The sequence below is a fragment of the Shimia sp. R11_0 genome, assembly GCF_017744035.1.
GTDB lineage: Bacteria > Pseudomonadota > Alphaproteobacteria > Rhodobacterales > Rhodobacteraceae > Shimia > Shimia marina.
Genome location: NZ_JAGHQY010000004.1, coordinates 399,573 through 443,998, shown reverse-complemented (window position 1 = coordinate 443,998; position 44,426 = coordinate 399,573). Strand labels below are relative to the sequence as shown.

General features: G+C 57.8%; 47 protein-coding genes and 2 tRNA genes (1 of these 49 only partly in view). 31 read left to right on the top strand and 18 right to left on the bottom strand.

Annotated elements, in window-relative coordinates:
• Positions 1-249: 249 nt before the first annotated feature.
• Positions 250-465 carry a hypothetical protein gene (locus tag J7382_RS11435; RefSeq protein ID WP_058239504.1) on the bottom strand — a complete coding sequence of 72 codons (216 nt, stop codon included), beginning with the start codon at positions 463-465 and terminating at the stop codon, positions 250-252.
• 347 nt (positions 466-812) lie between these two features.
• Here J7382_RS11435 and J7382_RS11430 point away from each other — a divergent pair, with 347 nt between their 5' ends.
• On the top strand, positions 813-1,649 hold the full coding sequence (locus tag J7382_RS11430; RefSeq protein WP_209069143.1) for a lytic transglycosylase domain-containing protein: 837 nt from the start codon (positions 813-815) through the stop codon (positions 1,647-1,649).
• A gap of 34 nt (positions 1,650-1,683) precedes the next feature.
• On the opposite strand, the gene J7382_RS11425 is transcribed toward J7382_RS11430, so the two are convergent.
• Together J7382_RS11425 and J7382_RS11420 are read right to left on the bottom strand one after the other, a co-directional pair.
• Positions 1,684-3,057, bottom strand: coding sequence for an L-serine ammonia-lyase (locus J7382_RS11425; protein ID WP_209069142.1), 1,374 nt, complete (start codon positions 3,055-3,057; stop codon positions 1,684-1,686).
• Positions 3,057-3,764 (bottom strand): glutathione S-transferase family protein, encoded by a 708-nt coding sequence (locus tag J7382_RS11420; protein ID WP_209069141.1) that lies wholly within the window; start codon positions 3,762-3,764, stop codon positions 3,057-3,059. The genes J7382_RS11425 and J7382_RS11420 overlap by 1 nt, the downstream gene beginning before the upstream one ends.
• Positions 3,765-3,983: 219 nt before the next feature.
• On the opposite strand from J7382_RS11420, the gene rpiA reads away from it, so the two are divergent.
• The 5 genes from rpiA to J7382_RS11395 all read left to right on the top strand — a co-directional run bounded on the left by rpiA (position 3,984) and on the right by J7382_RS11395 (position 8,428).
• Positions 3,984-4,772: a ribose-5-phosphate isomerase RpiA gene (rpiA, locus tag J7382_RS11415; protein WP_058239500.1), complete on the top strand. Its 789-nt coding sequence runs from the start codon at positions 3,984-3,986 to the stop codon at positions 4,770-4,772.
• A 14-nt stretch (positions 4,773-4,786) separates the two neighbouring features.
• A complete protein-coding gene (gor, locus tag J7382_RS11410) occupies positions 4,787-6,142 on the top strand; it encodes a glutathione-disulfide reductase (RefSeq protein ID WP_209069140.1) in 1,356 nt (451 codons plus the stop codon).
• A gap of 81 nt (positions 6,143-6,223) precedes the next feature.
• Entirely contained in the window at positions 6,224-7,360 is a 1,137-nt protein-coding gene (gene hflK / locus J7382_RS11405) for an FtsH protease activity modulator HflK (protein WP_209069139.1), read from the top strand.
• Between the two features lies 1 nt (position 7,361).
• Positions 7,362-8,231 (top strand): protease modulator HflC, encoded by an 870-nt coding sequence (locus J7382_RS11400; protein ID WP_209069138.1) that lies wholly within the window; start codon positions 7,362-7,364, stop codon positions 8,229-8,231.
• The gene (locus tag J7382_RS11395; protein WP_209069137.1) at positions 8,231-8,428 is read left to right on the top strand and encodes a DUF2065 domain-containing protein; all 198 of its coding nucleotides are present in this window, start codon (positions 8,231-8,233) and stop codon (positions 8,426-8,428) included. The genes J7382_RS11400 and J7382_RS11395 overlap by 1 nt, the downstream gene beginning before the upstream one ends.
• A 55-nt stretch (positions 8,429-8,483) precedes the next feature.
• Here the strand turns inward: J7382_RS11395 and J7382_RS11390 are convergent, their stop codons facing one another.
• A complete protein-coding gene (locus J7382_RS11390) occupies positions 8,484-9,656 on the bottom strand; it encodes an acetyl-CoA C-acyltransferase (RefSeq protein ID WP_209069136.1) in 1,173 nt (390 codons plus the stop codon).
• A gap of 191 nt (positions 9,657-9,847) precedes the next feature.
• Between J7382_RS11390 and J7382_RS11385 the strand changes: the two genes are divergently transcribed.
• From J7382_RS11385 to J7382_RS11370, 4 genes are all read left to right on the top strand, one after another.
• A complete protein-coding gene (locus J7382_RS11385) occupies positions 9,848-10,177 on the top strand; it encodes an STAS domain-containing protein (protein WP_209069135.1) in 330 nt (109 codons plus the stop codon).
• Positions 10,178-10,210: 33 nt separating this feature from the next.
• A complete protein-coding gene (locus J7382_RS11380; protein WP_058239493.1) occupies positions 10,211-10,645 on the top strand; it encodes an ATP-binding protein in 435 nt (144 codons plus the stop codon).
• A 119-nt stretch (positions 10,646-10,764) separates the two neighbouring features.
• The gene (gene ggt / locus J7382_RS11375) at positions 10,765-12,342 is read left to right on the top strand and encodes a gamma-glutamyltransferase (protein ID WP_209069134.1); all 1,578 of its coding nucleotides are present in this window, start codon (positions 10,765-10,767) and stop codon (positions 12,340-12,342) included.
• A gap of 3 nt (positions 12,343-12,345) precedes the next feature.
• On the top strand, positions 12,346-12,732 hold the full coding sequence (locus tag J7382_RS11370) for a rhodanese-like domain-containing protein (protein WP_209069133.1): 387 nt from the start codon (positions 12,346-12,348) through the stop codon (positions 12,730-12,732).
• A gap of 46 nt (positions 12,733-12,778) precedes the next feature.
• On the opposite strand, the gene hspQ is transcribed toward J7382_RS11370, so the two are convergent.
• Positions 12,779-13,105 carry a heat shock protein HspQ gene (hspQ, locus tag J7382_RS11365; RefSeq protein ID WP_058239490.1) on the bottom strand — a complete coding sequence of 109 codons (327 nt, stop codon included), beginning with the start codon at positions 13,103-13,105 and terminating at the stop codon, positions 12,779-12,781.
• An 83-nt stretch (positions 13,106-13,188) separates the two neighbouring features.
• Between hspQ and J7382_RS11360 the strand changes: the two genes are divergently transcribed.
• The 5 genes from J7382_RS11360 to J7382_RS11340 all read left to right on the top strand — a co-directional run bounded on the left by J7382_RS11360 (position 13,189) and on the right by J7382_RS11340 (position 17,280).
• A complete protein-coding gene (locus tag J7382_RS11360) occupies positions 13,189-14,070 on the top strand; it encodes an AEC family transporter (protein WP_209069132.1) in 882 nt (293 codons plus the stop codon).
• Between the two features lie 73 nt (positions 14,071-14,143).
• On the top strand, positions 14,144-14,731 hold the full coding sequence (locus J7382_RS11355; RefSeq protein ID WP_209069131.1) for a lytic transglycosylase: 588 nt from the start codon (positions 14,144-14,146) through the stop codon (positions 14,729-14,731).
• A 191-nt stretch (positions 14,732-14,922) separates the two neighbouring features.
• Complete coding sequence (locus J7382_RS11350) at positions 14,923-15,081, top strand: hemin uptake protein HemP (protein WP_209069130.1); 159 nt, start codon at positions 14,923-14,925, stop codon at positions 15,079-15,081.
• Positions 15,082-15,089: 8 nt separating this feature from the next.
• Positions 15,090-15,593 (top strand): hypothetical protein, encoded by a 504-nt coding sequence (locus tag J7382_RS11345; RefSeq protein WP_209069129.1) that lies wholly within the window; start codon positions 15,090-15,092, stop codon positions 15,591-15,593.
• Between the two features lie 274 nt (positions 15,594-15,867).
• Positions 15,868-17,280 (top strand): Do family serine endopeptidase, encoded by a 1,413-nt coding sequence (locus J7382_RS11340; RefSeq protein ID WP_209069162.1) that lies wholly within the window; start codon positions 15,868-15,870, stop codon positions 17,278-17,280.
• Positions 17,281-17,423: 143 nt separating this feature from the next.
• Here the strand turns inward: J7382_RS11340 and J7382_RS11335 are convergent, their stop codons facing one another.
• Positions 17,424-17,987, bottom strand: a complete 564-nt coding sequence (locus J7382_RS11335; RefSeq protein ID WP_209069128.1) for a peptidoglycan-binding domain-containing protein — start codon at positions 17,985-17,987, stop codon at positions 17,424-17,426.
• Between the two features lie 270 nt (positions 17,988-18,257).
• Between J7382_RS11335 and J7382_RS11330 the strand changes: the two genes are divergently transcribed.
• Both J7382_RS11330 and J7382_RS11325 read left to right on the top strand, forming a co-directional pair.
• The gene (locus tag J7382_RS11330) at positions 18,258-18,581 is read left to right on the top strand and encodes a 2Fe-2S iron-sulfur cluster-binding protein (RefSeq protein ID WP_058239485.1); all 324 of its coding nucleotides are present in this window, start codon (positions 18,258-18,260) and stop codon (positions 18,579-18,581) included.
• Positions 18,582-18,604: 23 nt separating this feature from the next.
• The gene (locus J7382_RS11325; RefSeq protein WP_209069127.1) at positions 18,605-19,312 is read left to right on the top strand and encodes a VCBS repeat-containing protein; all 708 of its coding nucleotides are present in this window, start codon (positions 18,605-18,607) and stop codon (positions 19,310-19,312) included.
• A 71-nt stretch (positions 19,313-19,383) separates the two neighbouring features.
• On the opposite strand, the gene J7382_RS11320 is transcribed toward J7382_RS11325, so the two are convergent.
• Complete coding sequence (locus tag J7382_RS11320; RefSeq protein ID WP_209069126.1) at positions 19,384-19,995, bottom strand: LuxR C-terminal-related transcriptional regulator; 612 nt, start codon at positions 19,993-19,995, stop codon at positions 19,384-19,386.
• A 78-nt stretch (positions 19,996-20,073) separates the two neighbouring features.
• Entirely contained in the window at positions 20,074-21,336 is a 1,263-nt protein-coding gene (purD, locus tag J7382_RS11315; RefSeq protein WP_209069125.1) for a phosphoribosylamine--glycine ligase, read from the bottom strand.
• Positions 21,337-21,419: 83 nt separating this feature from the next.
• Between purD and xseA the strand changes: the two genes are divergently transcribed.
• Positions 21,420-22,940 (top strand): exodeoxyribonuclease VII large subunit, encoded by a 1,521-nt coding sequence (gene xseA / locus J7382_RS11310; RefSeq protein ID WP_209069124.1) that lies wholly within the window; start codon positions 21,420-21,422, stop codon positions 22,938-22,940.
• Between the two features lie 3 nt (positions 22,941-22,943).
• Here the strand turns inward: xseA and J7382_RS11305 are convergent, their stop codons facing one another.
• Both J7382_RS11305 and J7382_RS11300 read right to left on the bottom strand, forming a co-directional pair.
• Positions 22,944-23,342, bottom strand: a complete 399-nt coding sequence (locus tag J7382_RS11305; protein WP_209069123.1) for a hypothetical protein — start codon at positions 23,340-23,342, stop codon at positions 22,944-22,946.
• 41 nt (positions 23,343-23,383) lie between these two features.
• Complete coding sequence (locus J7382_RS11300; RefSeq protein WP_209069122.1) at positions 23,384-24,415, bottom strand: alkane 1-monooxygenase; 1,032 nt, start codon at positions 24,413-24,415, stop codon at positions 23,384-23,386.
• Between the two features lie 207 nt (positions 24,416-24,622).
• Between J7382_RS11300 and rpmG the strand changes: the two genes are divergently transcribed.
• Positions 24,623-24,790, top strand: a complete 168-nt coding sequence (rpmG, locus tag J7382_RS11295) for a 50S ribosomal protein L33 (protein ID WP_007814563.1) — start codon at positions 24,623-24,625, stop codon at positions 24,788-24,790.
• A 115-nt stretch (positions 24,791-24,905) separates the two neighbouring features.
• Positions 24,906-25,433 carry a GNAT family N-acetyltransferase gene (locus J7382_RS11290; protein WP_209069121.1) on the top strand — a complete coding sequence of 176 codons (528 nt, stop codon included), beginning with the start codon at positions 24,906-24,908 and terminating at the stop codon, positions 25,431-25,433.
• Positions 25,434-25,534: 101 nt separating this feature from the next.
• On the opposite strand, the gene J7382_RS11285 is transcribed toward J7382_RS11290, so the two are convergent.
• Both J7382_RS11285 and J7382_RS11280 read right to left on the bottom strand, forming a co-directional pair.
• On the bottom strand, positions 25,535-26,311 hold the full coding sequence (locus tag J7382_RS11285; RefSeq protein ID WP_209069120.1) for a Bax inhibitor-1/YccA family protein: 777 nt from the start codon (positions 26,309-26,311) through the stop codon (positions 25,535-25,537).
• Between the two features lie 155 nt (positions 26,312-26,466).
• Positions 26,467-26,676 carry a DUF1127 domain-containing protein gene (locus tag J7382_RS11280; protein WP_209069119.1) on the bottom strand — a complete coding sequence of 70 codons (210 nt, stop codon included), beginning with the start codon at positions 26,674-26,676 and terminating at the stop codon, positions 26,467-26,469.
• Between the two features lie 159 nt (positions 26,677-26,835).
• Between J7382_RS11280 and J7382_RS11275 the strand changes: the two genes are divergently transcribed.
• Positions 26,836-27,729, top strand: a complete 894-nt coding sequence (locus J7382_RS11275) for a LysR family transcriptional regulator (protein WP_058239475.1) — start codon at positions 26,836-26,838, stop codon at positions 27,727-27,729.
• Here the strand turns inward: J7382_RS11275 and J7382_RS11270 are convergent.
• A complete protein-coding gene (locus J7382_RS11270; protein WP_058239474.1) occupies positions 27,722-28,684 on the bottom strand; it encodes an NADPH:quinone oxidoreductase family protein in 963 nt (320 codons plus the stop codon). The genes J7382_RS11275 and J7382_RS11270 overlap by 8 nt on opposite strands.
• Positions 28,685-29,013: 329 nt before the next feature.
• Here J7382_RS11270 and J7382_RS11265 point away from each other — a divergent pair, with 329 nt between their 5' ends.
• From J7382_RS11265 to J7382_RS11255, 3 genes are all read left to right on the top strand, one after another.
• A complete protein-coding gene (locus J7382_RS11265; RefSeq protein WP_209069118.1) occupies positions 29,014-29,382 on the top strand; it encodes a helix-turn-helix transcriptional regulator in 369 nt (122 codons plus the stop codon).
• 58 nt (positions 29,383-29,440) lie between these two features.
• Complete coding sequence (gene hisN / locus J7382_RS11260; protein ID WP_209069117.1) at positions 29,441-30,232, top strand: histidinol-phosphatase; 792 nt, start codon at positions 29,441-29,443, stop codon at positions 30,230-30,232.
• A 149-nt stretch (positions 30,233-30,381) separates the two neighbouring features.
• Positions 30,382-31,728, top strand: coding sequence for an 8-oxoguanine deaminase (locus J7382_RS11255; RefSeq protein WP_209069116.1), 1,347 nt, complete (start codon positions 30,382-30,384; stop codon positions 31,726-31,728).
• A gap of 154 nt (positions 31,729-31,882) precedes the next feature.
• Here J7382_RS11255 and J7382_RS11250 read toward each other — a convergent pair.
• A tRNA-Gly gene (locus J7382_RS11250) sits at positions 31,883-31,957 on the bottom strand.
• A 202-nt stretch (positions 31,958-32,159) separates the two neighbouring features.
• Positions 32,160-32,234: transfer RNA gene (locus J7382_RS11245), tRNA-Gly, on the bottom strand.
• Positions 32,235-32,369: 135 nt separating this feature from the next.
• Between J7382_RS11245 and J7382_RS11240 the strand changes: the two genes are divergently transcribed.
• From J7382_RS11240 to J7382_RS11225, 4 genes are all read left to right on the top strand, one after another.
• On the top strand, positions 32,370-32,747 hold the full coding sequence (locus J7382_RS11240; RefSeq protein ID WP_209069115.1) for a hypothetical protein: 378 nt from the start codon (positions 32,370-32,372) through the stop codon (positions 32,745-32,747).
• A 21-nt stretch (positions 32,748-32,768) separates the two neighbouring features.
• Positions 32,769-33,665, top strand: a complete 897-nt coding sequence (locus tag J7382_RS11235) for a YHYH protein (protein WP_209069114.1) — start codon at positions 32,769-32,771, stop codon at positions 33,663-33,665.
• Positions 33,666-33,991: 326 nt separating this feature from the next.
• On the top strand, positions 33,992-35,665 hold the full coding sequence (ctaD, locus tag J7382_RS11230) for a cytochrome c oxidase subunit I (RefSeq protein ID WP_209069113.1): 1,674 nt from the start codon (positions 33,992-33,994) through the stop codon (positions 35,663-35,665).
• Positions 35,666-35,988: 323 nt separating this feature from the next.
• Positions 35,989-36,489 (top strand): DUF2244 domain-containing protein, encoded by a 501-nt coding sequence (locus J7382_RS11225; RefSeq protein ID WP_209069112.1) that lies wholly within the window; start codon positions 35,989-35,991, stop codon positions 36,487-36,489.
• 238 nt (positions 36,490-36,727) lie between these two features.
• On the opposite strand, the gene J7382_RS11220 is transcribed toward J7382_RS11225, so the two are convergent.
• On the bottom strand, positions 36,728-37,804 hold the full coding sequence (locus J7382_RS11220; protein WP_209069111.1) for an Mrp/NBP35 family ATP-binding protein: 1,077 nt from the start codon (positions 37,802-37,804) through the stop codon (positions 36,728-36,730).
• Between the two features lie 244 nt (positions 37,805-38,048).
• Here J7382_RS11220 and J7382_RS11215 point away from each other — a divergent pair, with 244 nt between their 5' ends.
• Positions 38,049-38,264: a DUF1127 domain-containing protein gene (locus J7382_RS11215; RefSeq protein ID WP_209069110.1), complete on the top strand. Its 216-nt coding sequence runs from the start codon at positions 38,049-38,051 to the stop codon at positions 38,262-38,264.
• A gap of 516 nt (positions 38,265-38,780) precedes the next feature.
• Here J7382_RS11215 and J7382_RS11210 read toward each other — a convergent pair.
• A complete protein-coding gene (locus tag J7382_RS11210) occupies positions 38,781-39,410 on the bottom strand; it encodes a glutathione S-transferase (protein ID WP_209069109.1) in 630 nt (209 codons plus the stop codon).
• Positions 39,411-39,487: 77 nt separating this feature from the next.
• On the bottom strand, positions 39,488-41,947 hold the full coding sequence (locus tag J7382_RS11205; protein WP_209069108.1) for a UvrD-helicase domain-containing protein: 2,460 nt from the start codon (positions 41,945-41,947) through the stop codon (positions 39,488-39,490).
• A 123-nt stretch (positions 41,948-42,070) separates the two neighbouring features.
• Between J7382_RS11205 and J7382_RS11200 the strand changes: the two genes are divergently transcribed.
• Together J7382_RS11200 and J7382_RS11195 are read left to right on the top strand one after the other, a co-directional pair.
• Positions 42,071-43,201, top strand: a complete 1,131-nt coding sequence (locus J7382_RS11200; RefSeq protein WP_209069107.1) for an alpha-hydroxy acid oxidase — start codon at positions 42,071-42,073, stop codon at positions 43,199-43,201.
• A gap of 177 nt (positions 43,202-43,378) precedes the next feature.
• Positions 43,379-44,426 carry the start of a pyruvate carboxylase gene (locus J7382_RS11195; RefSeq protein ID WP_209069106.1) on the top strand. The gene runs 2,393 nt beyond the window's last position, so the window shows 1,048 of its 3,441 coding nt (coding positions 1-1,048); it begins with the start codon at positions 43,379-43,381; its stop codon lies off the right edge, out of view.

Below are 44,426 nucleotides of genomic sequence, written 5' to 3'. Positions count from 1 at the left end.
GCGTCTGCACCGTTGAGCGCGCCAGCCGCTTGGCCTGTCAGCGTGGAGGTGGATGTTTCGATGGCGGTGAATGCTGCCACTGCGAGGCCAACCACGGCTGCGGTCAGAACAACCCAGTCAACAGTTACGGCGCCGGCTTCGTCTTTGCGGAAGTTTTTGATGAATTTGATCATGGTGTCTCTCCAAAAATAGATGTGTCAGGTGAGCGCGGCAGGATATGTTTTCTGCCTGCGCTCAGAGGGTCTGGACTTAGCTGTCAGCCGCTGCGCCAGGAGCGATGGTTGCGGTTGCGGCGTCTGCACCGTTGAGCGCGCCAGCCGCTTGGCCTGTCAGCGTGGAGGTGGATGTTTCGATGGCGGTGAATGCTGCCACTGCGAGGCCAACCACGGCTGCGGTCAGAACAACCCAGTCAACAGTTACGGCGCCGGCTTCGTCTTTGCGGAAGTTTTTGATGAACTTGATCATAGTGTGTCCCTCCAAAGGATCAGTTGGTTTTGCCACCCTGTCAGGCGTTAGCGGCGTGTCTCTCTCTTGCCTGCCCGACTTGGTATGACAGCAATATCCCCCTCGAATGGGGCGGGAATTGGGCGCAAGTGGTTCCATTTTGGATCAAATGCGAAATGTTGAATTTTCCATGGTAAGTTATTGTTTTTGAATGATTATGATTTTAATTTTGCCTTAACCTTAGTGCTTGCGCTGCATTTGATCTTCACGAATCGCATCCGTTTTCATGGGATTGGGGCCGCGAAACTGGCTTCAAAATGAGAATTCTGCCAAACTCCGCGAAAAGGATCCGAGCAGGGTGTCAATAAATGCGTAAAAACAGTGTATGGGCCTCCTTTGCCCTGTGGTCTCTGTTGGTTTCGACCTTAGCGTTGGGCATCGCCTCTGCTGGTTTGGCTGAGGGGCCCAAGCCGTTTCCTGATTTTTCTGCAAAGCGAGTCACGCCGCCAAAGCCGGGGCAATCCAAGCGCATCACCGTTCAAATCGCACCCAAGGATCCTCTGGCCGTTCAAACACCCGAAGCAGGCACTCCTCAGTCAAAAGGGCAGAAAGCAGCAGCCGTTGTGGCGTGGTTTTGGGAGGATGTGTCTCCTGACTTGGAAGCCAGCGGGCCGGGACGTCTGGAGCCTGCGTTGCAAAGCCTCTCCAATCCACCACAAGGTGAAGCTGTGCCTGCGCCACGACTGGCTACCCTGCAGGGGATCGTACAAGCACATGGTACGGACATTCTGATTGCCACAATCGGCAAGCAGGTTTCTCCGGCTCTGGTGCTCGCGGTGATAGCCGTGGAATCCGGTGGGCGTGTCGAGGCCCAGAGTGGCGCAGGCGCGCAGGGCTTGATGCAATTGATGCCTGCCACGGCGGCCCGTTTCGGGGTGGAGGACAGTTTTGATGGGGCGGCCAACATCGCCGGGGGCGCGTTGTTTCTGGATTCCTTGATGCAGAAGTTCGAAGGTGACCCGATTTTGGTGCTTGCCGGATACAATGCTGGGGAGAATGCGATTGCGGAGCATGGCGGTGTGCCGCCCTATGCGGAGACCCGCGCATATGTGCCCAAAGTGCTGGCCGCGTTTCAGGTGGCGCGCGCGCTTTGCATGACGCCACCTGAACTGATCACAGATGGATGTGTGTTCGCCAAACCATGAGGCCGAGTGGCGCGATGGCTTAACAGGCGTTGCCTCAACAGTTGGGCACGTTGACAGCGAGGCCGCCCAGCGAGGTCTCTTTGTATTTCTCGTGCATGTCCGCACCGGTCTGGCGCATGGTTTCGATCACCGCGTCCAGGGGGACAAAGTGCTCTCCATCGCCGCGCAGGGCAAGCGAGGCCGCAGACACCGCTTTGATCGCGCCCAGACCATTGCGCTCAATGCAGGGCACCTGCACCAGCCCTTTGACAGGGTCGCAGGTCATGCCAAGGTGATGTTCCAGGGCGATCTCTGCGGCATTCTCCACCTGTGCGGGGGTGCCCCCCATCACAGCACATAGTCCTGCGGCCGCCATAGCAGAGGCGGATCCCACCTCGGCCTGACATCCCGCCTCAGCGCCGGAGATGGAGGCGTTGAATTTCACCAGCCCGCCGATCGCCGCCGCGGTCAGCAGGAACTCGTCGATCCGCGAGGAGGTCGCGCCGGGCACGTGGTCCAGCCAGTAGCGGATCACCGCTGGCAAGACGCCTGCCGCGCCATTGGTGGGGGCTGTGACCACTTGACCACCGGCGGCGTTTTCCTCGTTCACCGCCATGGCATAGGCGCTCATCCAGTCATTGATCGTATGTGGCGCATTGAGGTTCATACCACGCTCCGCCTGCAGCGCGTCGTGAATACCTTTGGCGCGGCGGCGCACATTGAGGCCGCCGGGTAGGGTGCCATCGGTGGTCAGACCGCGATCAATGCAGTCGTTCATCACCTGCCAGATACGCGCGCAGCCTTTGCTGAGACTGTCAGAGCATCCGCGTGCCACCTCGTTCGCCTGTTTCATGGCGGCGATGGATTTACCGGAATGCTCCGCCATGTCCAGCATCTCAACCGCGCTTTTGAACGGGTAAGGCACGGGGGCGCCTTCGTCGGTTGCCTTGCCGTCATTGAGTTCTGCCTCGGTGACCACAAAGCCCCCGCCGATGGAATAATAGGTCTCCTGCAGGATCACATCGCCCTGCGCATCGGTGGCCATGAGGATCATACCGTTGGCATGGCCCGGCAGATTGGGGCCGAAGTCAAACTTCAGATCCTCGCGGGGATCAAAATGCAGGGCAGGCAGGCCTTCTGGATGCACAAGGCCCGTGTCGCGGATCTCGGCCAAAGCTGCTTCGGCTTTGTCATTGTCATAGCTGTCAGGTTGAAAGCCAGCCAATCCAAGAATGGTGGCCCGATCGGTTGCGTGGCCGACGCCCGTAAATGCCAGAGACCCATGCAAGCTGCCGCGCAGCCCATGCACCTCAAAGGGAGAATTGCGCAGCACATCCAGAAACCGTGCAGCGGCCACCATGGGGCCCATGGTGTGTGATGAAGAGGGGCCAATGCCCACTTTGAACATGTCAAAGACGGAGAGGAACATTAGGTCGCAGATCCTTCTGGCGGAGTGGCTAGGATGGGGGCGGTGAAGGGGGTTGGGCCAAGCCCTTCTGCATGTTGCGCGGCATATGTGCTGGCACGTGCTTCTGCGCGCAGGCATATTGCATGCAGGGTTGGGTAAGTATCAAGTTGGAACCATGGCTGCTCTGGCATTTCGGCATAGAGCTTGGTCCAGCGCAGCAGGCAGGGCACATAAAGGTCCAGAAGTGTCGGTGTCACATCGCCCGCAAGGCCAGATCTGTCCGATAGCCCTTGTTCCAGAATGTCTAGGTCCTGTTTCAGCCGGGTCTGAAACACGCGGCGCAGTTGCGCCTGATGGTCGGGGTCCGCACCAATGAATTTTTCAGGATAGAAAAAATGGCGCAGATCAATCTGGAAGGTGTTGGAGCACCAGATCATCCATTTCAAAAAGGCCGCACGGTTCTCTGTGCGCGCGGGTGGCGCGAGCTTGCCAGTGGTCTCTGACAGCCAAAGGAGAATCGCAGCGGTTTCAAAGAGGGGGCCGTCTGGTGTCTCCAGAACAGGAATGGTGCCATTGGGATTAAGGGCAAGGTACTCGGGAGACAGTTGTGCGGTCTTGCGCCGATCTACCAGCAGAGTCTCATAGGGCAGACCAAGCTCCTCCAGTGCCAGCCGGATGATCAGCGAGGCATTGTCAGGTGCATAGTGAAGGCGATACGGATCTGTCATACTGAGATTTCTATCGGTCATAGAAACGGGCTGGCGGCGCAAAAGCGACGTTTCCGATAGGAAACACGCAGCTGGGCGCTGGTCAAGCTGCCAAACCCAAGTCTGAAACCCTATTTAAGCCCGAAAAGCGTAGGATCTCTGGGGTTTTCCCGTAATCGGCTCTCGCCCCCGGCAGCCATCTTTTCTATAAAGTGACAAAAGATGCAGGGAGTTGCCACAATGACCGGAGAATTGTCGCCCATCGACAAGGCCAAATTTGTCGCCGCTAAGCGTGCCACCGACTATGTCGAGGATGGTATGCGGGTGGGATTGGGCACCGGATCCACTGCGGCATGGCTTGTGCGCTGCCTTGGGGAAATGGTGCGCGATCAGGGCCTGCGCATCAAGGGCGTGCCCACATCTACACGCACGGCGCAGCTTGCGCGGGAGGTTGGCATTGATGTCATCAGTCTGGATGAGGCCAAATGGCTCGATGTGACGATTGATGGCGCAGATGAATTTGACGCCGATCTCAATCTGATCAAGGGCGGCGGTGGCGCGCTTCTGCAAGAAAAGATTGTGGCCACTGCTTCTGATCAAATGGTTGTGATTGCAGATGTCGGCAAAGAGGTGGAGACGCTGGGCGCTTTCCCCTTGCCGGTGGAGGTGGTGCCCTTTGGTTGGCAGACCACACAGGCCCTGATTGAGGAAACCCTTGTCAGCATGGATGTGCTGGGTCGCTCCAGCACCCTGCGGATGAATGGTGCCGCGCCTTTTGTTACCGATGAGGGCAATCATATTTTAGACCTGCACCTGAACCGCGTCGGTGATGCGCGTCAGCTTGCGTTGGCCATCAACCAGATGCCGGGCGTGGTTGAAAACGGGTTGTTCATCGATATCTGTGATGCCGTAGTGGTCGGCTATGGTGACGGGCGCGTAGAAGTGCGCGATATCAACGCTGGCACAATCGAAGAGGCGATGCTCGACTTCGCGGAAACAGACAACCTGTTCACGGATCTTGTGGACTAACAAAAAGGCAAATCATGTCCTTTGATTATGATCTCTTTGTCATCGGCGGCGGGTCCGGTGGTGTACGGGCTGCCCGCGTTGCGGCGGCCGAAGGTGTAAAAGTTGCGCTTGCAGAGGAAGACCGCTATGGCGGCACCTGTGTGATCCGGGGCTGTGTTCCAAAGAAGCTGATGGTGTTTGCCTCTGAATATGCGGGCATGGTCGAAGACGCTCAGGCCTATGGCTGGGATATTCAGCCGGGCGCATTTGACTGGGACGCCTTCAAAGGTAAGCTGCACGCCGAACTTGATCGCCTGGAAGGCATCTATCGCAATCTGCTGAAAAACAGCGGTGTGGAGAGCTTTGATCAGCGCGCCAAAATGGTGGATGCGCACACGGTTGAGCTGTCAGACGGCACACAGAAAACCGCCAAGCATATCCTGCTGGCCATGGGCGGGCGTCCGGTCTGGCCGGATCTGCCCGGCGCGGAACTGGGCATCAGTTCCAATGAGATTTTCCATCTGGAAAAGCTGCCGGAGAGCATCCTGATTGTGGGCGGGGGCTATATCGCCTCTGAATTTGCCGGAATCATGAACGGCCTTGGCGTTAAAACCACGCAATTCTATCGCGGTGCGCAGATCCTGCGCGGCTTTGACGATGAGGCGCGTGGTCTGGTTGCCGAAGAGATGCGGCAGCGCGGGGTAGATATCCACTGCGGCACCAACGTGCTGGAGATGCGCAAAGAAGGCGACAAGATCTGGGTCAAGGCGACCAACGGCGAAGAGCGTTTGTTTGATCAGGTGATGTTTGCCACCGGACGTGCCCCCAACACCGACAATATGGGGCTGGCGGAGATTGGCGTACAGTTGGGCCGTAAGGGCGAAGTCATCGTGGATGACTATGGTCAGACCGGCGTGCCTTCAGTGTTTGCTGTGGGCGACGTGACCGACCGCGTGAATCTGACCCCTGTTGCCATCCGCGAAGGCATGGCCTTTGTTGAAACCGTGTTCAAAGGCAACCCAACGCCGGTAGATCACGAGTTGATCCCAACCGCGATCTTCACGCAGCCAGAAATGGGCACCGTGGGGCTCAGCGAAGAAGAAGCCGCCGAGCAGGAGCCGATTGAGGTTTACGCCACCAGCTTCAAACCGATGCAGCAGGCCTTCGCAGGCCGTGCAGAGCGCGTTCTGATGAAGCTCATCGTGAGCAAGGCCACCCGCAAGGTGCTGGGCTGTCATATCGTCGCGCCAGGCGCGGGTGAGATGATCCAGCTTGCGGGCATCGCCGTAAAAATGGGCGCAACCAAAGAAGATTTTGACCGGACCGTGGCGGTACACCCCACCATGTCTGAAGAGCTGGTCACAATGAAAGCGCCCGTGCGCAGCCTGTAAGGCGGCATGGGTTGATTTTTCTGGCGTAACCCTCAGGTTTAGAGGGACGCCAGAGACTTATTGAGAAAGGGAAGATCCCGCATGGCAGGAAACAATGGCGGCCCCTGGGGAGGGGGCGGCGGCAACCAGGGCGGCGGCGGAAATCGCGGCAACAACAATGGCGGCGACCAGCGTCCGCCGCAGGGCGACGGGCCACAGATTCCCGACATCGATGACCTGATGAAAAAAGGTCAGGATCAACTGCGCGTCCTTATGGGTGGCCGTGGCGGTGGCGGAGGCCAGCGCAATGGCGGTGGCGCCGGAGGCCAAGGCGGTCCCGGTCTGACCAAAGGCACCGTTGCGATTGGTGCGCTGGTCGCAGCCGGTCTCTGGGCGATGGCGAGCTTTTACACCGTAAAGCCCGAAGAAAAGTCCGTTGAGCTGTTTCTTGGTAAGTATTACGCAACCGGCAACCCGGGTCTGAACTTTGCCCCCTGGCCGCTGGTCACTGCTGAGGTTCTGCCGGTCACCAACGAACAGACCGAAGACATCCCGACCCGTGGCAGCCGCACGGATGGGCTGATGCTGACCGGGGACGAGAACATCGTCGACATTGATTTCCAGGTGGTCTGGAACATCTCTGATCCGGCGCAGTATCTGTTCAACCTGCGTGACCCGCAGGAAACCATCCGTGCCGTGTCTGAATCTGCGATGCGTGAAATCATCGCGCAATCTGAGCTGGCGCCGGTGCTGAACCGTGACCGTGGTATCATCACGGATCGTCTGCTGGAGAGCATCCAGACCACGCTGGACACCTATAACTCCGGTGTGAACATCGTGCGGGTGAACTTTGACGGTGCCGATCCGCCCGAAGAAGTGAAAGACGCCTTCCGCGAAGTGCAATCGGCAAGTCAGGAGCGCGACCGTCTGGAGAAACAGGCAGACGCTTACTCCAACCGTGTGACCGCCGGGGCGCGTGGTGAAGCCGCGCAGATTCTGGAAGAGGCTGAAGCCTACCGGGCGCAGGTTGTGAACCAGGCACAGGGTGAGGCGAGCCGCTTCTCCGCTGTTCTGGGAGAATACGCCAAAGCGCCTGATGTTACCCGCAAGCGTCTTTATCTTGAGACCATGGAAGAGGTTCTGGGTGGCATCGATAAAGTGATCATCGATGAAAACACCGGGGATCAGGGCGTGGTGCCTTACCTGCCGCTGAACGAACTGCGCAAGGGGAACAACTGATATGAAAAAGACAACATATCTTCTGCCTGTTCTGGTGATCATCATTGCCGGCATTCTGTCCTCCCTGTTCATCGTGGATGAACGTCAAAAGGCGCTGGTGCTGCAGTTTGGCCGTGTGGTCTCTGTGAAAGAGGATCCGGGTCTGGCGTTTAAAATTCCTCTGATTCAAGAGGTTGTGCGCTATGATGACCGTATCCTGAGCCGCGAAGTCGGCCCGCTGGAAGTCACCCCGCTGGATGACCGTCGTCTGATCGTGGATGCGTTTGCGCGTTTCCGGATCGCGGATGTCACTCAGTTCCGTCTGGCCGTTGGTGCCGGTGGTGAAGCGCTGGCGGAGCAGCGTCTGGACAACATCCTGCGGGCGCAGACCCGTGAGGTGCTTGGTTCCGTGCGTTCCGATCAGGTGCTGTCCACCGAGCGTGAAAGCCTGATGAACCGCATTCGCGACAATGCGATCTCTGAGGCGCGTTCGCTGGGGCTGGAAGTGATCGACGTGCGTCTGAAGCGCACTGACCTGCCGCCAGCCAACCTTGAAGCGACCTTTGCACGGATGCGTGCAGAACGTGAACGGGAAGCGGCGGACGAGGTCGCCCGCGGTGAAGAGGCTGCACAGCGTAAGCGCGCGCAGGCGGATCGTACTGTGGTGGAACTTGTGTCTGATGCGCAGCGTCAGTCTGAGATCACACGCGGTGAAGCTGACGCGGAGCGGAACGCGATTTTTGCGCAGTCCTTTGGCGCAGACCCTGAGTTCTTTGAATTCTACCGGTCGCTGAATGCTTACCGTGCGGCGTTGCAGTCCGGCAATTCCACAATGGTGCTGTCGCCTGACAGTGATTTCTTCAACTACTTCAAGGATGTGCAGGGCCGCTGATGGTGGAAACTGCGCTTCTGGCCCTCGGGCTGGTCTTGATTGTCGAGGGGCTGGTGTACGCACTGGCCCCTTCGCTTGTTGAGGAGCTTCTGGCAATGCTGCGGGCCATTCCCGAACAGCAACGCCGCTTGGTCGGGCTGGCCGCTTTGGCTTTTGGTCTCTTTGTTGTCTGGATTGCGAAGGCGCTGGGCGCCTGAGCGTATTAGACCGCCGCGCCGTCAAAACGCGCGGCGGTTACTGTTTGTCGAAGTCTTAAGGTCGCTCAATGGCGATTGCGGTGCCTTCCCCGCCGCCAATGCAGATGGCCGCCACACCGCGTTTCAACCCGCGCTTTTCCAGCGCGTTCAGAAGCGTCACCATGATCCGCGCGCCCGAGGCACCAATCGGATGGCCCAAGGCGCAGGCGCCCCCATTCACATTCACAATATCCCGGCTCAGCCCCATTTCATGCATGAACGCCATGGGCACCACGGCAAAGGCCTCATTCACCTCCCAAAGATCCACATCCTCTTTGCGCCAGCCGATTTTTTGCAGAAGTTTCTGCGTGGCGGGCACAGGTGCGGTTGTGAACAGACCCGGAGCCTGCGCGTGGCTGGCATGTCCCACAATATGGGCACGGACATTCAAACCCTGCGCTTTGGCAGCCTCCTCAGCGGCCACCACCAATGCGGCGGCTCCATCGGAGATGGAAGAACTGTTGGCCGCTGTCACGGTGCCATCTTTGCGAAACGCCGGTTTCAGCTGTGGGATTTTCTCCGGGCGGGCATTGCCGGGTTGTTCATCCTCATGAATTTCGACCTCTCCTTTGCGGGTAGAGATCGTCACAGGCGCAATTTCCCCCTCAAAGGCCCCGCTCTTCTGCGCGTCCAGCGCATTGGAGAGCGATTTCAGGGCATAGTCATCCTGTGCTTCGCGTGTGAACTGGAAGCTTTCGGCACAGTCTTCGGCAAAGGTGCCCATCAGGCGTCCTTTGTCATAGGCATCTTCCAGCCCGTCCAGAAACATGTGATCAACCACCTGTTGATGGCCGATGCGCGCGCCACCGCGCATCTTTGGCAGAACGTAGGGTGCATTGGTCATGCTTTCCATGCCGCCTGCGATCATCAGATCCCGATCCCCAAGTGCCACGGCGTCATAAGCCATCATCGCTGCCTTCATGCCAGAGCCGCACATCTTGTTGAGCGTGGTTGCCGGTACCTCTTCGCCCAGACCGCCTTTAAAGCCCGCTTGACGCGCCGGGGCCTGACCTTGGCCGGCTGGCAGCACACAGCCCATGAGAACTTCATCTACGCTTTCTGTGCGCGCATCTGACAGGGCAGCACGAATCGCCGCGCCGCCAAGCTCCGCCGCTTCAACGCCGTCGAAAGCGCCCTGAAATCCTCCCATAGGTGTGCGGGCCGCTCCCGCAATCACAACTTTCCGCATTGCTGTGCTCCTCTTCAGCCACGAAATATTATTTCTCCATGGCCTTGCACGACAATCTTTGCAAGGATGTTACAACCCCCTCCCTCAGGGTGCGCGCTGTGGTAAATCAATCGTTCACAGGGGCGCGCTCACTTCTTGGTAACGATTAGGGGATAGAGTTCGTCTTGGACGAAAGTGAAGGAGAGGTCAGAATGAATCTGTCGAGTAAGACAGAGGGCGATGCTCTGATTGTGTCCGTGCATGAGACGCGGATTGATGCCTCTGTGGCGATTCAGTTCAAAGACCGCATGCGTGAAGAAACGGACGATGTCTCCGGTCGTGTGATCCTAGACCTTTCCGAAGTGGATTTCATCGATTCCAGTGGATTGGGTGCAATTGTTGCAGCCATGAAGCAACTCGGGGGCAGCCATCCTCTTGAATTGGCTGGTCTCAATGAAAATGTTGATAAAGTTTTCCGTTTGACCCGTATGGACACCGTATTCAGAATTCACAATTCTCTCACCGACGCGATTGCTATCTGATCGCTTCGGCGCACTTAAAGGGCACACAGAAGAGTGACCAACCCGCAGGCTGATATTCATATTGAGCTCGAAGGCACACCCCAAGAGGTGCGCAATGCTCTGGAAACGCTTCGGCACAAGCTGACGGCTCAGGAGTTTGCGGCCTGCAATGCCGGTGTGCTTGAAATTGTGCTCGCAGAAGTGCTCAACAATGTTGTCGAACATGCGCTGGCCGGGCGTCAGGATGGGCAGATTGTGATTGCCTGTAATTATTCCGATCACTGCTGGTTTGTTGAGGTGCGCGACAATGGCGCACAGATGCCTGAAAATAAATTGCCAGATGGTCAAATGCCTGATCTTGAACGCGATCTCTCCGATATGCCTGAGGGCGGCTTTGGGTGGGGCCTCGTGCGTTCTCTGGCACAAGATATCGACTATCAGCGGCGTGCCACAGGGCATAATCGCCTGAGTTTCCGCGTCCCGGATTGACGCTTCCCTCCCGCATTACATCATCACATCCCCGCACGCGGTTCCATCTTGTGGATTTGCGCGCTTGCATCGTTTGCTGGCCTGATTAAAGTTCACATGTGAACAAAGGAGGCTCCTGCATGCGCGATTTTCATTTCCCCGGCCGCTCACCTGTGATGGCCACCAATGGCATGTGTGCCACCTCTACGCCATTGGCCGCTGAAGTCGCCGTGAGCATTCTGCGGCAGGGGGGCAATGCAATGGATGCGGCCATTGCTGGCTCTGTGCTGCTCGGGATTTGCGAGCCTGCGTCCACGGGCATTGGCGGGGATTGTTTTACTCTGGTGTCGCCTGCTGGGAGTGATGAGGTTCTGGCCTTCAATGGATCAGGCCGTGCGCCACAAGCGGCCAAAGCAGAAGATCTGCGGGCGCGAGGGCTTGAGGCTGTGCCGCTCTTTGGGGTTGAGGCCGTGACCATTCCCGGCGCGATTGATGGTTTTTGTGCTCTTTCTGAAAGATTTGGCAAGCTTGGCATCGCCGACAGCCTCGCTCCGGTCATCCATTACGCCGAAGAGGGCATTCCGGTGGCCCCAAGGGCGGCCTTTGACTGGCAGTCCTGCCAAGACAATCTGCAAGGCCATGGCCGCCGTCACTATCTCAAAGAGGGCCAGCCTTTGTCCAAAGGAGATATTTTCCGCGCGCCAGGTCAGGCTGAGGTGCTGCGCCGTGTCGCCGCACAGGGGCGGGATGCCTTCTATACCGGTGAAATTGCCGAAGACATGGTCAACACTTTGCGGGCGATGGGCGGCGTGCACACACTGGAGGATTTTGCGGCCACCAAGGGCAATGAGACGATGCCGATTGGGGGCACGTACAAAGGCGTGGAATTGTTGGAGCATCCGCCCAACGGCCAAGGTGCCACGGCGATCCTGCTGCTCAATATCCTCAAACATTTCGATATCGCCGCCATGGATCCCTTTGGCGTGGAACGCACGCACATTGAGGCAGAGGCCGCCAAATTGGCCTATGACGCGCGGGATCGGCTGATTGCGGATCCAGATCACACCATCCGCACGGCGCATATGCTGTCTGAGGAAACAGCTGCAAAGCTCGCGGCCCTGATTGATCCCAAACGGGCCATGCCCGCTGCGGCCCCGCTCACCGAAGCGGTGCATAAAGACACGGTCTATCTCTCCGTGGTGGACAAAGATGGCATGGCAGTGTCGATGATCTATTCGATTTTCCATGCCTTTGGGTCCGGCATTGCCTCTGATAAATTTGGCATTCTGATGCAAAACCGCGGCGGAGGGTTCACGCTCCAGGAGGGGCATCCAAATGAAATGGCCGGGGACAAACGCCCGATGCATACGATCATTCCCGGCATGGTGCGTCGCAATGGCCGCGTGGAGATGCCCTTTGGGGTGATGGGCGGGCATTATCAGCCCAACGGCCATGCGCGTGTGCTTTCCAACATGGAGGACTTTGGCATGGATCCGCAGACCGCGCTGGATTCGCCGCGCTCTTTTGTGGAGGACGGCGTATTGAAGCTGGAGCGTGGCTATGGGGCTGAGGTCAAGCAGGCCCTGACCGATATGGGCCACAAGGTGGTGGTGCCGGATGCGCCAATTGGTGGGGCGCAGGCGATTCGCATTCATGAAAGCGGCGTGCTGGAAGGCGCGTCTGATCCGCGCAAAGACGGCGCCGCGATAGGATACTGACACATGGCCATCACCCCCATCAAAGAGCTTGTCGACGCGGCCAAATCTGAAATTCGCAGCCTCAGCCAGAAAGAGGCTGCCGCGATGGTTGCGGCGGGCGAGGCCCTGTTTGTGGATATTCGTGATCCAAGGGAGCTTGAGCGCGAAGGCCGCATCGCAGGTGCATTTCACGCGCCGCGTGGCATGTTGGAATTTTGGATCGCCCCTGACAGCCCGTATCACAAACCAGCGCTTGCCACAGATAAGACACTGATCCTGTTTTGTGCCAGCGCATGGCGATCTGCGCTTTCGGTCAAGGCGCTGCAAGACATGGGCGTGACCAATATCGCCGAGATGGAAGGCGGCTTCTCAAGCTGGAAGACACGTGGCGCTCCGATTCTGGAGAGCTGAAAAAAACGCCGGCTGCAGAGGTCGGCGTGTCTTCATCGTGATCTGGTTAGTTCAATGCGTAGTGCAAAGGATAGGCACCATCTTCAAACGGCCCAAACATCTCATCCAAGTCCGGATGACTCACTGGTTCACCGGAATAGTCTGCGATCAGATTCTGCTCAGACACATAGGCCACATAGTAGCTTTGGTCATTTTCGGCGAGCAGATGGTAAAACGGCTGATCCTTCACGGGACGGCTGTCCTCAGGGATGGCCTCATACCATTCTTCGGTATTGGAAAACTCTGGATCCACATCAAACACAACGCCGCGAAACGGATGTTTGCGGTGACGGACGACCTGACCGAGGTAATATTTTGCACGTGTTGTAAGCATGTATTGCAGCCCCTACTCCTCAAAGTTAGACCCTGCAAGGGGGCTTTGTCCAACTTTCGGCGATTTTTAGCAGGAAACAGTCTGTGAACTTGATCTTAACAGTGTTGGAAATCGTGGCGCCAGTCTTCTTGGTGGCTGGGGTCGGTTTTGCTTGGGTGAAGGCGGGATTTGAGTATCGCATTCAATTTGTTACGCGACTTGGCGTGAACTTGGCTGTACCCTGTCTGATCTTCACGGCGCTGATGAAGTCTGATGCGGATCTCAATGAATTGGGGCGGCTGACACTTGCAGGATTTGCAGGATATTTGCTGATTGGCGCTGTGGGTTGGAGCCTTTTGAAGCTCTTGAAGCTCGATATCCGGTCCTATCTCGCGCCGTTTATCTTCGGAAACACCGGTAATCTCGGCGTGCCCATGGCGCTTTTTGCCTTTGGGCAAGCGGGGCTTGATGGGGCGGTTGTGCTCCTGTCGATCACTGCGCTTCTGTCCTTCACATGGGGGATCTGGCTGGTCGCAGGGGAGGGGGCCCTTGGCAAAATGGCGCAGGAGCCCATGATCTGGGCGACCCTGCTGGGCGCGTTGTTTTTGGCCATGGGCTGGGAAACGCCGGGTTTTGTGACCGACACGCTGGAACTGATCGGGCAGATGGCGATTCCTCTGATGCTGCTCACGCTTGGTGTGGCCGTGGCGCGCCTGACACCGGGCCGGGTTGTTACCGCCGTTGGGCTGTCCATTGTGAAGTTCGCCCTGTGTGCTCTGATCGGTTACGCCATGGCACGTGCCTTTGGCTTGAGTGGGGCGTTGTTTGGTGTGTTGGTTTTGCAAATGGCGATGCCCGTTGGCGTGAGCAGCTATTTGCTCGCGGAGAAATACGAAGCGGATTCCGGCGCAGTTGCAGGTTTTGTTGTGGTTTCCACGCTTGTATCCGTGATCGGATTGCCTCTGTTGCTCACGATGCTTGTCTAGCCAAGTAAATGTGATTGTCGCCTCTTGCGGATATCGGCTAGTCTACAGAAAAACAAAATATAGCGAGAGGCAGATGAGCAGACTTCTCTTCGCGTTGGTGATGTTGGCATTTGTTGCGGCCTGCGGCGGCAAAGATACCAGTGCGCCGCGCAATTTGGACAACGCGTGTGCGATTCTCAAGGAGAAGCCGCACTTTAAACGTGCATTCACAGCCACCAAACGTAAGTGGGGCGTGCCTGTGCACGTTCAGATGGCGGTGTTGTATCAAGAAAGCAAATTCATTTCCAACGCCCGGACGCCGCATAAATATGCGCTGGGCATTCTGCCGATGGGGCGTCAAAGCAGCGCGTATGGCTACGCCCAAGCGCTTGACGGCACATGGGATGAATACCGCCGGGAGACCAGAAACCGGGGCGCGCGCCGCGACAATATCAAAGACGCCTCAGACTTCATGGGCTGGTATTTTCACCAATCGCGTGATCGCAATGGCGTATCGCTACACGACGCGCGTGCGCAGTATCTTAATTATCACGAAGGGCATACGGGATACGCACGGGGCACATATCGCAACAAGGCGTGGCTGATGCGGGTTGCGGATGATGTGGCCAGCCGTTCGGCGCGGTATCAGGCACAACTGAAGAGCTGTTCACGCATCTGGTGAGCCTGAGGCGGAACTTAACAGAAAACGGGCGTCCCATTGGGGCGCCCTTTGTGTTTTGGGGGGATTGTGAAGGCCATTTGGCATGCTGACCAGGGCCTTAATTTGGTGGGTTGACATTTCTGACAAAAATAATCAGAAATAAGTCAGCGCTCCGGAATGGAGCATCCCAACGTAGATTTTGGAGAGTCCAAATGACCATGCAAACCCAAGCCGCTGATTATGTGAACGCCCTGCCTGTACATGACGCCCGTATCCTGACTGGTGAAAATGGACTGGCCCATATTCGTCTGAACGACCAGCTTTATACGCTGCGCATCACCCGCGCGGGCAAACTGATCCTGACCAAGTGAGCTCTGCCATGTCGGTCGGAGCACAACGGGTTGGCTGGATTGATGATCTCGGGCATGTGGAGCGCTTTGCCGTGCGTTGGCTGCGCCACTGGGAGCGTGATCCCAGCGGCCAGGCACAGCTGCAAGAGGCTCTGGCCACTGGCTTTGGTGAGGCGCGTGCGCGCAATGTGACAGCTGTTTTTGCTGACCTCATGGAGCTGGCAAATGTATACGGGCGTCGCAAGCTGTGTCGGCACGCCTGCCATTGTCAGTGTCTTGGCGCAGATGAGGCAATTTTCGCCCATCTTGTGGAGACCGCAGCGAATGGCGATGCAGAGGATGCCGCCATGTTGGCCGCTCTGATGGTGCGTCCGGATATGGCCATGTGTTTCGCCGGTCTTGCCGCCGAGTTTGGCATGGCAATGGCGGCACTGGCGCGATCCCTGCCGGCCCGCCCCAGCCGCCCGTCGGCTCAAAGCGCCTCACGCCCGGACTCCCCTGCGAAACAAATGATGAGCCGCATGCTGCACTGACCGGCTCTGTCACAAAGCTTTGGGTTGTGCGCCTCAAAAGCGGCCATGACCCAAAATTGCCTTGCGAATAAAGGACTATTTGGTCCACAATTTCACACAGGCTCACGCGCAATTGTGCCGATGAAGCAGGCGCAAGGTTGCACTCATTCCCCTAAACGCACATGTTTTACCCAGAAGCCGACGCGCTGTCGGCCCGTTGTGAAACACCAAAGGAGAACCGATCGTGTTTTCTGACACTTTTACGGACAGGCGTCCGAACGCATCCGCTGTACGGATGCTTTTTCTCGCGTTTGTGAGCACTGTCGTTGTCTTGGCGCAAGCCGTGACCGCACAGGCCCGCCCCGAAAGCTTTGCGGATCTGGCAGAAAAGATCAGCCCCGCAGTTGTGAATATCACCACCTCCACCGTGGTCGAAGGCCGTACAGGTCCTCAGAACATCGTGCCCGAAGGCTCGCCGTTTGAAGATTTCTTTCGCGAGTTTCAGGATCGTCAGGGGAACGGAGAGCGCCCCCGCCGCTCTTCGGCACTGGGCTCGGGCTTTGTGATCTCTGCGGATGGTTTTGTTGTGACAAACAACCACGTCATTGAAGGCGCAGATGAAATTCTGGTGGAATTCTTCGAAGGGGGGGAGCTTCCTGCCAAGGTGATTGGCACGGACAAGAACACCGACATCGCCTTGCTGAAAGTCGAATCTGACGAGCCTCTGGCGTTTGTCGAGTTTGGCGACAGTGACAAGGCGCGCGTGGGGGATTGGGTGATTGCCATGGGCAACCCGTTGGGACAGGGCTTTTCTGTCTCAGCCGGTATCGTGTCTCAGCGTGGCCGTGCGCTCGCCGGTGCCTATGACGACTACATCCAGACCGATGCAGCGATCAATCGGGGCAACTCCGGTGGCCCACTGTTTAACATGGATGGCGAAGTGGTTGGCGTGAACACGGCGATCCTGTCCCCCAATGGCGGCTCCATCGGCATCGGCTTCTCTATGGCCTCCAATGTGGTGACCCGCGTTATCGACCAGCTGCAGGAGTTTGGCGAAACCCGCCGTGGCTGGCTGGGTGTGCGCATTCAGGATGTGACCGAGGACATGGTGGAGGCCGTTGATGGTCTGCAAACTGCTTCCGGCGCCATGATCACGGATGTGCCGGAGGGCCCCGCCATGGAGGCCGGGATGCAGGCCGGTGATGTGATCATGACCTTTGATGGTCGCACTGTCGAAGATGTGCGGAGCCTTGTGCGCAGCGTTGGCAACACCTCCGTTGGCAAGACCGTGGATGTTGTGGTGCTGCGTGGCGGTGAAGAGGTGACGCTGGCTGTGACGCTGGGCCGCCGCGAAGAAGCCGAAGGTGCGGTGCCTGCAAGCCAGCCTGTGCCCTCCGAAGATCCGGTTGAGAAAGAGATTCTTGGTCTGACCGTGTCTGTGCTTACGGATGACATGCGCGCCGAGATGGATCTCCCTGACAGCACCGAAGGACTGCTGGTGAGTAATGTGGATGAACTCTCCAAAGCCTATGAAAAAGGGCTGCGTGCCGGGGATGTCCTGACCGAAGCAGGCCAGCAGAAGCTGCGCTCTGTGGCAGATCTCGAAGACCGCATCGAAGAAGCCACAGAGGCTGGTCGCAAATCCTTGCTGCTCTTGGTGCGCCGGGCAGGGGAGCCTCGTTTCGTGGCCCTCAATATCGAAGAGTAAGCTGACATCTTATGAAAAAAAACGACGGGCGCCTCCGAAGGGGGCGCCCGTTATGGCAATCCGCCACTCGGCGTGCGCGTTGCGGCTGGCTGTTTGAGAGCCTGTCCCAGTAACGGTCAATTAAGTGACGGTGAGCGAGAGGGTCAAACCGTGTCTCTGGGTACGGCGACGAGGCCGAGGCGACGGGCACTTTCCATGGAGAGGATGGCACTGTCGAGGCCGCCAGTGTTCTGATAGCGTCGGATAGCGGCGCGGGTGCGCCCGTCTCGCGTGCCTGTGACGGGCCCGTAATAATGTCCCCGGACCTTGAGCGCGCGCTGAAGAGAGGCTGTGAACTCTTCGGTCCAGATCTCCTCGCAGGGGCTCTCAAACCACAGCTCCCGCCGCTCTTTGAGAATGCGCTGTTGTGTCTCTGTGCGAAAAATCCCCGGTGACAGAACCGTGCCATCGGCCAGAACTTCTGGCGGTTGCACCATGATCTGCTCACTGACGGTTTCCACAACGGCAGGTGTCACATCCCGCCCCCAGCAGCTTCCGGGCCTCGCCCCGGGGGGGGCTCCGGCATCCTCTGCGCGCAGAATTTCTGGTTCACTGAAGGCCGCAAGATAGGGCGCATCGGCAATGGTTTGTTGACAGCCGCTCAGGCACAGCGTGGATGTGAGCGCTGTGACGGCAAAAACCGATCGTGCGACAAAATATGCGGGCATGCTCGCGCCTCATGTGTTTTGCCCGTTGTAGCGCCTTTTGTCGCGCAGCGAAACTCTGTCATGTTGTTGAGAGCAGGGCTCTTCTGGTGCAGGCCGTTGTGGCGTTCCAATGCGGGCCACAGAGGGGACTACGCAACATTTGAGGGAACAAATGAAGAAAATCTGCGACCTGTCGCAAGGGGACATAACAGATGTCGCAAAAGGGGGTGGAAGCAGCAGCCCCCCTTGACTAACTAGAAATGCGAACAGTTTCACCTAGAGGAGCCAGACATGGCAAAAATCACCTATGTCGAGCATAACGGAACCGAACATGTTGTAGAGGTCGCCAACGGGCTGACCGTCATGGAAGGCGCGCGCGACAACAACATTCCGGGCATTGAGGGCGACTGCGGCGGCGCCTGTGCCTGTTCGACCTGCCATGTCTATGTGGATCCGGCCTGGGTGGAGAAGATCCCGGCCAAGGATGACATGGAAGAAGACATGCTGGATTTTGCCTATGAGCCCGATCCTGCCACCTCCCGTTTGACCTGTCAGATGAAAGTCACAGACGCCATGGATGGTCTGGTTGTGAAAATGCCAGAGAAGCAAATCTGATGGTGAGGAAGGCGCGCCGTTGCATGCGCCGCGCATGGCCAGTGCTGTGCGCGGGGCTGATGGTGGCGGGGGCGCCTGCCACAGCAGAAATCACTGCTGCCCGCTATCAGCAGGAAACCACGCGCTACGCCCATGGCGTGCTTGGAGATGCGATTGAATATGGCGCTCTGGAGTTGACCTTGCAAAACGGCCAGCGCCTTTTGATCACCTTGCCCCAAGAGCGTGTGTTTGAGGACATTGCGCCGCGCCTCTTCGATATGGATGGGGACGGCGCCCCCGAAGTGATCGTCGTGGAAAGCAGTCAGAGCGCAGGGGCGCGTCTGGCAATCTATGATGCCAAAGGGCTGCGCGCCGCCACGCCCTATATCGGCCAGCGCAATCGCTGGCTTGCCCCCATCGGGGCCGCAGATCTGGACAGCGACGGCGCTGTCGAGATCGCCTATATTGACCGGCCTCATCTGGCCAAAACCCTGCGAGTCTGGCGCTTTCAAGACGATCAGCTCACCGAAGTGGCCAGGCTGACGGGGCTGACCAATCACCGCATCGGTGAGGATTTCATCTCCGGCGGCATCCGCGATTGCGGTCAGGGGCCTGAGATGATCACGGCAGACGGCGCCTGGCGCAGTGTGGTTGCCACCCGCTTTGACGGCACGGGGCTGAGCAGCGAGACACTCGGCCCTTTCACCGGTCAGGCCGCTTTCGCAGCCGCGCTCACATGCGCCTCCCGCTGATTTCATATGGCCAGATACATCCCAAGGTGAATTGATCGCCGCGCGCGCAAGAGGGGCTGGCTCCCCTGCCTCTACCGCATCGTGCCATCACTGGCGGAATAGATATGGCGCGTGCCAATGGCACCCAGCGACTGAAACAGGCTTGTAGTGTTGGAGACGCCAAACTTCTTGAGCAACTTGCCCCGGTGGACTTCAACCGTACGGTTGCTCATCTCTAGCTTGAGCGCGATTTCCTTGCTGGTCAGCCCTTCCGCCAACAATGAAAACACTTCCCGTTCGCGTCGCGTAAGTGCCTGATAAGGGCGGGTGTCGGAAATGTCGGCAAAGCTCCAGACAGCGCGCTGCAAAGGGTCTTCCGGTGTGAACGTATGGCCGCGCACCCGACACCAGAACATCTCACCACCGCGCCGCATCATAACGCGTTCATCCCAATAGAAGTTGCCCTCTCGCAGCTCCTGGACACCGCGATTGCGAATATTGGTGAATTCTTCCTGGGTGGGATAGAGAATGGCAAAAGTGCTGTCTTTGAGCGCCGCGCGCTCATAGCGGAACATCTCCGCGAAAGTGTCGTTGCAATCCCGGATGACCCGGTTTTCCGTCACCACGATGCCCACGGGCGCGAAGCTGAAGGCCAGCTCCACAAAATCGCCCGAGGCGTAGGCCTCTGCCACCGAAATGGTCATGTCTTCTCCCCCTGATTGTGGGGAGGATAGGGCGCTGCTCCTCTTGGTGCAACGCCCGCACTACTACCTACCCTCGGCTCAGAGCGCGCGCCAGCCGATGTCGCGGCGGTAAAACCCACCGGGCCAGTCAATCGCATCGACCATCGCATAGGCCCGGTCGCGCGCCTCCTGAAGACTCGCCCCGCGTGCCGTAACGTTCAAAACACGGCCTCCGCTGGCTGTGATCTGCCCATCTTTGACGGTGGTGCCTGCGTGAAACACCATGTTTTTGCTGTCCTGTGGCAGCGCGTCCAGCCCGCCAATCACAGAGCCTTTTTCATAGGCACCGGGATAGCCATTCGCCGCCATCACCACGGTGATCGCATGATCATCGGCCCAGTTCACCTGCGCCTCATGCAGGCGTTCTTCGGCTGCAGCCTGCATCAGATCCAGCGCCTGCGCGCCAAGACGCATCATCAGCACCTGACATTCCGGGTCGCCAAAGCGCACGTTGTATTCCACCAGTCGGGGCTGACCGTCTTTGATCATGAACCCGGCATAGAGCACCCCTTGGTAGGGCGTGCCGCGCTTGGCCATCTCATCAATGGTGGGTTGCACAATCTGATCGAGCGCTTTCTGGGCTACATCATCTGACAGGACCGGTGCTGGCGAATAGGCCCCCATGCCGCCGGTGTTGAGCCCCGTGTCACCTTCACCCACACGTTTGTGGTCTTGCGCGGTGCCAATCGGCAGCGCGGTCTTGCCGTCACACAGAATGAAGAAAGAGGCTTCTTCCCCCTCCATGAATTCTTCGATAACCACTTCGGCACCGGCACCGCCAAAGGCGCCACCGAACATGTCATCTACCGCGTCCAGCGCGGTTTGCAGATCCATCGCCACAATCACACCTTTGCCTGCGGCCAATCCGTCTGCCTTCACCACAATCGGCGCGCCTTGGTCGCGGATATAGGCTTTGGCCGGCTCTGCATCGGTGAAATGGCCGTAAGCTGCGGTGGGCGCGTTGGCGGCGTCACAGATTTCTTTGGTGAAGCTTTTGGAGGCTTCCAGCTTGGCTGCCGCTTGTGAAGGGCCAAACACCAGCACGCCTGCCTCGCGCAGCCGATCTGCCACGCCTGCGGCCAAGGGGGCTTCTGGTCCGACAATGACAAAATCAATCGCATTGGCGGCCACAAAGGTCACAACCTCCGCGCCATCTTCGATGTCAAAGCTTGCGCATTCCGCAATCTGCGCAATCCCCGCGTTGCCCGGCGCGACAATCAATTTATCGCATTTGGGGTTCTGCATCACTGCCCATGCCAGCGCATGCTCACGTCCACCGCTGCCCAGAATAAGAATGTTCATAATGCCGCCTTCCGCTTGGCCTCCGCTTGTGGGCGTTCTAAGGTGGGTGCGCACAGGAAACAAGGGAACTGAGCGCCGCATCCATGTCAGACCTGATCGACGACCCGAGAGAGGGCGAAAACGCTCCGGAATTTAGCGTCACCGAATTGTCCGGGGCGATCAAGCGGATGATTGAGGGCGAGTTTTCCCATGTGCGCATCAAAGGCGAGGTGGGGCGTGTGTCCTTCCCGCGCTCCGGCCATGTCTATCTTGATCTCAAAGATGATCGCTCCGTGATTGCCGCCGTGATGTGGAAAGGCGTTGCCGCCCGTGTCACCACGCGCCCCGAAGAGGGTATGGAAGTGGTCGCCACCGGGCGTCTCACCACCTTCCCGGGTCAGTCCAAATATCAATTGGTGATTGACGACATCAAACCGGCAGGTGTGGGTGCGTTGATGGCGATGCTGGAAAAGCGCAAAGCCATGTTGCAGGCCGAGGGCCTCTTTGCGCCTGAGCGTAAGAAGCCTCTGCCATATCTGCCAGAAATCATCGGTGTGGTGACATCGCCCAGTGGGGCGGTGATCCGCGACATCTTACATCGTCTGCGTGATCGTTTTCCACGCAAAGTCCTGCTGTGGCCGGTGGCTGTTCAAGGGGAGCAATGCGCGCCGCAGGTGGCCAATGCCATTGAGGGCTTTAACAAGCTCACGCCCGGCGGAGCCATGCCGCGCCCGGATTTGATCATTGTGGCGCGTGGCGGTGGCAGTCTCGAAGATCTCTGGGGCTTTAACGAAGAGGTGGTGGCCCGCGCGGCGGCTGCCTCTGACATTCCGCTGATCTCTGCGGTGGGCCATGAAACCGACACCACATTGATTGATTTTGTGTCTGACAAACGGGCCCCCACGCCTACGGCGGCGGCAGAGCTTGCCGTACCGGTGCGGCTTGAAATGCTGGCGTGGGTGGAAGAGCAGGGCGCACGCCTGACACGTGGGTTGGAGCAGGGTTTGCGCCAGCGGGATCAACGTCTGCGCGATCTGTCGCGCGCTCTGCCGCGTGCAGATGCGCTGCTGCAAACACCACGCCAACGGCTCGATACCGCCGCAGATGCCTTGCCACGGGCCTTGCAATCGGGCGTGCAGTCGCGTCGGGTGGCTCTGGCTGAGAAAAGTGGTGGCCTCAGCGACAGAACCCTGCTGCGGATGATTGAAATTCAGCGCCAGCGGCTGGGCCGCTCTGCGGACCGCCTGTCCCCTGAGGCGCTTGGGCGTGACATTCGCCAAAAGAAAGACAAGCTTCAGAGCACGGTGCAGCGGCTCCAGTTTCTGGGGGAACGCCAGACCAGCAAGCTGCGCGGTCAGTTGGACAGCCTCGCAGGGCTGGCAGAGGCTTACAGCTATACCAATACCTTGCAGCGCGGCTTTGCCTTGGTGCGGGGGGATGGTGGGCTTGTCAAAACGGCAGAAGCCGCACGCGCGGCGCAGGTTCTGGAGCTGGAATTTGCGGATGGCCGTATGACCGTCGGGCAGAGCGACACGCCAGCGCCACCTGCAGCGCCTGCCAAACCTGCGGAAAAACCCGCGCCCAAGGCCAAAACGCCGCCTCCAGAGCAGGGCAGCCTGTTTTAAACGTCACACGCCCACGTCCGGTCCCAAGCAAATCATCTCGTCACCGGCGGCTTCCAGTTCATAAAGCACAGTCCCGTCAGGGTCGTTTTCAAACTTCGCTGTCAGCCCGTCGGCCCCTGCATAAAAGCTCCAGCATTGCGGGGCTGTGGTGTCCTCATAGAGAAAGCAGATCTGCCCGCTGTCTTCATACCAGAAGCCGTCTTTGCATTGATGCGCCCCATCCAGGAAAGACCAGCGCACGCGGCGGTTAGGCAGATATTTTTCCACGCCGTATTTGCCGCCATCGGCCTCAAAGAAAAGCGTCTTGCCTGCGGTGTAGGCTTCAAACTCCGCAGCCGTCATCGCCTCTTGGGCAAGAGCCGGACCGCTCAACAAGCTGGCCAGAAAAATCCATCGTGTCATCATGGCCCCATGCTGCCTTAGCTTGCATGGTCAATCCAGCCTTATGATTGGGATGCGCGCAGTTTTGCCACGCGCGGGTCCATCACCCGCCGCCACATGCGCGGCCAGAGGGCCAGCGTGGCCATCAGTGGTAGCGAGCGTGGCAGGATTGGCATGCTGACCTCGTCCAGTTTGAGCGCAGGGTAGTCGCGGCTCGGCGTGGTGTGATGGTCAGAATGGCGCGGGGCATTGAGCATAAGGGCGGAGGTATAAAGCTGCGGCGCGTTCCAGCTGTGTTTGGGGCCTACTGGTTCTGGTTTGCCATTTTCGCGCATGTCGCGGCGCAGGCCATAGTGTTGGACATAGTCTGACAACAACAGCTGCATCGTGCCATAACTTGCCAGCGCGATATAGGCCACGACAGCCGCTGCCCCGCCCACAAACGCTGCCAGCACCAGACATCCTGCGGCCCCTCCGACATAGAGTACATAGGGGTGCAGCCCCAATGCCCGCGCGCCGGCGCGCCCGCGCAAGGTGTTTTCCGCCTTCAGCCCCGCTGTGAAAGACCCGATCCAGGCGCGTGGCCAGAACTGATAAAAGCTCTCTCCATCCCGCGCGCTGTTTGGATCCCGCTCCGTTGCCACCCACACGTGATGCACCTTGGTATGTGCCGAGGTATGATGCCCAAACAGCAAAGAGATATAGACCCACATGCCCAATCGGCGCGGCAGGCGGGCAGAATTGTGGATCAGCTCATGGGCATTGGCATTGCTCACCTGCCCAAAGAAAAGACCAAACGCCAGAAAACAGCAAAGCTTCGCGCCAAGACTTATGCCGGTCAGCCCAGCCAGCGCGCCCACTGCGATCCCCATCAGGGGAAAATGCGCCAGCCCCAAAAACAGCGACAGTCTAAGGCCAGAGGGAAACTCGCCATCCCCCCCGGTCTTTGCCGCAGCACCCTGCACAAGCCGATCCATCACATGCACAAGCAGGCTCATATACAGCAGCGCTGCCACGGTCCAAGGGCCGCCCATCAGCCCGGCCAGCGCCAAAAGCACCACGGGAATCGTTGTAGCGATCCAGAACCAGACCATGATATATTCCCTCCAAGGCGCTGCGGTCTTTCACCGTGCCGGAAAATTATCCGTAGCTTGCGGCACAGCAAAGCCATGCGATACGGATATTTCCAGAGATTGCACATTTTTCTTAGGGAATCTTATTGACTCGGCCCAAACCATCTTTAAAAGGCGGGCTTCAAGAGATTTACACGGGGAAACTGTACCCCGCGCAGGAGAAGCACAATGGCGAAGCCGACGACCATCAAGATCCGTCTGAACTCGACAGCGGGCACTGGCCATTTCTACGTGACCAAGAAGAACGCACGTACCATGACCGAAAAGATGGTCGTACGCAAATACGACCCGGTGGTGCGCAAGCATGTCGAGTACAAAGAAGGTAAGATCAAATAAGATCCCCCTCTGAGACACATGCAAGAGCCGCGCCAGACCAAGGCGCGGCTTTTTGCTTTGAGGGGAGCCGCGCCTGAAAAAAACACCAGAACCGTTTTCTTCAGGAGGGTCCCCCATGCCCCGCCCATTCTTTATTCGCCCCGCATCCAGTGATGATAGCGCGGCGCTTTCCAACCTCTATCAGAGGTCCTATCCCGAGCTGCTGCCTGCGGATTATTCCGATGAAGTCTTGGCAGGAGCTTTGCCGCTTTTCGAAACTGCCCAGACCGCGCTCTTGTCCTGTGGGACTTATTTTGTAGCGGAATGTGCCGAGACGGACGCTATTGTCGGGGCGGGCGGTTGGACCGATCTCTCCCCCTCCCGTGGCGTCAGTGGTACAGACCTTGGGCATATGCGCCATGTTGCCACCCGCCCAGATTGGCTGCGGCGTGGCGTTGCGCGGGCGCTGATTGATGTTGCCTTGGCTTCTGCTGAGGCGCATGGCATGCGCCAGATGAGCTGCATGAGCACCTACACTGCCCGCCCCTTTTATGAGGCCATGGGGTTTGAAAAGGCTGCTGAGGTGGAATTGACACTCGCACCCGGGGTACATTTTCCAGCCGTGCAGATGACCCGCCGCCTTGCGGATCCGTGCTTGGCCTGACGCGGGTAGGAGGCGTTTTGCGCGCCTATTAAGGTGTTGTAGTGGTAAGAAAAAAGGCCGGTCACAATGACCGGCCTTTTCCTGTTTCATATCTGTTTGGCTTACTCGCGGTTGCCGAACAGCTGCAGCAGCATCATGAACATGTTGATGAAGTTCAGATACAGGCTCAGGGACCCCATGATGGCGGATTTGCTCAGCCACTCGCTGTCGCCGTGGTGGGCGTGTGCGAGATAGGTGTTCTTGATGTTCTGCGTGTCATAGGCGGTCAGGCCAGCGAAGATCAGAACGCCGATCACAGAGATCGCAAACGCCATGGCGGAAGACGCCAGGAAGATGTTCACGATGGACGCGATGATCAAGCCGATCAGACCCATGATCAGGAAGGTGCCGATTGGGCCAAGGTCACGCTTTGTGGTGTAGCCATAGAGCGACAGGCCAGCAAAGGCGATGGCGGTGATCAGGAAGACCTGAATGATGGATTCGCCGGTGAACACCAGGAAGATCGAGCTGATCGACAGGCCCATCACGGCCGCGAATACGTAGAACACCAGCTGTGCCGCAGAGGCGGACATGCGGTTGATCGCGGCGCCAAAGCCAAAGACAAACAGCAGCGGTGCAAACATGATCACCCACTTCAGCGGGGAGCCATAGATCGCGTAACCAAAAGAGGTCAGATATTTGTCTGCGCTGATCTGCGCAGTCGCACCGGACGGATCTGTGGTCACGGCCAGACCGGAAATGGCCCATGCCGCCGCAAAGGTGATCAGCATGCCCACGGACATTGTGCCGTAGACTTTGTTCATGTGGGCGCGCAGGCCCGCGTCAATATCTGCTGTGCGCGCGCCAATGCCGCTGCGCAATGTGTCGAATTCAGCCATCAAAGCCTCCGAGTTACCTTTCTTGTACCCAAAACAACGGTTTCGGGTGTTTCACGGCTAAATATCGGTGACGGGAGCTGTAAATTCAAGGATTTCCGGTGTCAGCGCGGGCGAAAAACCCGCGCTGATTTTAGGCAGTGCGTATTGCAGCGGTGTTAGCCTTTCCAATGGGCAGGCACGTCCCAAGCGGTACGCTTCAGTTCTTCTTGCACATCGGCATTTGTAAGGCCGAGGTCATCGAGGGCAAAGCTGTCTAGCTGTGCCAGCTGGCGCCGTTGACGCCGCACAGCGGCCGCTTGTTTCAGGCGGGAGAGAATAGATTTGCCTGCGCCGGGGGCGGCTGAGTGGATGCTGATGAAAGCCATGGGTCGCTCCTTTCCTAAATTGCGATTGTTTTCGTGGTCTGTATCAAATTACTTGATGTATATGGCGCGACGGGTGTATCTTGAAAGCGAATGTTTGTGACGAACTTCATCACGGATCATGATGTATGATCAAGAACACTGATTTTAATAGGGAAATTCATGCGAAATCTTGATGTCACCACGCTCAGAAGTTTTGTTGCGGTTGCGGATATGGGCGGCGTGACCAAGGCCGCAGGCTTTCTGCATCTCACTCAATCGGCGGTGTCCATGCAGCTTAAACGGCTGGAAGAGCTGATTGGGGTTTCGCTTTTGGATCGGTCCGGGCGCGGCATTGCGCTGACGCCTGAGGGGGAGCAGATGCTGGGATACGCCCGGCGCATGGTGACCTTGAACGATGAAATCATGCGCCGTCTTTCCGACGATGAGTTTGAAGGCGCGATTTCGCTTGGCGTGCCGCATGACATTGTCTACCCGGCCATTCCCCGCGTGTTGCAACAGTTCAGTGCGGCCTACCCAAGGGTGAAGGTGAACCTGATTTCTTCCTACACGCTGCAACTCAAAGAGATCTTTGAGAAGGGTGAGGTTGATCTGATCATCACAACAGAGTCCAAGACCCCTGAAACAGCGGAGGGGCTCTGTGCGCTGCCTCTGGTCTGGATTGGTGCGCCAGGCGGAGCAGGGTGGCGACGGCGCCCGCTGCCTTTCGCCTCTGCGCGGCAATGTGTATTCCGTCAGCGCGCCATTGCGGCCTTGGACAAGGCGGGGGTGGAGTGGGAGTCAGCACTGGAAACCGAATCTGATCGCACCGTTGAAGCCACCATCGCCGCAGATCTCGGGGTGGGTGAGATGATCCTTGGCACCGAGCCACCGCATCTTGAGGTGATCGAACACGGTGGTGCTTTGCCCGAACTGGGAGAGCAGCATATCAACATGTATGGTGCAGAGCAGGCCAAGGGCGATGTTGTCGCCCATTTGGCCGAGTTGTTGCGCAAGAGTTTCCAGCCGATGCGCCCGCAGATCGACGCCCCGGTGCGCTTGGGAATCGTCAGTTGACGGAGACAACCACCTTGCCGGTGGATTTGCGACTGCTCAACAGATCGTAGGCGGCTGCTGATTCTGACAGTGGCAACACATGGCTGACGTGCGGTGACAGCTTGCCTTCCCCGTACCAGCCAAAGAGGGTGCGCATGCTGTTGGCGATGACCTGTGGCTTAAAGGCCATATATCCTCCCCAATATAGGCCCATCACGGTGAGGTTCTTCACCAAAAGGTGATTGGCCGGGATCTGGGGAATATCGCCAGAGGCGAACCCAATGGGCAGCAGGCGCGCTTCAGGCCGACAGGCGCGGAAGGCGGCCTTGAACTGCTCGCCGCCGACCGGATCATAGACAACATCCGCACCACCCAAGGCCTTGACCTCCGCACGGATGTCGGCATCGGTGGCGTCAATCAGGTGGTCCGCACCAGCAGACTTTGCAACCTCAAGTTTATCTCGCCCACGTGCGCAAGCAATCACATTGGCGCCCATCAGCTTGCCCAGCTCCACCGCTGTCAGACCCACGCCCCCGGCGGCGCCCAGTACGAGCAGGTTTTCACCCGGTTGCAGGCGTGCGCGATAGTCAAGCGCGACATGGCTGGTGCCATAGGCCACAGGGAAAGCGGCGGCATCTTCAAAACGCATGTTATCGGGAATGGGCACCGCGCCAGCAGCGTCATAAACGCCATATTCTGCGAGGCCCCCGCTGCCGCCAAACACCAGAACGCGGGTGCCAATGGCGGGCCCTTTTACGCCGTCGCCAAGCGCGTCCACTTCTCCGGCAACCTCCATTCCCAGCGTAAAGGGAACCGGCGGTGTGGCCTGATAGGTGCCCTTGATCATCAGCAGATCACCGAAGTTCAATGCGCAGGCCCGGATCTTCACACGGATCTGACCAGGGCCGGGGTCCGGCACCGGCAAATCAACCAATGAGGGTGGGGCGTCGTGGGATGTGACTTGGAATGCGCGCATGGTTCTCTCCTCGTGATAGGGCGATTACACATCCTAACGCGCGCAAGTCAAAGATGACGCTGTGAAAACCGCTGATTGTGACTTCACGTCACGGGGATGCGGGTCCTTGTGCGAATAGGCGGCAAACTGGAGACAATTCATGCGTGCAAAAGCCAGCAAATGCTTAACTTTGACAGCAATTTGGAGCTCTTGATTATAAGGCCAGAACTGCTAAGGTGAACCATCGCGAATGGGATGCGCGAGAGCTTCACTTGTAATTGTAGTACCGCCTTCGGGCGTGCGCGAAGTTGTTGTGCTATCCTGCTAAGAGATTCTTAAGGAGACGTGGGATGACACATCCGGTGGACGTACATGTTGGGAAGAAGATCCGGCAGCGTCGTTGGTTGACGGGGATGACCCAACAGCAATTGGCGGAGCAGGTCGGCATCAAGTTCCAACAAATCCAGAAGTACGAGACCGGGGCCAATAGGGTCAGCGCCTCTCGTCTTTGGGACATTTCCGATGCTCTGGATGTTCCGGTGAGCTTCTTCTTTGAAGGTCTGGAAAATGACAAAGACGGCGGTGCAACGCAGTCTGTGCCGTCGGATATCATGGCGGACAAAGAGGCACTGGATCTGATCCGCAGCTATTATGCGATCCCTGAAAATCAGCGCCGTCGTCTGTTTGAACTGGCGCGGGTTCTGAGCGACGTTGCTTGAGTTTGATCCTGCTCTGAGCTAGGTCCTCTGCGACCAGCTCAGAGCGGAGATGAATCTCATGACCCACGATCGTGATGCATTGGTGGCCGTGGCTGATGCCATGGCGGATGCGGCTAGATCTGCCATTCTTCCCCATTTTCGCAACCGCGCCCTGACAGCGGATAACAAGCTGATGGGCGGGTTTGATCCTGTGACCGTGGCGGACCGCGCCGCAGAACAAGCCATGCGCGCCGTGCTGCAAGAACAACGACCGCAGGATGCCATCTTGGGAGAGGAGTTTGGCAATCAGCCCGGCACAAGCGGGCTGACCTGGGTGTTGGATCCAATCGACGGCACGCGGGGCTTCATCACCGGAACGCCCACTTGGGGGGTGCTGATTGCTGTGTCTGATGACAATGGTCCCATCTATGGGGTCGTCGATCAGCCCTATATCGGTGAGCGATTTCGCGGTGGCCTCGGTGTGGCCGAGGCGCAAGGCCCCATGGGCGCGACTGCCTTTCACACGCGGCAGACGGCGCAGCTTTCGGAGGCCACGTTGTTTTCCACCTTCCCCGAAGTGGGGACCGAGGCCGAACGCCAAGCCTTTGAACGCGTGTCTAAAAATGTCAAACTGACCCGCTATGGCATGGATTGCTATGCCTATGCGCTTGTGGCGGTGGGGCAGGTGGATCTTGTGATCGAGGCTGGGTTGAATGCCTATGATATTCAGGCGCCGATTGCCGTGATCGAAGCCGCAGGCGGGCTTGTGACCAACTGGCAGGGTGCGCCGGTCCACATGGGCGGGCAAGTGGTGGCGGCCGCCAATGCCGAACTTCATCAGCAAGCGCTGGAACTCCTTAACGCCGGGTGAGCCGCACGAGCCGACACCTCAGGGCTTGATTGCATGGGCTGCTGCCCTCTATGGTGGTTGCGCGCTGCGAGTCCTTTGCCCGTATTCTGTCGCTGCGCCTCAGAAAACGCATCCGAATCGGGCCATATTTTTGGCCCAGGAGTGCGCATATGCTCGCAAACAACAGCTATCTGATTACCGCAGCGCGGGTTGTGGTCACTATGGATGATGACCGGCGTGAGCTGCCTGATCAGGATGTACGCATCGCCAATGGTGTGATCGCTGAAATCGGCCCCAATTTGGACCCGCAGGGCGCAGAGGTGATCCGCGCAGAGGGCTGTGTGGTGACGCCCGGTCTGGTCAACACCCACCACCACCTCTACCAAACCCTGACGCGTGCGGTGCCTGGCGGTCAGGACGCTCTGCTGTTTGGGTGGCTAAAAACCCTCTACCCAATCTGGTCGCGCTTTGGCCCAGAGGAGATGCATGTCTCTGCTTTGGTCGGGTTGGCAGAGTTGGCTTTGTCCGGCTGCACGCTGACCTCCGATCATCTCTATCTGTATCCCAATGGTGCCCGACTTGATGATACCATCGCCGCAGCGGGCCAGATTGGAATGCGCTTTCATCCAACGCGTGGTGCGATGAGCATCGGAGAAAGCGACGGCGGCCTGCCACCGGATATGCTGGTGGAAAAGGAAGCAGACATTCTGGAGGATGCCATTCGACTGATCGACCTGCACCATGATGCTGCCGAGGGTAGCATGGTGCGCGTTGGAGTCGCGCCATGTTCTCCTTTCTCTGTCAGCCGCGATCTGATGCGTGAGGCTGCTCTTTTGGCGCGAGACAAATCTGTCATGCTCCATACGCACCTCGCTGAGAACGACGAAGACATCGCCTATTCCCTTGCCACCTTCGGTTGTCGTCCCGGACAATACGCCGAAGAGCTCGGCTGGGTGGGGGAAGATGTATGGCACGCCCATTGCGTGAAACTTGACCCAACGGAAATTGATCTCTTCGCGCGCACCAAAACAGGCGTGGCGCATTGTCCATGTTCCAATTGTCGTCTGGGCAGCGGCATTGCCCCGGTTCGCGCCATGCGGGATGCGGGGGTGCCCGTAGGATTGGGGGTGGATGGGTCTGCCTCAAATGACGCGGGCAATCTGATTCTTGAGGCCCGTCAGGCCATGTTGTTGCAACGTGTTGCGCAGGGCGCAGATGCGATGAGCGCACGGGAGGCGCTGGAGATTGCCACGCGAGGTGGGGCGGAGATTCTGGGACGTCACGACTGTGGTCAGATCGCGGTGGGCAAGCGTGCGGATCTGGCGCTCTGGGATGTGTCGGGCATCGAAGCTGCAGGGAGTTGGGATCCGGTGGCCCTTCTGCTGGCGGGGCCGACGACGGTGCGGGATCTTTTTGTTGAGGGCCGCCAAATCGTGCGCGATGGTCAGGTGACGACCCTTGATCTGCGGGCTGTGATGGCCCGGCAAAATGCTTTGGCCCGCGCATTGGCGGAATAAAGCGTTTCGGGTTTTACCTATGGCAGGGTATTCGCGTCTCAAGCTAAGCCCGAAACGCGACAGGCCTTGGGCCTGGGCAAGCTTGGGGTTCGATGGGGTGTGAAAAACGAAAGGCGCTGAGAGTGCTCTCAGCGCCTTTTCGATTTGATCCAAATGGAGCGGGCGAGGCGATTCGAACGCCCGACCCTAACCTTGGCAAGGTTATGCTCTACCCCTGAGCTACGCCCGCGCCGTTTGGATGGCCGTGATTTACCCATCCCGCCGGGGGACTGCAAGAGCAAAAATCACAGAAATTCCCCCTGAAGGACGATTATTTTTCAAAGCGCATTTTTATCGGAAGAGTAGGGCAGAAACGCGAAAAGGCGCGGATAAATCCGCGCCTTTTTCACTGTGTCCCTAGGAAATTCCGTCCTCTCCATCTTGGGAGATTTTGGAGCGGGCGAGGCGATTCGAACGCCCGACCCTAACCTTGGCAAGGTTATGCTCTACCCCTGAGCTACGCCCGCTTCCTTGGGTGAGGCGTGGAATATAAAGACTCGCGGTGAGCTGCAAGAGGAAAATGCACTTGGGTGAAAAATATTTGGATTTCTTGCGCCGGAATTCATGACACCCTGCGTTTTACCTTTAACAGGCAACTCAAAGTGATGCTTACAGTTATGAACCGACGCAAACTCCTCTTGGCCTTTCTGGCCTGCCCTATCTTGGCCGCTGCCCCGGCATTGTCACATGAGGGCCATGGCGTGTCTCATGTCAAAACCAGCGTTGCGCTGCGCAAACGTCGGGGGCGGACCCTGCATTTGATCGTGACTTTCCTCAATCAGGGGCGCGATGCGGTGATGCTGGAAACTGTGGCAGTCGAAAACGCGCAGGTGCTGAATGCGGTGAAAACCGCTGTGCCAGCAGGCGCTTTGGTCGAGGCACCCGTCTCGCTGCGCTTTCGCGACGATGTGCCAGGAATTTTCACGCTCATGCTGGATTTTGGAGAACACGGCAAAGGACCGGTGACGGTCACGCTATAAGAAGAGAGGGGAGGGGAACGGATGTCCTTCACGGGAAATGCAAAAATCGCAGCTTTGGTGTTGGCCCTCGCATTGGGATTCGTGGCGAAAGCGGAGGCACAGGGGCGCCCACCTCTGCGGGCCCATACCGCCACGCAATCCCAGACCCTCGCGCTTGTGAGCGCCACCCGCTCCGCCGGGCGCGCGTGGGTCAAGATCACAGAGCAGGGCACCTCCCGGATCATCAAAGCCAATGGGGTGCCCGATCACAAAGTTGGCCGGTTCCCCAATCGCGGCAATCCGCATCGGATCAAAGCACAGTCCTATCGCTTTGCGGTGCCGCTGAAACCAAAGCCTCAGGGTGCAGAGGCACGGCCTCTCAAGCGCTCTCTATTTGGTGTGGCGCTGAACGGGGTGCCTTTTGACCCAGCCGCAGCAGAATTCTGGCAAGGCAATCCTCGATCCGGCTGGCAATACGAAGCCTTGGGCGGGGCTGTGTCGCTCGGGCTGGATGCCAACTATGGCCATGTGCAACCCAATGGCGCCTATCACTATCATGGCTTGCCCATTGGCCTGCTCAACCGTCTCGGCTGGTCGACCCGCCAACCGTCGCCATTGGTCGGCTATGCCGCAGACGGTTTTCCGATCTATGCCATCACCGCCGTCCAGAATGGCCAGTTGGTAGAAATGACAAGTTCCTATCAGCTCAAGCCGGGCCGCCGCCCCGCGGGTGGCCCGGCCGGAGAGTATGACGGCACGTTTGTGCAAGACTATATATATGTCGCAGGATCGGGCCGTCTGGATGCATGCAATGGCGCGGTTGTGAGCACACCAGAGGCCCCGCAGGGCACCTATGCCTATTTCCTCACAGAGGCGTTTCCAGTGATTCCCCGCTGTCACAAAGGCACGCCTGACCTCAGTTTTCGAAAGCGACGCTGACCGGCCGCGCGGCGAACAGGAGCCGCGCAGTGGGCTGGCCTGTCAAATAATGAGAGTTGCGCGGATCACCCCCAGCCCCTCCCCTATTTGAGGTCCGCTTCAAGCATGTTCTTGGAATTTTTGATCTAAAATATTGATTTTAATTGGAAAAATTCATTTTTAGGTCCATCCCATGCCCGTCGATCGCGCCTTGGGTGCGACATTTTATTTTGATCTGCGTCAAATACGGAGATTGCGAGCACCGGCAGAGCCAACTAAAACGGCGGGGAACAGGCGGCATCGGCGAGATTCCGCGAGCCAGTAAACATACCAGCAGGAGGCGAGGCATGGCAGACGCAGCCATTTCAGGCCACGACCATGAAGACGAGCGAGGGTTTTTCACTCGTTGGTTTATGTCCACCAACCATAAAGACATTGGTCTTCTCTATCTGATCGTCTCGGCCCTGGCCGGTTTGATCTCAGTTTTCTTCACCGTATTGATGCGCATGGAGCTTATGGATCCAGGCGTGCAATACATGTGTCTGGAAGGCGCACGCTTCTTTGGCGGTGGCGAAGGCCCCTGTACGCCAAACGGCCATCTCTGGAACGTTCTGATCACCTATCACGGCGTTCTGATGATGTTCTTCGTGGTGATTCCCGCGCTCTTCGGTGGTTTTGGTAACTACTTCATGCCGCTGCAGATCGGTGCGCCGGACATGGCGTTCCCACGGATGAACAACCTCAGCTTCTGGCTCTATGTCGCTGGTACCGCGCTGGGCGTGGCCTCCATGCTTGCACCGGGCGGCAACGACCAATTGGGCTCTGGTGTGGGTTGGGTTCTGTATCCACCGCTCTCCACCAATGAAGGCGGCATGTCCATGGACCTCGCGATCTTTGCGGTCCACGTCTCCGGTGCCTCCTCCATCCTTGGTGCGATCAACATTATCACCACCTTCTTGAACATGCGTGCCCCCGGCATGACCCTGTTCAAAGTGCCTCTGTTTGCATGGTCCATCTTCGTGACCGCATGGCTGATCCTTCTGGCGCTGCCAGTTCTGGCCGGTGCGATCACCATGTTGCTGACCGACCGTAACTTCGGCACCACCTTCTTTGATCCAGCTGGTGGCGGTGACCCGATCCTGTATCAACACATCCTTTGGTTCTTCGGCCACCCGGAAGTTTATATCGTGATCCTGCCGGGCTTCGGCATCATCTCTCACGTGATTGCGACCTTTGCGCGTAAGCCGGTCTTCGGCTACCTGCCAATGGTCTGGGCGATCATCGCGATTGGCGCGCTGGGCTTTGTTGTGTGGGCACACCACATGTACACGGCTGGCATGTCCCTGACCCAGCAGTCTTACTTCATGCTGGCCACCATGGTCATCGCGGTGCCGACAGGTGTGAAAATCTTCTCTTGGATCGCCACCATGTGGGGCGGCTCCATCGAGTTCAAAACACCGATGCTCTGGGCCTTTGGTTTCCTCTTCCTCTTCACCATGGGCGGCGTGACCGGCATCGTACTGTCGCAAGCCTCTGTGGATCGCTACTACCACGACACATATTATGTGGTGGCGCACTTCCACTATGTGATGAGCTTGGGCGCGGTCTTTGCGATCTTCGCTGGCATCTACTTCTACTTTGGCAAAATGACCGGTCGTCATTACCCAGAGTGGGCCGGCAAGCTGCACTTCTGGCTGTTCTTCATCGGCGCCAACCTGACCTTCTTCCCACAGCACTTCTTGGGGCGTCAGGGCATGCCACGTCGTTACATCGACTATCCGGAAGCCTTTGCATATTGGAACAAGATCAGTTCCTACGGCGCGTTTATCTCCTTTGCGTCCTTCCTGTTCTTCTTCGGTGTGGTGCTCTACTCCCTGTTCGCAGGTCGCCGCGTGACCGAGAACAACTACTGGAACGAATACGCAGACACTCTGGAATGGACTCTGCCGAGCCCACCCCCAGAGCATACTTTCGAAATCCTGCCCAAGCAGGAAGACTGGGACAAAGGCCACAGCCACTAAGCTGACGCCGTTTCAGTATTGAGATTGAAAGGCTCCGATTGCACAGGCATCGGGGCCTTTTGCTTTGAGCACTATGCCGCGCCTGAGGGCGGCTCTTCTGCCCACAGATCGCAAAACAACCGCGCGCTGATCCGCCCTGTGTCTCTAATCGTAACGGAAAAGAGCAGGCAGAGTGGGGTCAGAAACTGTGGCATGTCGTGGGGGGCGGTCCGCGTGCTTGGAGGCTTGCGCATCTTGGCGTAAGTTCCGCAAAACAGGGCAGGGGGGTGCAGGGGCGCAAACCACCTGATCGCGCCCTACCGTTTTTGAGAAGAGATAAACCGATGCCGTACCGCTGGACAGAAGCCGCGTCTCCCCAACATCCCGCCCTGACCTTGTGGCCACACCGTTCATTGCCGCGACGGGGATTTGCCGCGATGGTGCTCTTTGCCTTTGTGATGGGGGTCATCCCATTGTTCGGCGTGTTGGGGACGGTTCTATTGTGGGGGATTCTGCCGTTTATTCTGGTGATGGTGGCCGGGCTCTGGTGGGGGCTGGAGCGGTCTTACAGGGATGGGGATATTCTGGAGGAACTGACGCTGTCCGGAGATGAGCTGCGCCTTTGCCACAAGCCCGCCCGTGGCACTGCTCAGGAATGGGCGTGCAATGTCTATTGGGTCAGAGTGGAGATGCATGTGACCGGTGGCCCCGTGCCGCATTATGTGACCCTGTCTGGAAATGGGCGTCAGGTTGAGATTGGCCGTTTCCTCTCAGAGGAGGAGCGCACACAGCTCTATGGTGAGCTGGACGATTTTCTGCGCCGGAGCGTTGCTGCTTCGCGTTGAGCTGCGGTCGGTGTCTTAACACATAGGGCAAACCGCGCTGTTTTGAGGGCGAGGAAACACCACCTCCGCACTACCGTTGGAATACCGACGCAATACCGACATGTGAAATCCCCCGATTCGGGGGCGCTGAATAGCTTAACAGGGCGTCATTTAACGGGGGCGGAGGCTCCCGCCGCCAGAGCTGCACAGCAAGCTGCTTGTTTGGCGTTGGGCGTGGCTCAAGGCTGACGCCTTGAGCCTATGCCATCCCGCCACGAATCAACCCTTCGGCTATCCGGCCGTAGGCTGCGGCCATATCACTCTCGCCTGCTGCAATGGGCGTGCCCCCATCACCGGCAAGGCGCGTGTCCAGATCGATCGGCAGGGCGCCCAACAAAGGTACACCAAGTTTCTCAGCTTCAGCAGCCACACCGCCGTGGCCAAAGATATGAGATTCGTGACCACACTTGGGGCAGTGAAACAGGCTCATGTTCTCGACCAGCCCAAGCACAGGTGTCTTCAATTGATCAAACATACCAAGGGCTTTGCGGGCGTCCAGGAGAGCAACATCCTGCGGCGTGCTCACCACAATTGCACCGGTTAGTTCCGTCTTTTGACAGAGCGTCAGCTGCACGTCACCTGTGCCCGGAGGCAGATCTACGATCAGCACATCCAGCTCGCCCCATTGCACCTGTGTGAGCATTTGTTGCAGGGCCCCCATCAACATAGGCCCCCGCCACACAACCGGTTTGTCTTCTTCCAGCATCAAGCCGAGGGACATCACTGTCACGCCATGTGACTGTAAAGGTATGATGGTTTTGCCATCAGGAGAGGCGGGGCGTTTGTGCACGCCCATCATGCGTGGCTGGCTTGGCCCGTAGATATCAGCGTCCAGGAGGCCGACTTTGCGCCCCTGTTTGGCAAGGGCCACAGCAAGGTTGGAACTGACGGTGGATTTGCCAACGCCGCCTTTGCCAGATCCAACCGCTAAGATACGCGCCACCCCGGCGACCTTCATCGGGCCAGCCTGCGGTTTTGGATGGCCGCCGATTTTCAGGCTCGGGGCCGCAGGCTTGGCGGAGGAGGCCTCCGTATGTGCGGTCACCGCAACCTGAACGGAGTCGACACCGTCCAACGCGGCAACGCTTGCTTCTGCAGCTTTGCGCAGCGGCTCCATCAGTCGGGCAATTTCTGCGTTCGGGGCTTCGATGACAAATTGCACATTTTTTTCGCGAATGCTTAGGGCGCGAACAAAGTCTCTGGAAATAAGGTTTCCACCACCCGGCAATTCCAATTTAGCCAAAACAGCCTGAATTTCTTCCTTAGTGATTGGCATGCTGAACTCCTATGCTGCAGGTGCAAAATCCGAGCAAAATCTCGTTTATCATGTAGTAAAAATTTCACATTTCTTCAACCAAATCCGCATCTTGCTCATTTTTTCCGCAGTTTACCTTAACGTAACGTCCGCTATACCCTAGGTGCATAACTGCTTTGCGAGACCGTCTATTGTGCAGTCGCAGCATAACCCTATATCACCAATCACAAGACAACAGACGATGCGCCTGACTGAGAGAGACGACATGGCATATGTAGCAAATCACGCTGAAACAGCAGTTTCCAAGGCATCCGGCCTTTCGGTCTTTTTCGCAAATGTTGCGGAGCGTGTTCGCAAATACCGCGTCTATCGCGAGACCGTCAGTGAGCTAAGCGCACTGTCTAACCGTGAGCTGGCAGACCTTGGTTTGCATCGCTCCATGATCCGCCGCTTGGCCCTCGAAGCCAGCCGCGACGCATAAGACTTTCGGAGAGCCATTCCTCCCTTTTGGTTCTCCATGACTGCGACGATGCCTCTCCTCCTCCCTGGTGTCGTCGTAGGGAACACCGGACCAGAACGGTCCAAACCAGATCAAGTCTCTCCTCTCCTCCTCCCTGGAGTGGCTTGAACAAAGCGACGATGCCTCTCCTCCTCCCTGGTATCGTCGCAGCTTATTCGGGCTCAACGCCCACCGGAATCAAGCGGTCTCTCTCCTCCTCCCTGAGATCTCTTGAGACTAGAGCGGCAGCACCTCTCCTCCTCCCTGGTGCTGCCGCACTTGAAATTCGCCTCCCGCGAGGCACCGGTATCAAAGGGCTCTTTCCTCCTCCCTGAGCCCTTTGTGTCAAGCGCGGCGACATCTCTCCTCCTCCCTGATGTCGCCGCTGCTCCCCTTCAACATCATCAGTTGCCAATCCTGAAACGGTTCCTCCCAAGCTGCGCACAGCAAAAGACGCTCCGAAGAGCGCCTTTATGTTCTGTTCGTGAAATCAGATTGTTAAAGGCTAGCGCTTGGGCGACTCTGCACTTTTGACATCCATGCCTGCGTCGCCTGATTGTCGGCAGGAACCGGCATTTTAACGATTCGTGCAAAATCGCAGAAAACAAAGCCCGTTATGTCCGCCATGCTGAAGCTGTCTCCGGCAAGCCAGTCACTGTCCCGAAGGCGGGTTTCGAGTGTGGTGAAGAACAACCCAAGGCGTTTTAACCCGCGCTCTGCAAGGGCCGGTATTTGCTCAAAGTCAACGGCACCCGGCAACGCGCGTCCTTTGAGGGCAGGGGATCCATTGCGCAGGGCTTCGGCAATCGCCATGCCGCCATGCGATTCGCAGATGGCATTCCACATCAAAATGGCCGCCTTTTCATCTGCGGTGTCCCCCATGAGCGCTGGCGTGGGGTGTAACGCTTCCAAATAGGCGGCAATGGCGATGTTTTCGGTGAGACTCTGACCTGTTTCGGTGATCAGCACCGGCACCGTTCCATGCGGATTGAGTTTCAGAAAATCCGGCTGTCGGTGGCCATCGTTACGCAGGTCCACCTGGCGGGTTTCAATGCGCAGACCTTTCTCTGCGATAAACATGCGAGCGCGGCGCGGGCTTGGGGCAGTGGCGCAGTCATAAAAAATCATCTGGTCCTCCTGTTTGAACCAGATGACCTTCCCGCCTGACGTTCTGTCAACGCCAGCAGTGCACCGTCGACGTCAGGTCAGAAGGGAATGTCATTGGCCTTGCTGAGGAAGCGCGCGACCAGCTTTTTCTCTCCGGCTTTGTCAAAGCCCACAGAGAGCTTTTCTCCCTCTATGGCGAGCACATTTCCATAGCCAAACTTTTGATGGAAGACGCGTTCGCCCACCATAAAGCTGCTTTCCGCGGCCAGGTTGATGGCGGATGAAGCGCTCTCTTTGGGCTGGCTGGTGCCATATTGGCCCGCGCGGGATTGCATGCGTTTCCAGCCGGGCGAGTTGTAGGCGTCGGCCCGCATGGCGGACTGCTCAAGGCCGGACTGGCCAAAGCTGCCGCCAAAGTCCCGTGATCCACCGCCATGCCCATAGAGCCCCGGAGGCGTGAGGACCTCAACGTTTTCCTCAGAAAGTTCATCAATGAAGCGAGACGGAAGCTGGCTTTGCCATTGTCCAAACACGCGGCGGTTTCCTGCAAAAGAGATGGTGCAGATTTCTTCGGCGCGGGTGATTCCCACATAGGCCAGCCGCCGCTCTTCTTCGAGGCCCTTGAGGCCGCTCTCATCCATGCTGCGCTGACTCGGAAACAGGCCGTCCTCCCAGCCGGGTAAAAACACCGCTGGAAATTCAAGCCCTTTGGCGGCGTGCAGTGTCATGATGGAGATCTTCTGTTCCGCGTCTTCGCTTTCATTGTCCATGATCAGGCTGACATGTTCGAGAAAACCTTGAAGATTGTCAAAGCTTTCCAGTGCTTTGATCAGTTCTTTCAGGTTCTCCAGACGCCCCGGCGCTTCTGGCGTTTTGTCATTCTGCCACATGGCGGTGTAGCCGGATTCATCCAAGATCACTTGCGCAAGTTCTACGTGGTTGAGCTCGGCGTCTCCTTCTTGGAGGCGCATGGCGGTCTGTGTGACGCCATCATCGATCACAGCATCATCGTCCAGCGGGACTTCTACCATTGGCGCAGCGCCTTGCTTGCGCCAGCGGTCCAGTCCCTCAAGTAGAAGGCCCAGCTCCTTGGCGCCTTTGCCGCCAATGCCTTTTTCTTCCAATAACAGACGTGCGCCATCGACTAGGCTGACGGGCCTGTCGAGTTCATCAACCGCTTTCCGTCTACGGTCCTGAATTTTCTGCTGCGCGACATTTCCCAATCCGCGTTTGGGGGTGTTTACAATCCGCTCAAAGGCGAGGTCGTCGTCCGGGCTGACCACCAGCCGGAAATAGGCCATGGCATCGCGGATTTCCAAACGCTCATAAAAGCGTGGCCCACCGATGACGCGATAGGGCAGGCCAATGGTCAGAAAGCGATCTTCAAAGGCGCGCATCTGATGGGATGCGCGCACGAGAATCGCCATGTCTTCGAGTGATTTGGGAGCAAGGCCGCGTGTGCCCCGCTGCATGGCTTCGACCTCTTCACCGATCCAGCGCGCTTCTTCTTCACCGTCCCAATGGCCAATAAGGCGCACCTTGTCGCCCATATCCGCTTCGGTCCAAAGCTCTTTGCCAAGGCGGTTTTCATTGCCACGAATAACGCTGGAGGCGGCGGCTAGGATGTTGCCGGTAGAGCGATAATTCTGTTCCAGCCGTACCACATGCGCGCCGGGGAAATCCTTTTCAAACCGAAGGATGTTGCCCACTTCTGCGCCGCGCCAGCCGTAGATCGACTGATCATCATCCCCAACGCAGCAGATGTTTTTGTGGGCTGAGGCCAGAAGCCGCAGCCAGAGATATTGTGCGACGTTGGTATCCTGGTATTCGTCCACAAGGATATAGCGGAACCAGCGTTGATAGTTGGCTAGAATGTCCGGATTGTCCTGAAAGATGGTGACCATATGCAAAAGCAGATCGCCAAAATCCACCGCGTTCAACTCTTTCAGGCGGGTTTGATATTGGGCGTATAGGGTGCCGCCCATGTTGTTGTAGGCACCTGCGTCCGCAGATGGCAGCTTCTCTGGCGTCAGGGCACGGTTTTTCCAGCCGTCAATAAGCGAGGCGAGTTGCCGGGCAGGCCAGCGCTTGTCGTCGATATTGGCGGCGGCAACCAATTGTTTCAGAAGGCGTAGCTGGTCATCTGTATCGAGAATCGTGAAGTTGCTTTTCAGGCCGACCAGTTCGGCGTGACGGCGCAGAAGCTTGACGCAGATCGCATGGAAGGTGCCAAGCCACGGCATGCCCTCAATTTGGTGCCCCAGCATATTGCCAACGCGGTTTTTCATCTCTCGCGCGGCTTTGTTGGTGAAGGTGACGGCCAAAATCTCATTGGGGCGCGCACGGTTTGTGTTGAGCAAATGTACAATCCGCGCTGTTAAAGCTTTTGTTTTCCCTGTGCCTGCGCCTGCGAGCATCAGCACGGGGCCGTCCAGTGTTTCCACGGCCTCACGCTGCGCTGGATTCAATTCATCCAAATAGGGACTGGGCCGCGCCATCATTGCCCGGGCGGAAAGGGACGCGCCTTCGAAGGCGTCGAATTCGTCAAAACTGCTCATGGGGGGCAACTTATCGGAAAGCTCTCTCAGGCAAAAGCCTGTTCTTCTTATGTTCTGACTGGAGTTGCGTAATAGGCATTCGCGCGACTGGACATTTGCAACCAAAGCGAGGACGGTCCCGCCATGGATCTTCATGCCCAATATCCCGCCTTGTCCGATCTGCGCCACCGCGCGAAGAAGCGCATTCCCAAATTTGTCTGGGAATATTTAGACAGCGCCACAGGCGAAGAGCGCACCAAGGCATGCAATCGCGCGGCCTTGGATTCGGTGCTCTTTAAGCCCTCAATCTTGCATGGGGAATTGGACGTTGATCTTTCGGCATCGCTGTTTGGGCAGCGGTTTGCCTTGCCTGTCGGCGTCGCCCCGGTTGGCATGTCTGGCCTGATCTGGCCGCATGCGGAACAAAAGCTCGCTGCTGCGGCGGCCAAGGCAAATATTCCCTATTGTCTGTCCACGGTTGCGACGCAGACACCCGAAGATATGGCACCACATATCGGGGAGCATGCGTGGTTTCAGCTGTATCCACCGCGTGATGAAGATATCCGCAAAGATGTGTTGAAGCGTGCCAAGTCGGCCGGGTTTTCCACATTGGTCCTGACGGTGGATGTGCCGGTTGCCAGTCGGCGCGAACGCCAAGTGCGCTCTGGTCTCACCACGCCTCCCAAATTGACGCCAAGGTTGCTGGCGCAGGTGGCGATGCGCCCACATTGGGCGGCAGGCATCGCGCGGATTGGCATGCCGAGAATGCGGCTGATCGACCAATATGCATCAAATATGACCGGTATGAGCTCTACGGCCCACGCAGGCTACTTGCTGCGCACCTCGCCAGATTGGGACTATGTGTCTTGGCTCAGAGATAATTGGCAGGGGAATTTTGTTGTCAAAGGCGTGATGCGCAGTGCGGATGCCGCGCGGCTGCAAAAACATGGTGTCGATGCCATTTGGGTGTCCAATCACGCTGGGCGACAGTTTGATGCTGCACCTGCAACCATTGATGTTTTGCCAGAGATCCGCGCGGCCTGTGATCTGCCTATCATCGTCGATAGTGGCTTTGAAACGGGTTTGGATATCTTGCGAGCCCGCGCCATGGGCGCCGATTTTGTCTTCCTTGGTCGGGGGTTCCACTATGCGCTGGCCGCATTGGGAGCGAAAGGTCCGGCGCATCTTCTGGAGATTCTTGCAAAGGATTTGGAGGCAAATCTGGGACAGCTTGGTCTGCACACCTATGATGGCTTGGCGGATATTCTCCTCTGAAATTCCATCCTATGTCGCAGGTGCAGAAAGAATTGACGGTATCGGCTCCAAATTCGAGAACAAATCCTTTCATAAATCTTACATCTTTACGCAGTCCTTGGTATTGCGCGGCAAGGCTCGCGCGGTCTAAGGCCGTTACGAACACTCGGACAGACACCAGCGAGGGGGAGCCTGCCCATGCCTGAATTTTCGAAAATCCTAATTGCCAACCGTGGCGAAATCGCGATCCGTGTGATGCGCGCCGCCAATGAGATGGGCAAGAAGACCGTGGCGGTCTTCGCAGAGGAAGACAAACTTGGACTGCACCGCTTTAAAGCGGATGAAGCTTACCGGATTGGCGAAGGAATGGGCCCTGTTGCCGCATATCTGAGCATCGATGAAATCATCCGTGTAGCCAAAGAATGTGGGGCGGATGCGATCCATCCCGGCTATGGACTGCTGTCTGAAAATCCGGATTTTGTGGACGCCTGTGCTGCCAATGGCATCACTTTTATTGGGCCGAAGGCCGAAACCATGCGCGCGCTTGGCGACAAGGCCTCTGCCCGCAAAGTGGCGATTGAGGCGGGTGTGCCTGTGATTCCGGCAACGGAAGTGCTTGGCGATGATATGGACGCCATCAAGAAAGAAGCGGCTGAAATTGGCTATCCTTTGATGCTCAAGGCGTCTTGGGGCGGCGGCGGGCGTGGTATGCGTCCGATCCTTGGCGAAGACGAACTGGAAGAGAAGGTTCTGGAAGGGCGTCGCGAAGCGGAGGCTGCGTTTGGAAACGGTGAAGGTTATCTGGAAAAGATGATCACCCGCGCGCGTCACGTTGAAGTGCAGATTCTGGGGGATACCAAGGGCAATATCTATCACCTCTATGAGCGTGACTGTTCGGTGCAACGTCGCAACCAGAAAGTTGTGGAACGTGCGCCTGCGCCTTATCTTTCCGAAGCACAGCGTGAAGAGCTGTGTGAGCTGGGCCGTCGCATTTGTGCGCATGTAAACTACGAATGCGCAGGTACCGTCGAATTCCTGATGGATATGAACACCGGTAAGTTCTACTTCATCGAAGTCAATCCGCGCGTTCAGGTAGAGCACACAGTGACCGAAGAGGTCACAGGCATTGATATCGTTCAGGCGCAGATTTTGATCGCAGAAGGCAAGTCGCTGGCGGAAGCCACCGGTAAGTCCACGCAATATGACATTCGCCTGAATGGCCATGCGCTGCAAACCCGTGTGACCA

Coding starts and splice junctions, on each gene's coding strand:
- J7382_RS11255 (WP_209069116.1), top strand. CDS start 30,382: ATGCTCGCAAACAACAGCTATCTGATTACCGCAGCGCGGGTTGTGGTC.
- J7382_RS11390 (WP_209069136.1), bottom strand. CDS start 9,656: ATGCGGAAAGTTGTGATTGCGGGAGCGGCCCGCACACCTATGGGAGGA.
- J7382_RS11420 (WP_209069141.1), bottom strand. CDS start 3,764: ATGACAGATCCGTATCGCCTTCACTATGCACCTGACAATGCCTCGCTG.
- J7382_RS11395 (WP_209069137.1), top strand. CDS start 8,231: ATGGTGGAAACTGCGCTTCTGGCCCTCGGGCTGGTCTTGATTGTCGAG.
- J7382_RS11320 (WP_209069126.1), bottom strand. CDS start 19,995: ATGACCATTTCGGTGGCAGAGGCCTACGCCTCGGGCGATTTTGTGGAG.
- J7382_RS11355 (WP_209069131.1), top strand. CDS start 14,144: ATGAGCAGACTTCTCTTCGCGTTGGTGATGTTGGCATTTGTTGCGGCC.
- gor (WP_209069140.1), top strand. CDS start 4,787: ATGTCCTTTGATTATGATCTCTTTGTCATCGGCGGCGGGTCCGGTGGT.
- J7382_RS11275 (WP_058239475.1), top strand. CDS start 26,836: ATGCGAAATCTTGATGTCACCACGCTCAGAAGTTTTGTTGCGGTTGCG.
- rpiA (WP_058239500.1), top strand. CDS start 3,984: ATGACCGGAGAATTGTCGCCCATCGACAAGGCCAAATTTGTCGCCGCT.
- J7382_RS11430 (WP_209069143.1), top strand. CDS start 813: ATGCGTAAAAACAGTGTATGGGCCTCCTTTGCCCTGTGGTCTCTGTTG.
- J7382_RS11285 (WP_209069120.1), bottom strand. CDS start 26,311: ATGGCTGAATTCGACACATTGCGCAGCGGCATTGGCGCGCGCACAGCA.
- J7382_RS11225 (WP_209069112.1), top strand. CDS start 35,989: ATGCCGTACCGCTGGACAGAAGCCGCGTCTCCCCAACATCCCGCCCTG.
- J7382_RS11370 (WP_209069133.1), top strand. CDS start 12,346: ATGGCCATCACCCCCATCAAAGAGCTTGTCGACGCGGCCAAATCTGAA.
- J7382_RS11305 (WP_209069123.1), bottom strand. CDS start 23,342: ATGACACGATGGATTTTTCTGGCCAGCTTGTTGAGCGGTCCGGCTCTT.
- J7382_RS11235 (WP_209069114.1), top strand. CDS start 32,769: ATGTCCTTCACGGGAAATGCAAAAATCGCAGCTTTGGTGTTGGCCCTC.
- J7382_RS11270 (WP_058239474.1), bottom strand. CDS start 28,684: ATGCGCGCATTCCAAGTCACATCCCACGACGCCCCACCCTCATTGGTT.
- J7382_RS11210 (WP_209069109.1), bottom strand. CDS start 39,410: ATGATTTTTTATGACTGCGCCACTGCCCCAAGCCCGCGCCGCGCTCGC.
- xseA (WP_209069124.1), top strand. CDS start 21,420: ATGTCAGACCTGATCGACGACCCGAGAGAGGGCGAAAACGCTCCGGAA.
- J7382_RS11385 (WP_209069135.1), top strand. CDS start 9,848: ATGAATCTGTCGAGTAAGACAGAGGGCGATGCTCTGATTGTGTCCGTG.
- J7382_RS11330 (WP_058239485.1), top strand. CDS start 18,258: ATGGCAAAAATCACCTATGTCGAGCATAACGGAACCGAACATGTTGTA.
- J7382_RS11290 (WP_209069121.1), top strand. CDS start 24,906: ATGCCCCGCCCATTCTTTATTCGCCCCGCATCCAGTGATGATAGCGCG.
- hisN (WP_209069117.1), top strand. CDS start 29,441: ATGACCCACGATCGTGATGCATTGGTGGCCGTGGCTGATGCCATGGCG.
- J7382_RS11325 (WP_209069127.1), top strand. CDS start 18,605: ATGCGCCGCGCATGGCCAGTGCTGTGCGCGGGGCTGATGGTGGCGGGG.
- J7382_RS11300 (WP_209069122.1), bottom strand. CDS start 24,415: ATGGTCTGGTTCTGGATCGCTACAACGATTCCCGTGGTGCTTTTGGCG.
- rpmG (WP_007814563.1), top strand. CDS start 24,623: ATGGCGAAGCCGACGACCATCAAGATCCGTCTGAACTCGACAGCGGGC.
- J7382_RS11205 (WP_209069108.1), bottom strand. CDS start 41,947: ATGAGCAGTTTTGACGAATTCGACGCCTTCGAAGGCGCGTCCCTTTCC.
- J7382_RS11400 (WP_209069138.1), top strand. CDS start 7,362: ATGAAAAAGACAACATATCTTCTGCCTGTTCTGGTGATCATCATTGCC.
- ggt (WP_209069134.1), top strand. CDS start 10,765: ATGCGCGATTTTCATTTCCCCGGCCGCTCACCTGTGATGGCCACCAAT.
- J7382_RS11220 (WP_209069111.1), bottom strand. CDS start 37,804: ATGCCAATCACTAAGGAAGAAATTCAGGCTGTTTTGGCTAAATTGGAA.
- J7382_RS11435 (WP_058239504.1), bottom strand. CDS start 465: ATGATCAAGTTCATCAAAAACTTCCGCAAAGACGAAGCCGGCGCCGTA.
- J7382_RS11265 (WP_209069118.1), top strand. CDS start 29,014: ATGACACATCCGGTGGACGTACATGTTGGGAAGAAGATCCGGCAGCGT.
- J7382_RS11345 (WP_209069129.1), top strand. CDS start 15,090: ATGTCGGTCGGAGCACAACGGGTTGGCTGGATTGATGATCTCGGGCAT.
- J7382_RS11215 (WP_209069110.1), top strand. CDS start 38,049: ATGGCATATGTAGCAAATCACGCTGAAACAGCAGTTTCCAAGGCATCC.
- purD (WP_209069125.1), bottom strand. CDS start 21,336: ATGAACATTCTTATTCTGGGCAGCGGTGGACGTGAGCATGCGCTGGCA.
- J7382_RS11425 (WP_209069142.1), bottom strand. CDS start 3,057: ATGTTCCTCTCCGTCTTTGACATGTTCAAAGTGGGCATTGGCCCCTCT.
- J7382_RS11280 (WP_209069119.1), bottom strand. CDS start 26,676: ATGGCTTTCATCAGCATCCACTCAGCCGCCCCCGGCGCAGGCAAATCT.
- J7382_RS11200 (WP_209069107.1), top strand. CDS start 42,071: ATGGATCTTCATGCCCAATATCCCGCCTTGTCCGATCTGCGCCACCGC.
- J7382_RS11340 (WP_209069162.1), top strand. CDS start 15,868: ATGCTTTTTCTCGCGTTTGTGAGCACTGTCGTTGTCTTGGCGCAAGCC.
- hflK (WP_209069139.1), top strand. CDS start 6,224: ATGGCAGGAAACAATGGCGGCCCCTGGGGAGGGGGCGGCGGCAACCAG.
- J7382_RS11335 (WP_209069128.1), bottom strand. CDS start 17,987: ATGCCCGCATATTTTGTCGCACGATCGGTTTTTGCCGTCACAGCGCTC.
- hspQ (WP_058239490.1), bottom strand. CDS start 13,105: ATGCTTACAACACGTGCAAAATATTACCTCGGTCAGGTCGTCCGTCAC.
- ctaD (WP_209069113.1), top strand. CDS start 33,992: ATGGCAGACGCAGCCATTTCAGGCCACGACCATGAAGACGAGCGAGGG.
- J7382_RS11350 (WP_209069130.1), top strand. CDS start 14,923: ATGACCATGCAAACCCAAGCCGCTGATTATGTGAACGCCCTGCCTGTA.